This is a genomic window from uncultured Shewanella sp. (assembly GCF_947497935.1).
Classification (GTDB): Bacteria; Pseudomonadota; Gammaproteobacteria; order Enterobacterales; family Shewanellaceae; genus Shewanella.
In genome coordinates this window covers 1-57,671 of the sequence record NZ_CANMIO010000006.1, presented here as the reverse complement: position 1 = coordinate 57,671, position 57,671 = coordinate 1, and the positions used below count along the sequence as shown (strand labels likewise).

The window sequence follows — 57,671 nt, the reverse complement described above, 5'->3', positions numbered from 1 at the left end:
TGGCCACTTTCCCCATAACTTGTGGACCCATAGGCACTTGCTGACTTCCAGGCTCTACAGCCTTCTTAGGCAGGACTGACTCAGGGATCTCAATCTCTTTGCTCTTACGCTCTAGCTCCTCGAGCTTAGGCTCAGACATGGTACCTGTGAGTCTAAAGCGGATCTCAGAGATCACCTCGATCACAGGCTCTAACACCTTAGTCAGTGCAAATGCCCCCAGACCAAATGTCCAACCGCCGGTACTGAGCAAGACAACCGTCGGCACACTCGAAGCCAGTTGCGGTACGAAGCGAATATCATAATTTAGGCTTTCTGTGGTCAAGTCGGTATAACCCCGCACTCGCATATTGCCCGCTACCGCCTTCATCTCGGTATCAGTGGTCTTTACCACACCATTATCTAGCTTTAACGTTCCATTAAAAGAATCAAAGTAGAGGCCTTTACCAAAGACATCGGAAAAGTCTAAGGACAGTTTTCTTAACAGCGAATCTAAACTAAATAGCGAGAAGATACGTGCGCCCTTATCACTGACTTCTGATAGATGGCCCTTGCCAAGCTCGAAGCTCACGTCACCATTAAGTGTCTCGAGTGAAAACGCATAAGGTGCTCCAGTCCAAGAGATCTCGGCTTTGACCTCTGTTGGCGCATTCTTAAGTCCAGGATCGATCCCTAGCTGCTCAGAGAGATAGTCAAATTTAGTGGCATCTAAGTTGAGCTTAAATGAGGTCAAGTTCTTGCCCTCGCTCATATCCCAGTCACCTCGCCCCTTAAGCTCAACGTTTGGAGTCGTCAAAGAAACGGTCTGGATCTGATAGGATCCCCCCTTTGGCGTACCTTGCAGTACCAAGTGGCCTAAGGAGCGACCATAAAGGGAGAAATCATCGACATCGACCGCCAACGGAGGCAGGTTAGCCATGATGGTATCTGACTTATAATGCGCATTCTCTTCACTGCGCATTTTAGGCGCCATATGGAATTTACTCGCCACCACTTTTAAGCCCTGATTGACCCAATCAGGATAAAAATCGATACGACCATCAAACTGCTGTGAAGTCACATCAAAACGCCAAGCATGTTCGGTTGGCGCTGCGCTAAACGACATATCCACTAGTGGCTGCCCCATAAAATCAAATTGATTAAACTCGGCATCGATCGACACTAAAGGCGGAAAGAACGATGCCTTCTCTTGTTCGCTAGTATCTGTCGCCAGCTTGGTGACATCACTTTGGCTAACAAAACCTTGAATGATTGGCAGCCAAGGAGAAAACTCAGTGCTATCGAGATCGATCTGTAAGTGACCTTGGGTTTTGCGTAGCTGATCTCCAGGCTTAAATAAACGGCCTAAAAGAAGATCAAAATGCGACAGAGCATTGCCCGACTCGGCATCGAAACCACCCCAAAACTCTAACTGCTTGTCGAGCTTTATACCTAGAGAGGCCTGCTTATTGTCACCAATCAGCTCGGCAACCAACTGCTTAGCTTCACCTTGCTGCTTAGCAAAAGGGGCAGGAAGATTAAGCTCGGTGCCAATAAGCTCGGTTTCCACTCGAGCTTGAACTCGATAACCTATGGGATCGAAAATCAGCGTAAGATCGCCAGACCAATCGGCCTCCCCCGAATAATACTCGCTCAACGGATTATCGAGCTCTGCAGGTAAATCGGCGAGCTGCCATTGCCCTTTCAGACTCACATCGACACCGTAATTTTGGCTTATGCTCTCGCTATTGAAACTCAGTTGCAGGGGCTGCTTATACATGATGGCATTGAGGTCTGTCCCCGTTACCACATCATTAATAAACTGGATCTGTCCCGTGAGTTTCTCTAGCTGGATCCCAGGCTCTGTGATGTAGACGGGCGTGTCTTTAAAGTTAACCGTGCCTTTAATTACCTCTGACTCACCATCATACAGAGGAATGCTTAAATCGATCTGTCCGGTAATATCACCTGCAATTTGTACCACATCTAGGGTGGCACCTACGGAGTCAACCAAGGGCGATTGTTTGATCACCTCATTGGCTGCTTCTGCTTTAGTAGCAAGATCGGCTTTAACCGACAGCAGACTCTTTTCGCCTAGGGCCGGAATACCGATATAAGCGCCGTCGGCCTTAACATCGAGTAGCTGACCTCGGTTAACCCAGAGATCCATGGCATCGTTTTCAAAGAATGCCGACAGGTTAAGCTTATCGACGGCAGGCCAAGTATTTTGAAACTCAAACTCAGCTTCAGTCAGAGTAAAGCCAGCCTGAAAAATGCCATCATGTTGAGCATAAGGATAGTCACTAAAGGCACCGTGCCATACCACAACCGCATCATCGGTTTTACCTGCCTTTAACGCCTCGGTAAGGTAAGTGACTAGACCGCTGCTCATGCCATTTAATGGGAAATAGCGATGCGCCTTGGTAACATCATGGATATCGATATTAGCAAGTAACGCCATATGTACTGCATTGGCAAACTCCAGTCGCACGCCTGCATCAATATCGAGATCTGAATTACTAAAATGTACCTTAGGTAAAGAAAGTCCTAAGTCGCTAAAATTAAAATCACCTGTCAATGCATCCCCAGCAAATTGAAGGGGCGCCGAGAAGCCGCCATTAAAGTCGACAATATACTGCTGCTGTGGCAACTCAAAGCTGAGTGAGTCATTCAACATTTTCAAACTGGCATCAATAGGTTTCAGTCCAGGAATGGCACCACTCGCCTGCCAGGTTATCTGCTCTAAATTCAGTGTGACTAGCGGCTGCTCAAGCAGAGTATCCCAATGTGCTCGCAACTCAGTAACCTTACCCGCTGGCTTTAGAGACTGCCACGTATTAAGCCCATTAAGCTCAACGCCTGGGATCAAAGGCAGCAGCGGCAGTAACCTGCTCAGCTCAAGTTGATTGAGACTAGCATCTATCCCTTGCTCATTCTGTCTCGCAAGCAGCTGAGCCTTAGGCCAAGGCTGCTCATTGGTTGAAAAGTTAAGATCCTGGCTCGCTAATAACCAACCCTGCTGGTTAGGCTGCCAAGATAGTGTGCCAGACTCGATGGTAAATTGTTGTGGTTCATCATTTAAGGACCATTCCAGCCAGCTTGGCTGGAACTCTACGGTCGCGCCATCGAACATCCGGTTGGAAAATCCAACCCAAGCTTGTAGATTGACCACGCCTTCTAACGGCAAACGCTTGCTGGTATCGAAAGGATTTGGCTGTCTCGAGGCCCACTCGCCGATATCGAGAGAGCGAGCGGCGAGATAAAATTGTCCGACGAGTGATTCGGGGCGATAGCCACTGCCCTTAACATCCACACTCAGTGCGAGCTGCTCAACTTCAGAGGCATCTTGATCGAGAAACAGCTTACCCTCACCGCGATGACGGCCATTAGTATTACGCCACTTCATATCTTTGATGAAGATAGGACGGTAGTCTTGATCTTTGCTTAAAAGCTGAAATCTGGCGTCGGTAATCGAAAAACGATCTAGCTGCTCAAGCAGTAATTGATAGAGCCAGTCCGTTTGCAACTTGCTGTCAGGATCCCGAGGTTCAAGCGCCTTTAATCGATCAAGATCTAAGGCAACATTCACGCCATCAAAGATGACATCTTCAATCTGTGGTGTCGCGGTGATCAGCGTCTGCCAGAAATCAAGTTTCACATGCACTCGGTCAAAAAGCAGGGTGACAGGTAAGTTTTCCTGTGCGGGTAAGACAAAGTTTTTAACCGTTAATGCCGGGCCATAAGCCTGCCATTCTGCCGCGAGCTGACCGACTTCGACTTCGACTCGATATTCGGCTTCGACAAACGCAATCAGCTCCATACGGACCTGATCCAGCTGCGGCAACAGCCCCCTAAAGAGGCTGACCATTAGCGCAAATAACACTAGAATAATGGCTAAAAATTGCCAGCAAAAACGTGTCAAATTAAAGGAACGCTTTTTAGGCGCACAGGTATCTGATGGCACTACATTATCACCACATCAAATTTATTCTGCGCGTACATTGGCTCGCTCTGTAGCCTCACTCGCTTACCGATATAGACTTCTAACTCGCCGAGCAGATGACTCTCATCACCTTTTAGGCTTTGATAAACGGCTGGCGAACAATAAACTAAAAACTCATCGGCATCATAGCCACGATTTAAGCGAATGATCTCTCTAAAGATCTCATATGAAACCGTTTCAACCGTTTTTAAGCTCCCCGTACCTAAACAAGACGGACACTCACCACAAAGTACATGCTCTAAACTCTCACGAGTACGCTTGCGTGTCATTTCAACTAAGCCTAAACCTGAGAAACCACTGATATTGGTCTTAACGCGGTCGTGAGCCAACGCCCCTTCTAAGCTCGCTAGCACTCGCTTCTTATGCTCGCCATTGAGCATATCGATAAAGTCGATAATGATAATACCGCCTAAATTACGTAAGCGTAACTGACGGGCAATTGCGTGAGTGGCTTCGAGGTTAGTGTTAAAGATGGTTTCTTCTAGATTACGGTGACCGACGAACGCCCCGGTATTAATATCGACCGTGGTCATGGCCTCGGTTTGATCTATGATCAGGTAACCACCAGACTTAAGCTCAACTTTACGCCCGAGTGCGCGCTGCACTTCATTCTCGACATCATATAGGTCAAAAATAGGCACTGGGCCATTGTAGTGCTCAAGCTTATCGGCAATCTCAGGCATAAACTCTTGTGCAAACTGCTGCAGTTCTTCATAGGTTTGCGCTGAATCAACTTGAATTTGATCCAGTTCAGTGCCGACAAAGTCACGCACGATACGCACAGGCAATGCAAGGTCTTGATACAGCAATGACACGCCACGACGCTTACGACGTTCGCAAACTTTGGCCCATACCCGCCTTAAAAAGCCAGCATCTTGCACCAATTCATCTTCACCCGCACTCTCTGCTGCGGTGCGGATAATAAAGCCACCATCGTCATCAACAAATGGCTGGGTAATTTTTTTCAGTCGAGCACGGACTTCCTCTGACTCGATACGCTGAGAGACTCCAACATGACTTGAGCCTGGCATAAAGACTAAGTAACGAGAAGGAAGGGTAATGTCGGTAGTTAAGCGCGCGCCTTTAGTGCCTAATGGATCTTTAACCACCTGCACCATGATGTCTTGGCCTTGCCTCACCAGCTCAGCAATGTCGCGCACCACAAAGTTACCTTTCTCAACATCGGCAACACACTCTGTGTGGGGCACGATATCGGAAGCATGCAAAAATGCGGCTTTATCTAAACCGATATCGACAAAAGCAGCCTGCATACCGGGCAAAACACGACTAACTTTACCCTTATAGATATTGCCAACTAAGCCGCGCTTCATGCGGCGTTCAATATGGACTTCCTGTAAAACACCATGCTCCACTAAGGCTACTCGAGCTTCGGTTGGTGTTACATTGATTAAGAGTTCAGAGCCTATTTTTCTCTGCACTCTGTTTTGCGCGAATCGACTTCTACTCACAACTCACCCCACTTAGGGAAATAGCTAATTTAAAAAGGATTTGGCGTAGATTGTGATCCTGCGAAGTGGGGAGGTACATCCCCACCAGCGAGTTAAAGTCTGCAATGATTGATATTTTATAGCTTGGCTACTCAGGCCTAGTTATTACTGTTTCTTATCGCTATAAAACTTGCATCTCACACAACAACGCACGGGTTTCGACCAAAGGTAACCCGACTACCGCGGAATAACTTCCCTCGATAGCTTCAACAAAACTTCCACCTAAGCCTTGGATCCCATAGGCACCCGCCTTATCCATCGGCTCACCCGTGGCAATATAAGCCAAAATATCAGTTTCGCTTAGGGTGCTAAACTGCACCTGTGTTTTAACTAATCGACTTACCGTCTTAGTGCCATCGGTTAGGGCTACGGCTGTCATCACTTGGTGCGCCTTACCCGATAGGCTTGCCAAGATCTCCGCAGCATTAACCTCGTCGATAGGCTTGCCCAAAATGGTTTCGCCTTGCACCACGATCGTATCAGAGCCTAACACCACGGCTTGTTTACCTGTACCGTATAAGGTCAGGCCTGCCATGGCTTTCTCCTGTGCTAATCGCAGCACAAACTCTTCAGCAGACTCACCAACTTGATGACTCTCATCAATATCGGCCGCCAAGATCTCAAACTCGAATGGTATGGCACGGTTAGTATTTAAAAAAGCTAACTGGCCTAACAATTCTTTACGACGAGGCGAGCCCGAAGCGAGTACTAACTGCATATTGAGTACCTTTTTTTGATTCTAACTAAGCTAACAAATTCAAAGATGAATCTGAATCTGCGAGCTAATGAACTGGCGTCTATCTCACCTTGTACAGGCGTCTTATACGGCGCAAGAGCCAGAAGATCCATGGCCACATTATCAAACTGGATATTGCTGGATAGAACAGGCTAATATCAAACACTGCGGACTCGGTAACAAACTGTACCCAAAATACCACGAGGTTATATACTGCGACCTGCATGGCCACCAATAAAGCTTGTTGCCACATAGGGAAATTACGTAAGCGCTGAAAGTGCAATACCACAACATACACCACAACTGACATAGCAAAGGCACGAATACCTAAGGTTGCCCCGAGTAAGATGTCTAGCATCACACCAAGTAGCCATGCCGTTAAAATGTTATATCGATGAGGTAGTGCCATCGCCCAGTAGATAATAACCAGTAACAGCCAATCTGGGCGCCATGCTTCTACCACATCTGGTAAGGGCATAATTTGAAACAGCATAGCCACTAATAGGCTTAACCAAACGACCCAACGGCCATTTGCGACATGTAAACTCATTGAGTGCTCTCCTGACTGGCCTTTATCGCCTCTTCAACACCTTGCGGTGGTGTGAGCTCGCCATCGTCAGATTCAATATCTGGCCAAAGTAGTAACAGATAACGAATTCTGTCTAAGGCCGCTAGAGGTTGGGCGATAACGGTAGCGTAATTCTTACCATCATCTTTTTCGACACTCATGATTCGAGCAACGGGGTAGCCTTCAGGAAAACGCTTACCCAGACCGGAGGATACCAGTAGATCGCCGACACGAACATCGGTACTCTTTGCGACATGCCTTAGCTCTAGCTCATCGAGCACGCCTGTGCCAAATGCCATCAGTCGAACATCATTACGGGTAATTCGTACCGGAATACCGTGGGTGGTATCGGAAAGTAATAACACTCGGCTGGTGAGCTCACTCACCTGCACAACCTGTCCCACGACACCTTGAGCGTCAACCACAGGTTGGCCAACAAATACGCCGCTACGTGAACCATGGTTGAGTACCACATACTGACGAAATGGGTCGCTTGCCACTTCCATGACTTCGGCAACCACCTTCTTGGCATCCATATGTACAGGAGAGCCGAGTAATCCGCGTAAACGATCGTTTTCTTGGCGAAGATGTTCAAAGCGCTGTAAGCGTTCACTCATCAAGAGTTGATGACGTAATAGCTCTTTATTTTGCTTGGCCAACATATTACGCGTAGCGAGACTTTCGGCGGAAAGATCCAGTAAGGCGCCAGGAATATTAGCCACATATTGCAAAGGGCTTAATAGTGAAGAGAGGGAATTACGCACAGGCTCTAGCCTGTCGTTAGCGACAAGCAAGATCACCGACATAATGACTGCCAGTGTTAATCTAAATTGGTTGGAAATACCGCGAGCAAAAATAGGCTTCATAACAAACTAGGGCGGTGTATAACCGCCCTTTTTAACCGTGGTTAGTTTTCTTCAGAGAACAGGTCGCCGCCATGCATATCGATCATCTCTAAAGCTCTACCACCACCACGAGCCACACAAGTAAGCGGGTCTTCTGCGATCATCACAGGAATACCCGTTTCTTGCATCAGTAATCTGTCTAGGTCACGAATAAGTGCACCACCGCCAGTTAGTACCATGCCGCGCTCAGAGATATCTGACGCCAATTCTGGAGGAGACTGCTCAAGTGCAACCATAACCGCACTCACAATACCCGATAGTGGCTCTTGCAGTGCTTCTAAGATTTCATTGCTGTTCAATGTAAAGCTACGTGGTACACCTTCAGCAAGGTTACGACCACGAACTTCAATTTCTAATACTTCATCACCTGGGTATGCAGTACCGATTGTGTGCTTGATACGCTCAGCCGTTGCCTCACCAATTAAGCTACCGTAGTTACGACGAACATAGTTGATGATCGCATCATCAAACTTGTCACCACCGATGCGTACAGACGATGAGTAAACCACACCGTTTAGCGAGATAATCGCTACTTCTGTTGTACCACCACCGATATCGACAACCATAGAACCCGTCGCTTCAGAAACTGGCAGGCCAGCACCGATTGCAGCTGCCATTGGCTCTTCAATCAAATACACTTCACGTGCGCCAGCGCCCATTGCAGATTCACGGATCGCACGGCGTTCAACTTGAGTGGCACCCACAGGTACACATACCAGAACGCGAGGACTTGGACGGAACACACTATTGTTATGAACTTGCTTGATAAAATGCTGAAGCATTTTTTCGGTGACATAAAAGTCGGCGATAACGCCATCTTTCATCGGACGAATTGCTTGAATGTTTCCGGGTGTACGACCTAGCATCTGCTTTGCTTCAGTACCGACGGCCGCAACCGACTTCTGACCCGAACCGCTTCGCTCTCCACGAATAGCAACAACTGAAGGTTCGTTTAGCACAATGCCTTCTTCACGGACGTAAATTAGCGTATTTGCTGTACCCAAATCGATCGAAAGATCATTAGAAAAAATGCCGCGTAGCTTCTTGAACATGTAACCAGCCTGTCTATGTGGAATCGTAGAAAAAAGAAATCAGGTAACTTTATCACGCTTCTTAAAATCCACAAGACCGCAGAGGTTAACAATTGCTAATGAAACTGTATTTTTTGCGATATAACCGCTAAAGAGCGAGTCAATAACTTGTCTCGCCCTCAATTACTGACATTTAATTAACTTCTCGCCAGTAAATAATACGATCATGACCGCGGTAGGTGCCAAAGTAAGCTGTTGCTCGTGGATCTTGTAAACCGTTTACTGAATCAAAATTCCAATACCACTGCAACCATTTATCCAGATGCTGCTGCAAACCCACTTCACCGTCGGTATTCGGGGCAGGGAAATAGATAAAGCTGTTACCCAAACCAATGAGCCCCGCTTTACCTGTACCACCCGAACGCGTAAAACCTTGTACGCCTTCTAGTCCCGCATCGGGTGATAAGTGTAATCCAATATCGGCAGACTCCGCGGCACTGGAGGTATCAAATACCGAGCAGCTGTCAGCCGTATTGGTAAGCCACTGCGCCTCGCCATTAATATCGGCAGCCACATATTGGCTACCAACATCTAAACGCAGCTCCTCTGATGACGGGCCATAGGCATTTTGCATCACGAAGCGACCGTAGCGCAAAGCAAAGGCATCGTCTTTAGCAATATCTTCAAAAATAAACTCACGGCAATTATCGCTGGCGGTATCTCGATAACAGATACCATCTTTATCGGTCACATCACTCTTTGACAACGCAAGATCAAACTGGCCACTAAACGGCACTGCAGCTGAAGCTGTTCGGGCATAGTGCAGCTTGGCACCGCTCAGATAAGCCCGCTGTCTGCTGTTTTCATCACTAATCGGATAGTAATCGACAATGCCGGAGATAGGCGATTCATCCAACACTTGCAGCTCGATACCATCCATTGATTTTGCGCCTGAGGTATCGCTATAACTGCGATCTAACCATTGCTTGCCGTGATAGCGCCACCAGTCACCTATTTGATAATTGCGAGTTTCAGCACCACTTTTATTTTTACCGCTAATCGACAGCGTCGGCTCACTACCAGAACTAAAGCCAAAGGGCTGATCCATGTAGGTGAAACTGCCGCATTGCATATCGGGGCTAGGTTCATTAGCGCTAACACTTAAAAAATAAGGTGAAAAACGGCCAAAGATATCGCTGCTTGAATTGGCTTCAGAGATAGAAGCACCGACATAATTTACATCGCCATCGAGTGCGAAGCTGATTGCTCCGACTTCTGAATAACTCTGATTAGTCAGCTTTAATGGTGAGCTGTTTGCCTTGGTAAAACTCAAGCTTGTTTGTCCTAGTACTCCAAGGCCGCCATCCTTGTCATCTCCATTAGAGACTAAAGGCGCTTGCAGCACAGGCTTAATTTTCATATCTGTAAACCTGAAATTTTTCAGTGCATCGCGATCTTTATAAGGCTTAGTATCGTCAAAACACACAGCCTTAACACTCATGTTAAAGTCATCACCTGCTTTGGCAAATAAGTCACAATTAGCGCCTGTGCAGCCATTTTTTCCTGACGTATTAAAGAAGTGAAAACCATCAGGCTTAGAGACAAACCTATCGCTGTGCTCAAGCACCAGAGTCTCGCTAGTGCTACCATCTGGTGACTCAATCACTTCTGTTAACGTTGCCGCCAGTTCCACTTTGCCCGCCTCAGGGTAGTTTACATTTAGCAGTGCTTTACCATTGGCGTCAAATTGCACCTGCAACTGCTTACTACTGCCCCCTGCAATCTCAGTGCTTGTGGTAGTACCGTGTAAACTATTTACGCTGAGCTTAGCCGCATCATTAACCTCTGTTGCATCTGGCGTAATGTAGTTAAATGCAAAGTCTATTGGTTTAGTTTGATTAGCAAATAACGGCACACATTGAGGAACTATTGATGTCTCATCTTGCTTAACCGCAAATAACTCGAAGTTACTGGAGTTTTTACAGGCAGTAGAGTCATCAATATCGAAGTAGATACCGCTGTTTTCAAAGTTGAGCTGACATTGAGCATTGGCAACCAAGTTGCCATCGATATAGCAGCTGTAGTCTGCACTAGGTACGGTCGAGCTTAAGCCTAGGGTAACCAAGCCCCCCTGTGGGTGCCAAACCTCAGTAGTAGTACTCCCTGTAAAAGTCTCACTGTTATAGTTGGCACCGTTTTTAGTCAGGGTCACAAAAGCAGGATCGGTTAGCAGCGAGCTACAGTTATTGTCGGCGCAGGCCTGAATCGTCACCGATTTCGCAGCGCAGCTAAGCGCACCTGAATCGAAACTAATTCGATAATGGTTCACCGCAGGCGGCTCGGCGGCATATTCAAATGCAAAATAACCGATTTTTTCTGCTAGATGCATTCTTTCAGAATCACGGTCCTGGTCTTCATCAACAGCAAAACTCACATGGTCATTAAAGCCATCTTTTAGGCAGCGGCGCACCCAGCCGCCATCACCACCATTACGCTGGTTTTTATTAGCAATGGTTATGGGTTGAGCCGGATAGTCATTCTCATATCGATTCAAAAAGTTACACTGCTGATGCAAATAACGCGTACGACTGCCATCGCCATGGTTAAGTGCATCATTAACAAATTCATACTGCAGCGAGGTGCCATCGACCACCATACTGCCTTTGCCTAACCCCGCGACATATCCTAGCCACTCATGAGTCGTAATGGGCGTGCTAATTTCAGATCCTTCGATCGCAATATCAAAATACTGCCCCTGGCTATCTACGCTATTAATTGCTGTCGTTATAAAGCGGTTATTATTGTGGCTAAGCACTTGACCAAGCATGGCCGGTTTATCACCGAATTTATGCGGGTAAACGACATTTTGGTAACCTCGTCCTGATTGAGCCAGGTTTTTGCCTTGGTATTTATCGGTCCACACTTTACCAGCTTGCAGTGCTTTACCTCTTTCCAGAAAACGATAACCCGGCTCCATTACAAAGTAATCAATGCTGCCCATCGGCTTTTTCAGCCCATAAGGCCAATTTGAATTAATTTGCTGAATTTGTGCAGAACCGTTATTGAGGTGATTAACTCTCACTGTTGATGGGCGATCGCTGTCATCATCGTTATTGGTAATATCAATGGTTGGCATCACCATAATCACAGGTGCTGCTGCATAGTTATTGTTGAAGTTGATTGTGGCTAAACCATTGCTATCGAGCTCTGCACGGCCAAATTCAAACTGCGGCGCAGGACAGGTTAGCAACTGGCTTGCGGGGACGGTTTCAAAACGATTTGAAGAGGGCGTTTTCCAATACAGGCGAAAAGCCTCTGCACCGAAGGTTTCATGAAATCTTAACTCTATGGTATGTGCCCCTTGCTCAAGGGATACCTTACCTTGGTACCTAGTACAATCACAGGTCGAGTGAACGCCGTAAAACCCTTTTATCACTTCACCATCAATCAATAGCTCAATAGCATCATCACCATCGATAGCAAAGGTATACTCGCCCGTTTCAGGCGCCTCTATGTATCCTTCAAACACACCTAAATATAGATCTTGATCGACTGCGGCGTTTGAATGTGGGTTAATACCGTTACCTTTCTGATTTAAATCTGTTTCAATGGACTCCCCGATTTGCTTCTCTGTCGTTCGGACCAAATTAACTAATGTTTTAAACTCATTCGGATTCGCTGGACTGTAGTTATCGGAATACCAAGATCGAGCATCATAGGTTCGATAAGTTAAGCCCTGAATGTTACTTTGGCCTGCTGGACATTGAGCAGGAATGGCAGGGTTGACAGGATCGTTACTACACATGCCTCCAAAGTCCGCATCCTCAATTGCATCCTCATCGAAGTCTACGTCGCCATTACCACCAATAGTTAAATTACCACCAGAGGCAAGTGCCCCCTCAATACTCGCGTTACCCGATAATTTAACGTCTCCGGCTACGTAAACAATACCGTTTATCGTGTTCTGTCCCGCAACATCGAAGTCACCATAGACATAAATAATAAGATCTTGAGTTTCACCATAAACGTTTAGGTGTGCCCCATTCAAAGAAAGATTATCAAAGTACAAGCGAGTAGTTGCACCGTTGGTATAAATAAAATTCCCTTGTTTTAGGTCACCAACTCCAAAGTAAAAATCTCCAGGTTGGAAAAAATGAGTAGGATTGCAACCATGTTTATTACATATTAGCTCCCCCGAATTCGGCAAATCCGGTGGAGGTGTAAGTCCGGGATCATGACTTCCCGAAGGTGGATTGGTAAATATTTCATCACACTGTGGAACCGCAAAAGCAGATATCGAAGTGAATGCAAGGATAGCGAATAAGCTGCCCAAGAGTAGCCTAAGTTTAATCACGTGCTTCGACCTCCACCTGACGACTGACTCGAATACAACTGGCATCGCTATCGCTGCCTGAATCACATTGTCCAGTGCTGCAGGTTGCCGTGCTGGTAACCAGATATTGAGTCATATTATTTTGCGGTAAGTTGGTGGTCACAGCTGAGCAGGTCATCACCACGTCGCAGCCATGAAAGCCGACTAAATTGGTATCAGAACCTATGTTCCAAGTAGTTTGCGCATTACAGCTCCCCCCGCTACCATCAACAGGAAACAGAGTCGCTAAAGCGCGATCGGCGCCGCTATTGGCCGCCGCAAAAGCGCGGGTGCCCCACACCTCAAGACTTATCTCTTGATCAGCATCATCCAAGATATTGATCAGTGTCGCTGCCAGCAAAAACATGACTGTGATAATAAATATACCAATCACTAACGCACTTCCCGTTTGCTTAGAGCGTTGTGGTAATTTGCTAGCTCGGCTAAGAGAAAGCATTCGATTAGGGGACATTGATCACCTGCACTTGATGATGATATTGAAACGTCTGTCCTTGTACATCGAACAGCGGGTTTAGATGCACCATGGCATTATTGCGTAATGTTCCTGGGGTATAAGCCATTGGGCTGTTTCTTGCTATGGTATTCACCACATTCTCAGCCATCAGCACCCCAGTGCCCATATCCGCTGGCGCAGGCTGTAAATTAGGATGATTAAAGCCATAACCCGCGTAACGCTTTAAGAAGCTCAATTCTGTTGTCACTTGCTCAAAGCAGTAACTCACCGCTCCTTGAACACCGAAATAACGCTGTCTTGGCGAGGCTTCGTCGAAGCGTATTCCACGACCAAAATCGATTGTAAGATCATTGGTTGTTGCGTTCGCTGTAACACTATCAATACTAAACAGCTTACCTTGGGTGTTAGCTCCTGAGGTATAAACATCGGCTGGAGACAATGGATAAATCAGTAAAAATTGATCCGCGGTTAAAGGTGCGCTGGCACTGGATTGCATCGCCGTACCAATATTAGCAGCAGATGCTGGCGCTATCGGCATATCCATATAAGACGCGCTTGAGGTGATGGGCATCATCTCGATGCACTGCCAAGCACCATCACCACTATCACGGACGCGAATACTGTTTGGCACAGCATTACGCAGCTCTCGAGTCATACGCTCGATAGCAAAACGGCTCTGGCTCATCACTCGATCTACAGAGGTAGCATCAATAAAGATGCGGGTGCCCAAAATAAGAAAACTGCTCACCCCAAGCACTAACACCCCTAAGATGATAATCACAGTGACCATCTCGACCAAGGTGAAGCCCTTAGACTTAAGCTGTTTAAGCTGATTCAATGGCCTAAAAGCAGGACGTATTAACGCATTCATTAATAGTTACTCCTAATCGCATTGAAGGTCATCAGCTCACCTTTTGGTGTAGTGATATCGATAGTGACTAACTTAGTATTGAGGCTTGGTAAATCGTTATATTCAACCTTAACCGATAACTTATAATTAATGTAACGCTGGGCATAGGTCTCACTGCTATTGAGCATAGGGCTGTTAATTGTCAGCCCATTGTAATCATCGACATCGTTATAGGTATTTCGAGTCTCAATCACGCCAGCAACGTTATCGGGGCCAAGATTTGCAGATGCGGTGCAAGCTAAGCCTGCAGGCAGCCCTAAACTCGGTTTTGCTGGAGCGCCACAAGCGGGGACTCCACCGTTGGCATTGGTGTTTTGATCGTAACGTTTACCCCAGATCTCATTTAAAATAGAGTGAGCGAGCTCCGCAGAACGCACGCGATGCAAGGTATCGGCGGCGCGATCGGCCTGCGGAAATAACATGGTACTGAGCAAAACAAAGGCTATGCTTATCACCACCATGCCCACGACTAGCTCGACTAAGGTAAAGGCTTTCTGAGCTTGCCACTTCATGGCTGACAATCTATTGCCCATCATGGATATAGCCTTCAGATTCAATCGCTAAAAATAGGGTTTCATCGGCGATAACACTGATGCAGTTACCCTTGCAGCGAGCACCATTCACTATCGGCACGCCTTGGAGATTAAATTCGATATTAAAACTGCTAGCGCCACCATTAAGCAAAGCTAAGTTGGCACCACCTTGGAACAGTTGCGCAGCATCGGTACGCACAGGGGTCCCCGTGCAAGCACCATTAAAACGAGAGACTTGATAATCGGTATCGGTAACCGATAAACGGTAGCAGCGATCTTGATTGTTCATCGCCATGATCTGCACCTTGCGCAGCTCACTGATAAACTCATCTCTAAGGGTAAACGCGCTGTAACTGGAAGAGGTTAGTAGGCGTGGAATAACCACCACAGCAAGAATGGCAATAAGGATTATCGTGGTAACCAGCTCCACTAATGTAAAGCCTGCGTGTCGCTGCACTCTATGCATTGAACTTCCTGATTGATTCAGCAGTGTTTAGTTGTATTCATTACCGTTTCGCTTCACAGCTAAAACTAGAATCTAGATCCTAGGACGCCGCGTTGCGACGGCTAGAGCGGGCTACGCCCTGCTAGAAAAGATTTAACGGCAAGCTAGTGTCTATTTTAGCTTTTCCGGCTTTTCCGGCTTTTCCGGCTTTTCCGGCTTTTCCGGCTTTTCACCATCTTAAACCTGATTTTCCAACAGTTTAATAATTATGGCAAATAAAGCCAGCACTAACGCCTTAGATACAAAAAAGGCCTGCGAGGCAGGCCTTTTAAATGGGTGCAAAGATTAACAACCCGTGTCTTTTACTTCATATTTGGGAGCAACACTTGAGCTTTGAGCTGGAGTGTATTCAAAGTGACAATCTACCTTAGGATTAGAGGTACCGTCATATGGAGAGCCATTCTGATAAATAACTGTAGCTGTAGACAAAGTGCCTGGAACAAATGTCCAATCATCTTCGCTAATATCTAAAGCATCCAAAAGTGATTGCTTGTCATTCTGCAGGTAACCATAAGCTATTTTTACCGTATCGGCAGCATCTGCACCAATTTGCACAGTGGTATCAGGTAGTTTTTCTTTACCAGCAATAGCCGCTTTTGAAAAAACTAACGAGTTAGCTCCCTGCACTGAGCCTTTCAAGCCTTGAAGAGTTGACGCACGCGCATCGCTCTGTAGGTTGATGAACTTAGGCGCAGCAGTGACTGCCAAGATACCTAAAATGATAATCACAACCACTAATTCGATTAGGGTAAAACCATTTTGCTTTTGCATTTTCATTTTCTCTTAAACAGGTTCGATTAACAGCCTGTATCAGTGATTAGGTAAGTAGGTACAACAGAAGTGCTTTCAGCCTCTGTATATACTAGTTGACAATTATCAGCTGGAGAGCCCGCTTGCTTGATAGTCATAGTTGCTGGTGTTCCACCATTTGCAACAACAACCCACTCAGGAAGTGGATCTGTGGTTGACAACCCAAAGTCAGCATCGATCGCATTATTAAACTCTGCTAGTGTTGCCTGTAGGTAGCCAAAGTTAGTTTTAGCTAGATTTTCAGCCCCAATATCTACACCAGTATCACCAACCCAAGATGAACCCACTTTCTTCTCGTCCCCCGCTAAAGCTGATTTAGCGAATACTAGACCGTTAGCACCTTGGATTGCGCCTTTAACGCCTTGCAGTGCAGATGCACGCGCGTCGCTTTGTAGGTTGATAAACTTAGGCGCCGCAGTAACAGCCAAAATACCTAGAATGATAATAACAACCACTAATTCGATTAGTGTAAAACCATTTTGCTTTTGCATATTCATATCCTCAATCACATATCAAATACGGCAAACAGGTTAAACCTGTCTACCGAAAATTATTCACTATTTATATCAATAACTAACGACTAATTCTTTCAATAAATAAAGATTTTTTAATCAATAAAACTAGCCACTTGACCAGAACCTGGGTTGTAGGTCACCCCTTTACCCGCCAAGTTACTTAAATTGGTTAAATCTTCAGTCGGTATTCCCGTCTGTGGATTCAACACTAGTGATGAGGCTAGGTAATACAAACAAACGTCTAGATCGCTAACAAGCTCGCCATCTATGCTGTTTGAATTGCCACCCGCTCCTTTTGCCATGCTCACTACATACCTTGCTTTACGCGCGTCTTCTCCTGAAACTACGCTTCGTGGTGCATTTTGTAAAACAAGATCAAACACTTCTTGGCAAGAGTCTTGGCTCATGCCTTTCGCATCGGTATTGCTCGCGCCCGTTGGGTAACCAAAACGAGTATCAAGAGCAACCCTTGTTCCGTCCAGTAACACGGTATTATTACGACGACCATCGACTTCCCACTGTGAACGTACAAAGCTCACAGCAGTGCTCAAACCGCCTGCTACACCGTCTACACTAGCGTCTTCAGCATCATCAGTTACGTTTAAAAAACGTGGGATAGCAGTTGCTGCCAACAGACCTAAAATCACGATAACTATGACCAACTCTATAAGAGAAAAGCCTTTTTGATACTGTTGTTTCATTTTACCCCCAATCTTGTATGCGGCTATTCTAGCAGTTTGTTAAAATTAGAAAACAGATAATTTCACTATTCAGCCGCTCTTAGCGGGCAGGCGTCAAAAAAATGACCCGTCCAGAAGTGGTTTGATAGCTAATACTTTCGCCCGACTCGCCAAGATAACGGCAAACACCAGTATCTGGATTGAATCGGGTGTCAATTTGTTTGGTATAACCAGGGCCCAACAATTCAATCAATAATTGTCGACAACCCGCAACACTTGTCTCGTCTGGAATAGGCCAGCCCCCTCGGGCCATACGTACCTTCCCAGTAGATGAAGCATGTTCTTGGTCATCGGAATACCAGTCAAGCAATAGAATATCCGGCTTACTGCGCATCAACCATTGAGATCGTGCCACTCCGAGCACATTGAGCAAACGCGTATGCTCCACTTGCATGCGAGGTTGCCCAAGCAGTCTAATACTGCCAAAGTAATTAAAACTCAAGTAAAACAATACGATTAGCAAAATAATCAAAGCAATAAGCTTGCCATAAACATCGAGCAGCTTTGCATCGGCTTTATGTTGACTAAGCACGGCGCTTTTCCTGCTTCATCAGTTTCCGCCCTTAACCACATTGAGCATGTCCCACATTGGCAGGTAGATACCCAGTGCCAACACCAACACGATACAGGCGACAAAACCAATCAAAATAGGCTCTAGCTTTGCGGTCAAATTTTTCAGATCGTAGTCAACTTCACCTTCGTAAAAATCGGCGGCATCGTTGAGTAATTGATCGATCTGCCCCGTTTCTTCACCTACTGCGACCATCTGCAACACTAGTGGCGTAAACAGCTGGCTGTTATTCGATACTCTTAACATAGACTCACCAGACTCGATGCCACGACGCATCCCCACAATGCTGTCGTGCATATAGGCGTTATCGACAGCATCCGCCACCAGACTCAGGGCTTGGGTCATGGGTACACCGGCGCTCAACATCATTGAAAAACTGCGACAATAGCGAGACAGAGTCGAACGTTCAATAATGCTGCCGACAGCAGGAATATTTAACTTCCATTTATCCCACTGCTTCTCACCTTTTTCGGTGCTATGCCAATAGCGAATGCCAACAAATCCAGCCACCAGCACAAGGAGCATTGCAGGCCAGTAGTTTACAAACACATTAGAGGTATTAATTAATATTTTAGTCGCCCAAGGTAGATCGGCGCCAAACCGGGAGAACATTTCAGCAAACTTGGGGATCACCATGATATTAAGGATCACCATGGCAATCGCGATCGCGATCAATACAAAGATCGGGTAACGCATCGCCGCCTTAATGCGTCTGCGGGTCTCCTGTTCACGTTCGATATAGCCTGAAAGCTGAATAAAAGCGTCCTCAAGTTTACCCGTGTTTTCACCCACATGAACCATAGAAACGAAAAGCGCATCAAATACATCTGGATGCTGATTCATCGCCGAAGATAGAGGGCGACCAGAGGTTAACTGTTCTGAAATATCATCGAGCGCCTCTTTCATACGAACTGAATGTGTCGTCTCAGAAAGACCTGCGATCGCTCGTAAGATGGGGATCCCTGATCGCGTCAGTGAATACATCTGCCGAGTGAAAATCTGCAACTCGTCTAAAGCAACCTTACCTTTAAATAAAGCCTTAAGGTTAAACTCCTTCACCTCTTTTGCTAACACGAGATCCAGCGGGATCACCCCACGAGACATCAGTTGATCGGCAGCCGCGCTCTCAGAGGCTGCGTCAACAAGCCCCTTGACTTGCTCACCTTGAGCACTTCGGCCGCGGTACTGATATGTAGGCATACTTAAGCCTCGCTAGGTTCTATTTGAGTGTCACTAACATCTTCAACAAGTTTTGCGACCTCTTCGATTGTCGTCATCCCTTGAGCTAGGTACTTTAACGCTGATTCTGCAAGCGGCGTAAAATTAGGGCTCTGATAAGCGGCGCGAGTAAAGTCCTGCGGGTTGCCCGTACGCATCGCCTCAATCATAGGCTCATCAAGTTCTAGAATTTCAAATACACCGATTCGACCGCGATAGCCGCTGCCATTACAGCTCTGACAGCCAGTACCGATTCTAAATGTTGCTTTTGAGTAATCGAGCTTGCTCACGCTAGATAGCCAGGCTTTATCTGGGGCTGAAAGCTGATAATCGATGGCGCAGTTCTGGCACACTCGGCGCACTAAGCGCTGGGCAATGATGACCCTCAGCGCACTCGCAACCAGATAACTCGCCGCGCCCATGTCTAGCAAACGCAGGGCACTGGTTACTGCATCGTTGGTATGCAAGGTAGATAATACAAAGTGACCAGTTAAAGCGCCGCGAAGACCAATTTCTACTGTCTCTTGGTCACGCATCTCACCGACCATGATGATGTCGGGATCTTGTCGTAATGTTGTTCTCAGTACATTTGAGAAATCGAGACCAATCTTGTGATTTACCTGCACCTGATTAATGCGCGGTAATTGATATTCAACCGGATCTTCAACTGTGATGATCTTGCGATCTGCAGTATTTAACTCACTCAAGACGCCATATAGCGTCGTGGTTTTACCGCTACCCGTCGGGCCCGTTACTAGTAGCATGCCATGAGGGCGCTTGATCTGCCGACGCACCCTTGCCAGCATTTCAGCAGGCATCCCGGTTTCATTTAAGGTTAACAGGCCTGCCGATTGATCCAGCAAACGCATCACTACTGACTCACCATGGTAAATCGGCATGGTCGACATACGCACGTCAATCTTATGCCCTTTAATCTCCATATGGAAACGACCATCTTGGGGCAGTCTTTTCTCAGAAATATCTAGACCTGCCATCAGCTTTAAGCGCAAAACTAAGGCGGCTGCGATGCTGACTTCTGGCAAGATATTTTCGTGTAACTGGCCGTCGATACGCTGGCGAATACGTAGCGCTTTCTCACCAGGCTCAATATGGATATCCGAGGCGCGCATCTGCACGGCATCTTCGAAGATAGACTGCAACAGCTTAACCACTGTGGTTTCGTTGTCACTGTCACCCTCGGTGAGGCTACCTAGATCGAATAGATCATCTGCCGCATACTCTTCTTCTAATTTACCAGCAATTTGTGCAATTTCGTCGGTACGACGATAGAGGTTATCGAAAGCATGTAATAGCTGCTGTTCAGTCACTACCGCAATAGAGATACTCTTTGGTGCCAATAATAGCTCCAAGTTATCCATGGCCTGTAGATCGGCAGGATCACTCATCGCCACCAGCACGCCCTCACCAGTGTCTTCGACAACCAGAGCGCGATAACGGCGAGCTTGCACCTCAGGCAGCAGACTCACGACTTCCGTCGCAATGGCACGCTTACTAATATCAATAAAAGGAATATTGAGCTGATGCGACAAAAACTGCAGTAATTGCTGCTCAGTGATACATGATAAGTCGATTAGTGTACGACCAAGCTTTTTTCCCGTATTACGCTGTTCACCTAATGCTTGCTGTAACTGCTCTTCAGAGATGATGTGCTCTTGAACAAGCAGATCACCGAGTCGCATCTTTAACTTGGGTTTCACTAGTACGCTCCTAACTGCAGCAATCGATTATCAACGTAGACTTTAGCCTGAGCCGATAAGTTACCTTGGGATAAAGCTTGGTTATAGGCTGATTTGGCTTCGGTATATTTTTGCTGAGCATCTAACGCGTAAGCCAGCCCCATCCACCATCGACCTTGTAAAGGTTCATGCTTGGCAAGTTGACGAAAGCTCTGCTCCGCAACTGGGAAGTCTTTTTGCTTCTGTGCTAAATCACTCTGTTGATGCCACTTTTTAATCGCCAAACCGCTACTGTCGGGGATCATAGCTAGGCTCTTAAGCGCCAACTCACTCTGTCCGCCCGCCTGCTGAACCCGTGCTAATAGCAATGAGAACTCATACTCCTGCGGGAAGAGTAACTGTCCCTGCTCTAGCGTTTTGGCAGCCTTGGCTAATTTATTCTGGCCATAATACAGCGCCGCAACTTGTCGTCTCGCTTGGTGTAGCGCAGGGTTATACATGAGCGCCGCTTCGTAATAAGTTAACGCATCACTATGCAGCCCTTGCTGCTGAGCATCGCTAGCCAAAATCATCTGTTTCTGAGCCAGCTCTTCAGGTGAAAGCTTAACTTCCTTAACCGCCATATTGCCGCTGTTATGTAACTGGTTAGAGCGACTCGCTGGCGCAATATTTAACTCGGCAGGCGTTGGCTTTTCTATCTTAGCGACTTCCGAGTGCACAGCTTCGGCCTTAACTGTTTCCGTCTTAGCCGTTTCCGTCTTAGCCGTTTCCGTCTTAGCCGTTACCGTCTCAGCTGTTACCGTCTCAGCTGTTACCGTCTCGGCCTTTTTCGTCTCAGCCACTGTTGCATTAACTGCTTCAATCATAGCGACTTCCGTCTTAGCCGTTTCCGTCTTAGCCGTTACCGTCTCAGCTGTTACCGTCTCGGCCTTTTTCGTCTCAGCCACTGTTGCATTAACTGCTTCAGTCATAGCGACTTCCGTCTTAGCTGTTTCTGTTTGCATCAGATTTAAGCCAAAAAACACAACCAAGCCACCGACGGCTATAGAAACAATACTGGTCAGCAATAAGGTCCGCTTCGATGAAGCCTTAGGCTTAAATGCCAACTGTGGAGTGGCCATACTCTCGATACCATGTGGCTGTTGGCGCTCATCTAAATCTTTGAGCATCTTGTTGATTACGCTCATGCAACGCCTCCTTTAAACCAGAAAAATGCAGCTAAACCGCTGCCAATAACGACCATAGTGGCCACGAACCACTTAACCATGTCGTATTGATGCTTCATGGCATCAGCCGTATCGGTAATAGCGGCATCGACATGATTGGGCTCAATTGTTTTAGCTCCTTCACCAAAACCTACAAGCAGAGCTTTATGAGCTAACACGTTAATCAACCTTGGGATCCCTCTAGCGGCTCTCGCGATACGCTTAGCGTTAGACTCACTAAATAAGCGTTCACTGCTGCTGCCAGCAACGGTTAACCTATGCTGAATATACGCCATAGACTCTTCAACCGTTAACGGACGTAAACAATAGCTAAAGGTGATCCGCTGCCTTAACTGCCTAAACTTACTCTGCGCCAGACGCTCGTCCAACTCTGGCTGAGCGAATAACACAACTTGAAGCAATTTACGGCTCTCTGTTTCTAAGTTAGTAAACAGACGCAAGGCTTCGAGGCTCTCATCAGGCAGAGCCTGCGCCTCATCGAGCACTAAGATAATCGAATGTCCATGCGCACTTAAGGCTAGAAGTTGCTGCTGAATAAGGCCTGTAAGTTGTTGCTGATCTATCTGGCTTGAATGCTTGAGCCCCAACTCCATCGCCACCGCCCAGCGCAACTCATCTGGAGTGAGGTAAGGGTTAGGCAAATAAGCACAATGAAAACGCTCAGGCAGATCATTCATCAATTTACGACAGATGAGCGTCTTACCCGTGCCGACTTCACCGGTAACCTTGATAAAGCCTTCGCCAGTTTGCAGTGCCGTTTGCAGCACTTGTAAGGCTTCTACATGCGGCGCAAGGCCAAAGAAAAATCCCGTATTCGGCGTAAGCGAAAACGGGGTTTCTGTTAATCCAAAATGCTGCAGATACAAGCTTACTGCTCCTCAGGATACCAGCGGTCGAGTAGCTCTTGAGAACGCTTGAGTTCGCTCTCCCAAGTATTGGCACCGACAACGACTGGTTTAAGCAAAATCACTAGCTCTGTCTTAACCGTAGAGTTGGCGCGGTTAGTAAAGGCCTCGCCTAAGAATGGAATATCACCCAGTAGAGGAACTTTAGAAACCAGTTCAATATTTTCACTCTTCATCAAACCACCGATCACCACAACATCACCGCTAGCAGCCTTGATCACTGTGTCTGACTCACGGATTTCACTTTGTGCTAGAGGTAGCTCAAGGGTGTTATCTGAGATCTTAATAGTCTTAGTCTGCTCTTTAATATCGATAACGGATGGGTGGATATGCAGTAACACATTACCCTGCTCATCAATTTGTGGCGTCACATCTAAGGCAATGCCAGAGAAGAAAGGAGTCAACTCAACCTCTGGGGTAGTCACAGGCGTGTTACCAGCCACGGTTGTTGAAGAAACGTCCGTTACGAAGTACTCGTCGGTACCGACTTTGATGACCGCTTTTTGGTTATTCGATGCTGTGACACGTGGGCTAGATAGCACATCGACATCACCCTGAGTATCGAGCAGGTTTATCATGGTGCTAAAATCCGATCCCTCTAGCTTAATAGAGGTCACTCCACCCAAAACGTTAGTGATGGTGTCACTCAGTCCAGAAGTTGGGCTGGTGCCAAAGCTAATGTCGGTACTACCTGCATGGCCCAATACACTTTCCCAGTGAATGCCTTGCTGATAGCCGTCAGACAGAGTCACCTCGAGGACTTTGGCTTCCAAGATCACTTGGCGTTGCAAATGACTTTCCGCGGTCTTAATAAAGCTTCGCACCTGTCTGATCTCATTAGGGTAAGCCCTAATCGTCACCAGGCCCGCTTGAGGTGTCACCACCACTTGGCGTCCGCCGCCAGTGTTACCTATGATAGAAACTAGCGTTTCTTGTAACTCGCCCCAGAAATCAGACTTAGTCTTAGAGCGGATAAAGGTGCCGTTGGTTTGCTCGTTGTTATTGCTATCAGAGCTAGAACTAGAGTTCGACGAATCATTGAAATTACTATTGCTGCTGCTGTTACTATTGCTACCAGAGTTGGAGTTATTATCTGAAATACGACCAGAGTTCACCGAAGTCAACGACAGGCCTTGACGCTCCATATACAGGTAGTTTAATGAGAAAGTCTCGGTGCGCATACCTGCAGGGAAGATACGCAATACACGACCTTCGCGGCTGACTTCATAGCCGTAAATATCTTCTACAACTTGTAGGGCTTCTTTTAAGGTTACGCTCTTTAATGACAAAGAGATCTTACCGGTGACGTCTGGATGCACTGCGACACTTAAAGGGGTACCTTGAGCAAGACTGGGAAAGAAGACTTTAGCATCGACATTATTAGCCGACACATCGAAGCGACGTTCTGTAGGTCTTGCTGGGGCAAACCCTTCTAGCAAGTTGTTTGATGACAGTTCACGTTGAACATCATCAGGCATGACTGCTGGCGGTGGCGTTGCTGCAGCCACCTCTTTAGTCGCTAGAGACTCAGCCAGGGCTTGCTTAGACTCGACAGGATTGGGTCTGTCGACGGTTTGGCAAGCCACTAATAATAAAGACAGCAAAGGAGTGATATAGGTCATTGAGCGCATGTTAATTATAGTCCCTTAAAGTCTGTAATAGCTTGAAACATTGTCAGTTTACGGCCGTCGGCTAACGACACGCTGTCTTTACCTATATGCACAATTTTGACACCTTTTACACTTTCACCTAAGGTGAAAATTTGATTATTTATCACAGCGTAAGCTGAGTTATCTTTCTTCACGATACTATTAAGCACTAAGCTATTATTGGTAGTCGATTTCACCGAGGTTGAATTCCCTGATGAATAACCTGGCTTAGTCGGATCCCGCAGCGTAGCAGCATTAAGGTTTAACCCTAAAGTACTGCACAGGAACGCAATCAATAGCGCACTAATCTTTTTGGGCAACACTGATAAAGTCCTTATTAATACTCAAGGTATAAAGTTCTAATGAAACAGAGGCCTTAGGATAGGTATCGACTTGATAGTCCATGCTGCGCCAATACAGTTTGTTAGGCATATTTTCCACGGCTTCAATAAACCTCAGTACCGCAAAGTAATCCCCCACAAATTCGAGACGAATACCGTGACTGTATAAATTTACCTTCTTATCTTCACCCACCTCTAATAACGGAGTGGGAGCAATTGAGGTAAAGGATTTTAGCTTGATGCCTTTTATCTTTGAAAGCAGCTCCGCCAACAGGGTCGGCATATGATCGGCAGGAACCATATCGACCATCTGAAAAGACAGCTGTTCATCGATCGATATATTTTGCTGATTAATATTGTTTAAACGCTGACGATAATCTTCATCGGGATCTTTTCGAAAGCTCTCTTCATATAGCTGTATTTGCTGCTCAGAGATCCTGTTTTCACTTTCAAGCACTTGGATCTGCTCACTAAGTTTTCCGTGTTGCTTTAAAACCGACTCGAGTGGTATATAAAACAGTAAGCCTGCAACAATTAGCACGGCCGCAGCCACTAAGATCCGCTCACGCTGACTTAAGACATCAAACTTCTCAGCGACTAACTTCCATTGCTGTTTCATTTAATCAACTCCTTATCCGTAGGAGTCGCAGCGCTTGTTAGCTTAAAAGCAAGCGGCTGGTTTTCGCCTAGATTCATCGTCATAGTTGCAAAAGCATGCCCTTTTAGCGTCGTTGTCGTTTTTAAACGTTCAATCCATAATGGCACGCTCTTAGGGCTAGAAGTAAAACCTTCAAAAACAAAGCTTTTCTCATTAACCTGAATACGTTCGAGCCAAAGACTCGAGTCAGCGACACTGGCAAGATCAGTCATTAATGGTGAATAACCATAACTTGTTAACACCTCTTGCTGGCTAAGCTTACCGAACAGCTGCTGCTTCAATTCCAACTGCTGCGCTTTTAGATTCACTTCGTCAACCAAGGCTTCACTCGGCCCCCGCTTCGCGAGTGCGGCTTCCAGATCTTTTTTCTCAGCATCGAGAGCTTGTTTAGCCTGCACAAGCTGAGTCTTGTCAGACTCAAGGCTAGTATTCAATGCAAAGACAAGTGCGCTCGCGCATAACAGTCCCACCGCAATCACTAGCATCGCCTGATTTAATCTTAAGAAAGATAAGCGTAATTCTGGTGGAAACAATGTATCGGAATAGAGGTTTACCCTTAATTTCATTGCGGCTGACCTCGCAAATTTTCAGCTAAGGCCAGCTCAGCAAACGTTACGTCAACAGAAGCACCTTTATGGGGAGTGACGGCTTGATTAAAGTTAGCGCTAATTAGACTCGCAAGCTGCTCTCGCTCCCCATCAATGACTAACTCAATTGATGAAACGGGAGCCTCACGAAGCTGACTCTCAAAGTAATCCATAGAACGCTGGATCTCTAGACTTAAGTTATCAGCGACGCCATAGGCTAAATCTTCTGCAGATATTTTTTCAAGCTGTTGAAATCCTCTGAGTCGACGCTGCATGAAGACTTCACCGGCTCTAACAACCGTCAGTAGCAACTCTTGCCCCTCACGATGGCTTAATACCAATCGGGCCTGATTGTCATTGAACAGGTTGCTCATCGCCATCTCTTCGATTGAAACACCCATTGTTTGAAAACCTTCGCTCTTAGCCGCCAACAACAGAGCGGTTAATAACGACTTTTCAGTGACGACCACATTTACTTTATTGCTGGCCTGTTTTGATGATTCGAAGTAATCCAAATGAATGTCTGTGACAGGCTGAGTCACAATATCTTTCACGGACCAAAGCAGCGCGGCATTGAGCTCTTCATCTTGCACGTTCGGCTTATCGACCAGTAAAAGTTGATAGAAATCGGAGGCTAATACAATTTGAATTCTTGCTATACCAAACTCTTTAGCTACCTGAGAGAATGCACTCTCCCAGTCGTGATGCTTAAATGAAAATGTCATAGCTTTAGCGCCCACTTTAGCTGCTGGGGCTTGAAAGACGGATATTTTTTCTGCGCATATATAAATGCCTAACTCGAGTGTTGGTATAGGTTTGCGCCAAAACTGAATATTATCCAACAGGCTTTCTTTCATTTATCTATGCCTTAAAAATTATCAAAAAATCTTATCTAGATGAACTTGTAAGATTCAGATGACCACTTAAATTTATTTATTTACGACTGTGAAAACTTATCTAAACAGCGCAAGGCACTTATTATGCCATTAGTGTAGCGACTTATCCCTGATAATTATAGATAAAGCCCCAATTTAGGAATGGTGTGTAACAATCACACACAAAAATGAAACAAACTATACTTCTTCGATCGGTTCACTAAAGAAGCTTCCCTGACCCGCACTCACCCCTAAAATTTGCAGGGTTTGCCACTCCTCGAATACTTCCACTCCTTCTGCACACACCTGCACTCCCGTTCGAAACAGACCTGCAATCAGGCTCCGAACAAACAATTGATTCTCGGCACGCAAATGGATTTGATTCACGATAGAACGATGAAGCTTGATTAATGAGATGGGATAATGGTGAATATACTCAGTACTAACCACCTGTTGTCCCACACGATCGACACTGATGCTAGCCCCCATTTTATTGAGCATTTCCAAGGGTGCTACGAGCTGCTCCTGATGGTTCACTAAGATATCTTCATTCACCTCAAAGATAAGCCTTGGGGCTAGATGACGATATTCGAGTAGTGTGGTCTTCAACCAGCGCACAAAAGCACGACTGTTCAAGGTATCTAAGCTTAAGTTAATACTAAACTTGAGACTGTTATCCTTATGTTTTGGCAACAGATCAAACAGAACCATCTCTATGACCTGACGCTCAATTTGCGGGGTTAGACCACACTTTATTGCCATGGGTAGAAACAGTGTGGCTCTGACAAGGTTACCCTGTGTATCGCGTAATCGGCAGGTTACCTCTTGATGATGAGCATGGGAGTCACTGTCCACAACTGGCTGTGAAAACAAGAAAATCCGTTTGCTAACCAAAACGTTTTCGAGAAAGCTACGCCAACGCACAGAACCTTTCGACAAATCCCCATCAACAGCGCCTTTATCATACATAAACCAACTGCTACTGCCTTGAAACTGCGCCGAGCGCAATGCCAGCTCCGCCTCTTCGACTAACGCATCCTTATCGTCTCCGACCTTAAAGTATGCGCCGCCGATATGGAAACAATCATCTGGCAGCGGAACGAGGGCATTCATCTGACTCAAGACTAAGCGCAATAGCTTAGCCACTAGCTGATCGGCTTCGTGCTGCGAGATCTGCGGTACAATCACGGCAAATTGATTGTATGAACGTCGGGAGAAAATACTGTTGGCCTTATCCCCTAAAATTTGATTAATAGTGGCAATTAATTGAGATAACAGCTCATCAATCTGGTATTCGCCAAGCTCATTGCTTAACAGGTCCAAATCTTCCATCTCTAATAGATACAATACCCCTGGCGTCATCATCCCCGAGTGATTACTGAGGGCATCGAGTCGATTTTTCAAAAACAGACGATTACCAATACCGGTACTGGCATCGAGAAAGGTATTTGAGCGAATAAACTGATCGAAGCGTGCCCGCTCTTTATGGGCATCATCTAACTCTAACAGTAGGTGCGTGAGTGCTCGATTGATTAATCTAGGCTTACCATCGCCCTTTTCTGCCAGTGCCTTATCATGCTTACCCGACAGGATCAGACTGGAGCGTAGCGCCAGATCCTCAATACCGGTGAGGTGCACCGAAAACCAACGAAAACCGAAGCGAACAAACACAAATACCGCCGTGCAGCCTATGATGATGATCAAGAGTTCACCCCAACTCACATCGGCTTTACTAAATGGCTGAGGCAAGGTGAGCTTCATCATTAACTTTCCATCGGCTAGGGAGCTCTGGTAGTGAACGCCTCCTTTTGTAGGTGTCGACGGCAAATATTTAAAAATGGGTTGGTTGCTTTGGGATAAAGTAAAAGAATTTGCTCGATAAGCGCGCAGTAAAGGCGTTAACCATGCGTCTAGGGGGTCACCCGCTTGCTGAGAAAACTGCTGCTCAATGAGGGTTTCTAGTTCGGTCACCTTTTGCTGCTGAAAGGTGTAAGTTAGTTGAATAAAGCTAACCATGGCAGTCAAGAAGCTGATAAATGCCACACCGGCGAGTGACATCAGCCAAAAGCTAGTCAATTTTTTAGTTAGAATTCGAGTCAGTTTCATCAGTCCGCTTCCTGCAGGATCTTTTTATTGTCTAAATCTGCTTTATCCATAGCAAGATGATGGAAAATGCAGATTAAGGCAACCTATCCCTCAGTTATACAGTAATCGAAAAACTCTCGGCAACAAAAAAGGGCCCTTAGGCCCTTATTTTATGACATAGCACGAAGTGATTAAGACTCCATGTAGCCTTCAGGTAGCTCTTTAATTGTCGCAACACCCGACTCAATCGCTGCAATAGCAACGGCTTTAGCCACGTTTGGAAGAAGACGTGCATCGATTGGTTTAGGGATCACGTACTCAGGACCAAATTCTAGAGAGTCAACATTTGGGTATGCTGCAAGCACTGACGCAGGAACAGGCTCTTTCGCCAACGCGGCGATAGCGTGTACAGCTGCAATCTTCATCTCATCATTGATACATGAAGCGCGAACATCTAGCGCGCCACGGAAAATGAATGGGAAGCAAAGTACATTGTTAACCTGGTTAGGGTAGTCACTACGACCCGTGCCCATTATCAAATCTTTACGTACATCGTGAGCCAGCTCAGGCTTGATTTCAGGATCTGGGTTAGAGCAAGCAAAAATAACTGGGTTATCGGCCATCATTGCCACATCTTCAGCGCCTAATACATCTGGGCCTGAAAGACCCAGGAAGACGTCTGCGCCTTTAATTACATCTTGCAGAGTACGCTTGTCAGTGTTGTTGGCAAATAGCGCCTTATACTCGTTAATGTCGTCACGACGAGTATGAATAACGCCTTTTCTATCTAGCATGTAAACGTTTTCGCGCTGAGCACCACAGTTCACAATCATAGTCATACAGGCGATAGCAGCTGCGCCGGCGCCCATACATACAAACACGGCTTCTTCGATAGACTTGCCTTGAATTTCAAGAGCGTTGATCATACCAGCCGCAGTTACAATCGCAGTACCATGCTGATCATCGTGGAACACTGGTACGTTACAACGTTCAATCAGTGCTTTTTCAATCTCAAAACACTCTGGAGCCTTGATATCTTCAAGGTTAATACCACCAAACGTGTCGGCAATCGCTTCAACTGTGTTGATGAACTCTTCAGACGTTCTGTGTTTAACTTCAATGTCTGTCGCATCGATATTCGCAAAGTGTTTGAAAAGTAGCGCTTTACCTTCCATTACAGGCTTAGAGGCTAATGGGCCTAAATTACCTAAACCTAAGATTGCCGTACCATTTGAGATAACAGCAACAGTATTGCCCTTACCTGTAAAGCGGTATGCATTGTCTGGATTAGCCGCAATTTCACGGACAGGTTCAGCTACGCCTGGACTATATGCTAAGGCGAGGTCCATGCTGGTTTCTGCTGGCTTAGTTAGGCAAACTGCTGTTTTGCCTGGAACGGGGAATTCATGATAATCGAGGGCTTGTTGACGAAGATCTGCCATTTTTCTAATCCTGAGTGCGACTAATAATATCCTGAGCGAAAGGTCGACAACTAAAAGGTTAATCACTCTGTTCAAGAAAGATACATTTTCAATGTACTTTTATTGAGCAAAAAACAGTTAGTTGATAGCCGCTAAGATACTTGAATCTCAGGTCATTTCAAATAAGTTCTTCTCATTTTTTAACTTTATCGCTATATATTATTCCTAAGGCCTATTTTTCATGGTTATCTGGGATGGATGCGTCGCATTTAGCCGATATTTACCGTAAGAAAAATACAACTCCCCCCGGACAATTACGCCAGTTCCGAGCAGATCTAGCGTTAAAATGTTACTAAACTTACCAATATCTTGCTGAGACATCATCACCACTAAGTTATTGTCGATATTAAGCTCAAAATTTTGACCTTTTCTTTCATAACCAGTGACCACACCTCCGACCTCTAGCCATTTATTTGTATCATTGCGTGAAAGTGCATCCGTTGATCTAGCTTGGTAATCTTTAAGCCCCCAAAGTCCCACTTGATTTTCGCGGGCAACTTGCTCTATTTGACTCAAACAATGCCAAAAATAATCATTCTGATAGACTCTTGCCTTGGCATAGCCATTAGCTAGCATCAACTCTTGCAGATGCTGTAATTCTTTCGTGTAAACATAGGCGAGTGTACGCCCAAAAGGATCTAAGCGCCGCTTATCAAAAGCCAGTAACAGAGTTTGACCGGGTTTAATCCTATCCGATAGATACTCTTTTGCAGAATTCGCGTAAGGCTGAGAAAGTATAGGAAATTTAAAATCGATTTCAGGCGAATCGATACCTATAAGACGGAGCAGTCGACCATCGGTTAAGGTGAGGGTATCGCCATCATTAACGTAATCTAGAGTAACAGTTTCATCAAACTGAGTTGGGATGCACTGACTCGCTTGCAGCGTAAAAGCCTGCAAAGCTAACAGTATGACTGCCAATATTTTTATTAGCCTCATGTCACAGCTCTCCCTTTAAAAGCATTCCCTTTCTTGGCTCACGAAAAGCATAGATACACTAATGCCACTCTGTAAAAGTTTGAAAGTATCACAATCCCACGACCGATAGCTATCCGACAGTGTAAGACTAATGCGCAGTTTGAACGCTTATTCCAGATAGCAAAAAGGCGCCAGAAGGCGCCTTTTTTAAATTCATTGCAGAAGTAATTACTTCTTGCCAAGTGCACCAAAGCGCTTGTTGAACTTGTCGATACGTCCGCCAGTATCCATAACTTTCTGGGTACCAGTGTAGAATGGGTGACATGCACCACATACGTCTAGGTGTAAATCTTTACCTACAGTAGAGTTAATCTTGATAACGTTACCACAAGTACATGTTGCAGTGATTTCTGCATAATCAGGATGAATGCCTGGTTTCATTGGAATTACCTCAGTAAAAGGCCATGTCGCTCTTCCAACCCGAAGTCGGACACCACATGCAGTTAATAAAATTATTTAGGCGGCGAATACTACAGCATATAAATGATAGATTCAAGCAATGCAATGCGTGATCAATAAATAATCTCTCGCCACCGCGCAAAGCCTACGCTTAAGGGAGGCCCGAGTCTATATACTCATCTTAAAAATGCTATTTCATTGCATCAAACTGCTTCTCTGCAGCCTTAGCGTCGGCATACTTTTCCAAGGTAGTCATCGATGGACATTCCAGCTTCGCCTTTGCTTTTAAGCCATGAATACTCTGCCGGTTAAACGCCTTAGGGTTCGCCTCAAAGATAGCCAGCATGGATCCGTAAGGGCTAATTCCCCAGCGCTGTGACTGTCGATTCGCGATGCGCCACAGACTCTCTTTACCGTTGAACTCAACTTGGCAGTCATCTACACGGCTAACGATGACATCAGCACCACTAACTCTAACTCCACTCTTTAGCGCCATCGCCTTTACTTCGGACTGGGTTCTATTTTCACCAGTTAAAGAACGCATCGTGCTATGTTGACTGTCCATTTCCAGTTCCCGCGTATTTGGGTTAAAAAGGCTCAACCTCTTGACCTGATACCAGCGGTTAACTCGATACTCCTTTACAATTAATAGCGCATCTTTATCGACGACATCTTCGATACCCGTCACCTCAACCATAAAACTAGTCAAAGGCCTAGAAATGAGTCGTTCTTCACCACTCGCCTGACGAATAGAAAACTGCACTTTCTTCAAGTTACTGTGAGATGAAACAATATTGAGTTTTAGGCTGGGATGCTGGCCGAGTTCAAACTGTCGCTCATTAATACTCACGTGGGACACCTGCGCGTGGGCTGTTGACAGCATCATCATGCCAGCTAACGCCCATATGACTCTTTTCATTAAAGTGTTTCCTAGTTAAATCGTTTATTAGTTATTGTTATAAATCGTAAATCGCACATTTTAGCTATTAACATCGACACTTATCGCACTAGATGCAAGTACTGTGACGACTTTTGGCTCACATCGTCCCATAATTTTGGCACTACTGTTGCTACCTAAAACTTAGATAAGCAAGTGCAATAACTAATAAAATAAATTGTCGCTAGCTCTGATTAAATAGGCTCGGTACACTTAAAGGCAGTATCCTTTCGAGCCTGTAATCCTATGCCTTTGTTTGTTGAGGTCGCACTTCCCGTTCCAATGCGACAAAACTTTAGCTATCAAGTGCCAGAACATATCACCATTACGCCTCAAAAAGGCATGCGTGTACAAGTTCCATTTGGTCGCCAACAACTCATCGGCCTCATTACGGCTACCAGTGATAGTTGTTCGCTCACGCCTAAACAGATCAAGCCTATTGTAGCCATTCTTGATACTGAGCCGCTGCTACCTGAATCACTCTATAAATTAACCGCTTGGGCCGCAAGGTATTACTTTTGTAGTCTTGGGCAGATGCTATCGCAGGCTATTCCTGTGGCACTGCGTAAAGGCGCCGAAGTCAAAGCATCGAGCGTCAGCTATTGGACGCTAACGGAGGCGGGTAAAGCCGCGGATATTGATCAGCTAAACCGTGCTCCTGCGCAACGTAAGTTGCTACACAGCCTACGCGAGCGAGATTTAGAGCTTAGCGAAATCACTAGCCTTGAACTTAGCAAGGCGGCAGTTAAAGCCTTAGATGAAAAAGGTTGGATAGAGAAGAAAACCCGCATTCTAGAAGCCGACTTAAGCTGGCGCAGTGAGCTTGAGATGACAGAAGAGCCACACAGGCTCAACCCTGAGCAAGCAATCGCTGTTGCCACCTTAACCCAACAGCAGGGCTACCACTGCACCTTGCTCGAAGGCGTTACCGGCTCGGGCAAAACCGAAGTCTATCTCGCCATGCTCGAAACCGTGTTAAAGCAGGGCAAACAAGCGCTTGTACTCGTGCCGGAAATAGGTCTGACACCGCAAACGATTAACCGTTTTAGACGCAGGTTCAATGTCAAAGTGGCGGTGATCCATTCAGGCCTAACCGACAACCAAAGATTGGATGCCTGGCGTCAGGCAAAGTCGGCCGAAGCCGCGATTATCATTGGCACCCGCTCGGCACTATTTACCCCTATGGCCTACCCAGGGGTGATTATCTTAGATGAAGAGCATGATTCGAGCTTCAAGCAACAGGAAGGTGTGGGTTACCACGCTCGAGACTTAGCCGTGATGCGTGGTCACCTTGAACAGATCCCCGTGATTTTAGGCACAGCCACACCATCGTTAGAAACGCTGCAAAATGCACTCAATGGTCGCTACCAGCATCTGCAGCTAGCCAAACGTGCCGGCGCGGCCGAAAAAGTGCGTCAGGGTATTGTCGATATTCGCAATCAACCTCTACGCTCGGGCATGTCGCACGCATTATTAAATGAGATGCGTATTCATCTCGATGCAGGCAACCAAGTTATTCTGTTTCTAAATCGCCGTGGCTTTGCCCCTGCGCTGATCTGCCATGAGTGTGGCCACCTGCATGAGTGTGACCGCTGTGACGCCTTCTTTACCGTTCATCAGGCTCTCGGCGAAATTCGCTGTCATCACTGCAGCAATCAATATGCTATTCCGAAACAGTGCCACAGTTGCGGCAGCACCATGCTGGCAGGTCAAGGTGTGGGTACCGAGCAGCTGGCCTCATTTTTAGAAAAAGAGTTCCCAAATCATCCAGTGGTGCGTATCGATAGAGATACCACTCGCAACAAGGGGTCGCTCGAAGAGCATCTCAATGCCATCCACAAAGGCGAGTACAAAATACTTGTTGGCACTCAGATGCTAGCCAAGGGCCATCACTTCCCCGATGTGACCTTGGTGGGCCTGCTCGATGTAGATGGCGCCCTGTTCAGCGCCGACTTTAGAGCGCCTGAGCGATTCGGCCAGCTCTACACTCAGGTATCGGGTCGTGCAGGCCGCGCTACTAAACCCGGCACTGTACTGCTACAGACTCATCAAAGCGATAACGCCATGCTACGGGAGCTCATGCACAAAGGTTACGGCGAATTTGCCCGCAACCAACTGTTTGAACGTACTCAAGCCTTACTACCACCAGCTTGGCATATGATTCTTATCCGCGCCGAAGCCCACCAAGCCATTGATGCCGATAATCTATTGAATCAAATAGGTGCTTTGCTACCGCAGGATGATGAGTGTGAAGTGATTGGCCCTATGCCTGCGCCACTGGATAGGAAAGCGGGTAAATATCGTCGCCAGCTATTATTTCAGACAAAAAACCGTAACAGACTCCAGCTAGAATTTGAGCGTGCACTGCCTCAAATAGAGCAACTGCCACTGGCTAAAAAATGTCGTTGGAGCATAGATCGAGACCCGCAGGATCTGCTTTAAATCGACTTTATCTATATCAATGCAGAAAAAATTCGCTAGAGGATAGTAATTCACCGCCACTAGCGGCTAAAATAGTCGGTTACCCCTTATTAATTTTCTTTATGTAAGTGTCGATTAAACGCCAATGAAATCACATACTCAATCTTTACTCGCTGAATCTTTAAATGCCCTTAAACAACAAGGGATTGTTCCTGCTGATTTTGAAGCTCGCATTCAAGTCGACCGAACGAAAGATAAGAGCCACGGTGATTTTGCAACTAACTTGGCAATGATGCTGACTAAAGCTGCGGGCAAGAATCCACGTGAAATTGCACAACTACTTATCGATAACCTGCCAGAATCTGCTCACGTTGAGAAAGTAGAGATCGCAGGCCCTGGTTTTATCAACTTCTTTATCGATGATAACGCCTTAGCTAATCAGCTAATGGTTGCACTAAACAGCGACACATTAGGTATTAAATTACCGGCATCACAAACTGTTGTTGTCGATTACTCTTCGCCAAACCTAGCCAAAGAGATGCACGTAGGTCACCTACGTTCAACCATTATCGGTGACAGTGTGGTACGCGCCCTTGAATTTATGGGTCACAAAGTTATTCGCCAAAACCACGTGGGTGACTGGGGTACTCAGTTCGGTATGCTACTTGCCTATATGGAAGAGCTACGCGCCGCCAATGGCGAGCAAGCCAAGATGGAATTGTCTGATCTAGAGACATTCTACCGCGCCGCTAAGGTGCGGTTCGATGAGTCAGAAGAATTTGCAACTCGCGCACGTAAGCTAGTCGTTGAACTGCAATCGGGCGACGAGTACTGCAACAAACTATGGCGCGAATTTAATGATATCTCACTAAGCCATTGTCATGAGCTATATGAGCGTCTAGGCGTAAGTTTGACTCGCGCTGATGTTCGCGGCGAAAGCGCTTATAACAGTGACCTCGCACAAGTGGTTGCTGACTTAGACTCACAAGGTCTATTGTCTGAAAGCAACGGCGCAAAAGTTGTATTCCAAGACGAATTTAAGAACAAAGAAGGTGAGCCTCTACCGGTTATTATCCAAAAAGCCGATGGCGGTTACCTCTATGCCACCAGCGACTTAGCTGCCATGCGTTACCGCTCAAATGTACTCAATGCTGACCGCGCACTGTACTTCGTAGACTTACGTCAGGCGTTGCACTTCCAGCAAGTGTTTAAGCTAGCCAAAACCGCTAAATTTGTTCGCGAAGAGATGAGCTTCGAGCACATGGGCTTTGGCACCATGAACGGTGAAGATGGTCGTCCATTTAAGACACGTTCTGGCGGTGTGGTTAAGCTTATCGATTTGCTAAAAGAAGCCGATACTCGTGCTTTAGAGCTTGTTCGTAGCAAGAATCCTGATATGGATGAAGCAGAGCTTGCTGAGATTGCCCGTGTTGTCGGCATTGCCTCAGTTAAGTACGCCGACCTTTCTAAGAACCGTGCAAGTGATTACATCTTCAGCTTCGAGCAGATGCTGAGCTTCGAAGGTAACACGGCACCTTACCTACTTTATGCATATACCCGCGTAGCGGGGATCTTCAAACGTGCTCAAGACGTTGATTTAAGCGGTGCGAAAATCATTCTTGATCATGAGAAAGAGAAAGATCTAGGTACTAAACTGGCACAGTTTGGCGAAGTCATGACGCGTATGGTTGGCAAGGGTCAGCCTCATGCACTTTGTGGTTACCTGTTCGAACTTGCTGGCGCCTTCTCAAGTTTCTACGAAGCTTGCCCAGTATTGGCCGCAGAAACGGAAGAGTTGAAGAAGAGCCGTTTATTATTGTCACAGCTTACCGCTAAGACACTAAAACAAGGCTTAAACCTTCTTGGTCTAGAAACCTTAGAACGGATGTAACCTTTAGCTCATGACAAATCGTGATTACGCAAATCGTAAGCCTGCTCGAAAAGGTAAGAACAGCGCTCGCAAAAAGAGCTCAAGAGGGAGCGCTCCTAAGCGCTTTCCTATTCTGCTGTTGCTTATCACGCTTGCAGGCATAGGTGGCTTTGGCTATTTACTATGGATTTTAGCCAGCAGTGATGAACCGACTCCAGCCGCAGTGGTTGTAGAAAAGCCAAAACCAAAGCCTGCCAAGAAAGATCCTGACGCGCTTCCTCCTGTTCCAAAGGAAGAGTGGACCTATCTTGAAGAGCTAGAGAACAAGAAGGTCGAGGTCGATCTCCCTGAAGTCTCTGATAAACCTAAGCGTCCTTATCAGATGCAGTGTGGCTCGTTCAGAAAAGAGTCTCAGGCTAATGAGTTAAAAGCGATTATCGCTTTCCAAGGTCTAGAGGCTCAAGTGCGTAAAGTTCAAGGCAGCAGTGGCATCTGGTATAAGGTGGTGCTAGGTCCTTACGACAAGAAACGTGATGCCGAAAGGCAACGACATGTGCTGCAAAATTCTGGTACTAACGGTTGTCAGATCTGGTTCTGGGAAAGCTAAACCGCCAACCCTAATAAAAACGCTGCCTTTGCAGCGTTTTTTTATGCCTACAACCCACCGACCCCTTGATATTCAATTCACCATCCCCATATCTTTAATATCGTCAACCAGCAGGCATAATGTCGCTGGCTAGAGAAGAGGATTTATTGTGACCACTATCGTATCAGTACGCCGAAATAACCAAGTTGTTATCGCCGGTGATGGCCAAGTTTCTCTCGGTAACACCGTTATGAAAGGCAATGCTAGAAAAGTTCGTCGCTTGTACCACAACAAGGTGCTTGCCGGATTTGCTGGCGGTACAGCCGATGCATTCACCCTATTTGAGCGTTTCGAGGCTAAGCTTGAAATGCACCAAGGTCACCTTATGCGCGCCGCAGTTGAAATGGCTAAAGATTGGCGCTCAGATAAAGTTCTGCGCAAGCTTGAAGCTTTACTTGCCGTGGCCGACGCTGAATCTTCATTAATCATTACCGGTAACGGTGATGTTGTTCAGCCTGAGAATGATCTTATTGCGATTGGTTCTGGTGGCAACTTTGCCCAATCGGCAGCGACTGCACTACTTGAAAACACTGATTTAAGTGCACTCGAAATTGCTGAAAAATCGCTAACTATTGCTGGTGACATCTGCGTATTCACCAACCAATTTAAGACAATTGAAGAATTAAAGTACTAAGCGATTTATTCGTTTATACGACAAATGCTGTAAAGCATGAGGAAAGATTATGTCTGAAATGACACCACGTGAAATTGTTCACGAGCTAGATAGCCATATTATCGGCCAACAAAAAGCCAAACGTTCTGTCGCGATTGCCCTGCGTAACCGCTGGCGCCGTATGCAGCTTGCTGCCGACCTTCGTCAAGAAGTGACGCCTAAGAACATTCTAATGATTGGCCCAACCGGTGTAGGTAAAACTGAGATTGCTCGCCGTCTTGCACGCCTAGCGAAAGCGCCTTTCATCAAGGTAGAAGCGACTAAGTTCACCGAAGTGGGCTATGTCGGTAAAGAAGTTGAGCAGATCATTCGTGATCTTACCGATTCAGCTATCAAGCTAACCCGTGAAGAGCAGATCAAAAAGTGTAAATTCCGCGCCGAAGAAGCTGCTGAAGAGCGTATTTTAGATGCATTGCTGCCTAAGCCAAAAGAAGATTGGGATAGCGAAAAAGCAGATAGCAGCGCAACTCGTCAGATCTTCCGTAAGAAGCTTCGTGAAGGTCAGCTAGACGATAAAGAAATTGAAATTGATATTGCCGCACCACAAGCCGGCATCGAGATCATGTCTCCTCCTGGCATGGAAGAGATGACTAACCAGCTACAGAGCATGTTCCAAAACATGGGACCGGGTGCAAGCAAGCGCCGTAAGATGCCAATCAAAGAAGCTTATAAGCTGTTGATTGAAGAGGAAGCATCTAAGTTGGTTAACCAAGAAGACTTAAAAGAGCAAGCGATTGAGCTTGTTGAGCAACACGGTATCGTGTTCCTAGATGAGATCGATAAGATCTGTAAGCGCGGTGAATCATCAGGCCCTGACGTGTCTCGCGAAGGCGTGCAGCGCGATCTACTACCTCTTGTAGAAGGCTGTACCGTTAACACTAAACACGGCATGGTTAAGACTGACCACATCCTGTTTATCGCATCGGGTGCATTCCAGATGTCTAAGCCGTCGGATCTTATTCCTGAGCTACAAGGCCGTCTGCCAATTCGTGTTGAATTAGATGCATTATCTGCTGGTGACTTTAAACGCATTTTGACTGAACCACACGCTTCATTGACTGAGCAATATATTGCTTTGATGGGTACTGAAGGTGTCACGATCGAATTTACCGAAGACGGTATCGACAGCATCGCAGAAGCGGCTTGGCAAGTTAACGAGCGCACTGAAAACATCGGTGCACGTCGTCTACACACTGTAATGGAGCGCTTGATGGAAGAGCTTTCTTACGAAGCGTCTGACAAGTCAGGTTCTGTTACGGTTATCGATGCGGCTTATGTTAAAGCAAGCCTAGATAACTTAGTGCAAGACGAGGACTTAAGTCGCTATATTCTTTAAGCTAAGGCTAAGAATATAAGCTTAAGTTCATTGCCAATCTAATGGCAAAATTAGTGATAGCGATTAAGGACATCTACGGACTTAATCGCTATTGTGTTTCTAACACTCTTAAAATCATATCGGTTAATAGATGACTCAAGATAACAGCACACCTAATGTTTCAGCGCTAAAGCTAAAACGTAAATCTCGCCAGCTTGAGATAACTTTCGATAACGGTGAAACCCACCAGCTAAGTTGTGAAATGCTACGAGTTTATTCGCCTTCGGCCGAAGTGCATGGTCACGGTAATCCAGTACTTGTAACTCACAAGAAAAACGTCAATATCACCGCAATTGATCCTGTTGGGAATTACGCCGTTAAAATCACATTCGATGACGGCCATAATACCGGACTGTTTTCTTGGAAAGTCTTACACGACCTTGCCACTCATCAAGTGGATTTATGGGAAAAATACCTTGCTCGACTTCGCGCCGCTAAAGCTAGTCGCGAACCACTGATCGATATGGCAGTGAAGTACCACAAGTAATCCCTGTCCGCTCTAAAGAACTCAAGATCGCCTCTATCTTGGCGATCTTTTGTAAGCGCTAATAATACCGCCCCCCCAGACTCTTAGCCCGCAGTCTCGCCACAGACTTTTACTACCAGCCCAACAACACAAAACCCCGACTAAAAAGCAAGTTTTCGGTGAGCCAAATAACAATCAGTATAAGAAAAAATTGCACGTATATCGCTCGATGCGGACTAATGTCCTCTATGCATTCTCCTATGACAATTACTATCGCCTGTAATCAAAAAAGAGGATTACTCATGACTGCACATATCAGTGGCAAAGCAGGCGATTTCGCTGAAACCATTATCATGCCGGGCGACCCGCTTCGCGCAAAATACATCGCAGAAAACTTCCTAGAAGATGCGGTGGAAGTCACCAACATTCGCAATATGCTAGGTTACACAGGCTTCTATAAAGGTCAGCGTATATCTGTAATGGGTCACGGTATGGGGATCCCATCTATGGTGTTATACGCCCATGAGCTTGTCGCAGATTTTGGTGTAAAACGCATCATACGTGTGGGTAGCTTAGGTGCGACTCAGCACGATGTGAAAATCAATGACGTCATTCTAGCTCAAGCCGCAGGAACAGACTCTCCAACCAATGCTAAGCGCAGCAGTGGCTATCAGATGGCAACATCAGCCACCTTTGACCTGCTACACAAGGCCTACATGATTGCACAGCAAAAGCAGATCAACGTTAAAGTGGGTAATGTTTTTAGCGGCGACATGTATTACGACCCAGACGAAGACATGATCCCTGCCCTCGAACGTTTCGGCGTACTCGGTGTGGATATGGAAGTTGCCGGCCTATATGGTCTTGCCCACCACAAAGGTTTTGAATCACTCGCAATTTTAACGGTATCGGATCACTGCTTAACTGGCGAAGAGACCAGTGCAGAGGCTCGCCAGTTAACCTTTAATCAAATGATCGAGCTGGCATTAGAAACAGCCTGTCAGTAAATCCTAGATAAGCCGCTCGAAGCCTAGCTTCCTGCGGCTTAGTTTTTATTAGCTAGTTCTAATGATTAGTTTTAGTAATTAGCTTTTAGCTCTTGATACAGCAAAATTAGGAACCGATGATGAAAAATAAAATCTCCTTAACCTTGCTCAGCTTTCTCGCCAACTTCGTGATGGCGGGTTTTGCGACGCAATTTGGTATGCTCATTGAGCCTATTAGTGATAAGTTCTCAGCCAACGTCAATGAAGTTGCCTCAATATTCTCATTACTCAATGGTGGCGCCCTAGCTGGTACCATTGCAGCCTTCTTCTTAATTGAAAGAATCGGCGTAAAACGCATTACCCTACTGAGCTACGTCAGCATTGCCCTCAGCGCAGCGACCCTACACTTCACCAGCTCTCTGAGTGTGGTCATGATAGCAATGACAGTGATTGGCCTGTGTGGTGGTGTCGGCCTTTGTATCGCAGGTACCATTGTCGTTTCAGTTTGGAAGGACAAGATCCAAAGCACTATGTTAGTGGTACAAGATGCCACCTTTAACGTGGCTGGCGTAGTATTCCCATTGATCACTACTTATGCACTTAGCAACGCACTATCTTGGAGTTACAGTTATCTAGCCGTGGGTGTTGTAGCCCTAGCTACAGCTGCGATTGCACTGGCGACTAACTTCGAACTATGCGAAGCCAAGGGAAAGACAGAAGAAAGCGAAGACAAATCTGAGTGGAACCTTGGGATCATCAGCGGCGGTTTAGGCTTATTCCTCGGTATGTTAGCGCTTTATACTTTCCTGACTTGGGCGCCGATGTTCGTTAAGACTAAGTTCGATATCCCATTTGAAGATGCAGGCAATATCATTACCCAGTACTGGTCTGCCGCACTCGTGGGGGCACTTGTCTCAACAGTGATTGTGACTAGAGTTAAGATCCAGCACTTCCTGATGGGCGTTATTTCGCTAGCGTTTGTGATCACCAGCCTTATTGTAACCACTGAAAACCTTGGCTGGATTGGCTACTTAACCTATGGTTATGGCTTTGCTTGTGCCGCTCTGTATAACGCATTTATCGCTTACGGTGTATCGTTTGTGAAAAATGCCAGCAGCCGTAATGTGTCCTATATCTTAATTAGTGGTAGTGCCGGCGCCATGTTTAGCCCGGCAATCAGCTCACTATTTGAAAGTATCATCGGCCTACAAACTGTGATGTATGCCATTCCTGTGATCTACGGACTGATCATTGCAATGCTGCTGTTATCTAACCGCAAAAAAATGGTATTAACTCAGCAAGCAGCGTAAGACGATAAGTCACAGTAAATACACTCGAAGCTCCTAGGTGAAGTTTGCCTAGGAGCTATTCGATAAAAGCTTTTAACCCCTCTAAGTCACAAATAATCAGCCCCTCTTTCTCCCGCTTAATAAGTGACAGGTCTTCGAGTTTCTTAATTGCGCGACGATAGACTCTATCAGTTGTCGCGAATCGTTCAGCTTCTAAATAACACTTAGTAAAACCTTCCACAGGTTGGTCATTCAGGTACTGATGATATAGATCGTAAGCAATATTGTAAGCAATGGGGTAGAGCATTCGGCGGGTAAAGATATCCACCGTGTCTTGATAATCGATGGCGATCGCACTGGCAAAAAACAGTGAAAATTGTGGTGACTTAACTAATGCTTGCTGCAGTTTATCGCCATTGATAATGGAAATATCCAACGTCTCTTCGGCAATGATATCGAGTTGACATAAATAGCCAGTAAAAAACTCCATCTCACCAAATAGCTGTGAGTCGCAGGACATGGTTCCAAGCTGAAAACTACGACCATTTCGAGCTGTGTACCCCATAGAGATACGGCCTTTCTTCACAAGAATAAGCGCATTCACTTGCTGACCTTGCTCCATCAACTTATGCTGCGCCGCCACCGTTTTTGTTTCAGTAATACACTCTCGCATGATCTGCTCAATAGCGTCATGTTCTTGCTCCCACAGTGAGCGGAAGCGTCCTTTAGCGAGTGGTTTTAGCTGCATAGTGATCTAATTGAAATTCAGGCGATAGATATAGTAATTATACGCCTATGTGAGCGATAGGTAATAGCCCACCTAAACTGACGGTTTTTATTCAGACCGATAGAGAAATTTATTGGTCCCGCTAACCACATTCCCCCATACTGCTAAGGACTTTTATTGACCCCACGAACCACACTTACCCATGCCTCCATGCCTCCATGCCTCCATGCCTCCATGCCGCTAAGGGCTTTTCTTCTGCCAACTCATTGGCAAGGAGACTTCTTTCCATAATGATAGGCACAAGCTCTCGGGTTGACTCCAATCCCCTTTTAACAACCAAGTGACTAGCGCATCGCCCACTTCGGGATAACAAATCGGCTCAGGCATAGGGGATTTTAGCCAGCGGCGTAGGGCATCGGGCTCTAGACTCTGCTTCATACACTCTGCCGCCCCCAACAACTCCAGCGCTGCGACATTAGATAACTGCTCAAACTGACCGAGTAAGGGTTTTATTAATAGCTTTTTACCTAAGGTTAGCGCTTCGCTTGCCAGTTCAAATCCTGCATTACCGATTACGCCACCACAGCTAGCCATCGCCGCCTTAAAACCCTTTCGATCAAAACCATGCCACTGAATATGCTCAGGAAGAGTTTGCGAAGATTCGCTTGCATGGTAAACCAAGAAGGTATACTCACCAAAAGGCGCGAGGAACTTGACGATCTCATCGGCTGACTCAAACGGCAAGTAGACTAATATCTGATGGGCTAGCTGTTGTTCGATCTTATCGACCTCGACAAACGGCGGCAAAATGGGAAAGCCAAAATGGTGCCAATGACAACCTAGGGCAACATCCACCGGAGCAAAGTAATTTAGCATCGCATCGCTAAGCCAATTATCACCTACTTTTGGTACCGCATACTTCAATGCAGCCTGGTGACTGATCCCTATCGAGGGGATGCCTTGATTTTTTGCCGCCCAAGCGGATACCGGTTCAAAGTCATTCAATACAAGATCATAACCACTAAGATCGAGATTCTTTACGTCCCTAAAGAAACCAAACCAGGCATTATCTTTTGCAGTTTTTGCCACGCTTACCCGGCCATTCTCGGTCGCAAATGTGAGTCCAGACTGGACTCGGTACTCACCAAAACATTGCATATCAAAGAAACGTTCCGCCGTACGCCCGGAAAAGAAGAAGTCAACATCGACGCCTTGTCGCTGCAGTGCTTTTGCCATGACTCGTGCGCGACTCAAGTGGCCATTGCCTGTACCTTGAACACCATAAAGAATTCGCAAACTGCCTCCTAGATGAATTGCTGACTCAGTAAAACAGAAACAATTCCAAGAATTGCACCAGCGATTATGTCCATTGGGTAGTGAACCCCAAGCACTATACGAGCCAAACCTATAGCTAACGCCCAAGCTACGGCGATATAAAATAATTGCGGATAAATGAGGTAGATACTGGTTGCCATAACAAAGGCCGCCGCCGTATGACCAGATGGAAGACTAAACTTGTCGGCTGGCTCGAAACTGGCCGTTCCATCGCTTAAGGCGTGACATGGTCTAGGCCTACGGATCATATTCTTAAGCGCAAAATACAGTGGCAGCTCAAGAAGATATGCAGCAACCATAGTGTTTAATAACGCTTCGCCTCGACTATCTATGATTAGACATGCCACTGCTAAATATAAGTACACAGGCCCATTGCCTGATGCCGATAACCTTAATGCGAGTGTTTGCAGTCCGTGTTGTTGGCCTTGTTGCACAACATAGTAGTAGAGCTTTCTGTCAAACGACGTTATTGAAGTCATTATTTCCGCCTCCCTCTGTCTTATGATAGGAAGCTATGAAAACTCTATGACACGACGGTGACAGACTATATATAGTTTTATGACATTGAATTTATGCGAAGAATTGCATTAATAAGACAGGAGCATCTGGCAGGACCCGAACCTGTATAGAGTGAATGATTGGTCAATCTAAACCAACCTAAAGCAAAAGCAGTAGGCTGGCTTAACACAAATGATTTGGCTTATTCCGCAACTAGCTCGGAGCTATTCCGGTTACGGTATAGCTTTAGTAAGTGGTAAATGTTGATACAAGCAACAAAGGCATTCATACCTGCCACTGGCCAAGCTTCAATCGATGCGCCATAGATGACAAATAGGGTACAGCCAGTAAAGTTCAGGCATCTCAACCAAATAATGTCTTTCATCATGAGTGAAATTGCCACCATCACTGAGGCGGCATAACCAATGATTTCAATCGTATTAACAGCTTCCATAAGGCACCTTTTTTAGGCCCTATGCCTTCCCTATGCTAACTGGGGGATCCGTGCCCCTAAAGCGGGTCAAAATTAAAGTTTAAGTTAAATTATCTGATGACATGCTAACAAAAATGTTCACCAATGGTAATAAAAAAACGTCATATAATGACCTGAATCATGTTTTAGTACTTTTATTAATCAGTAAGAAGAAATATTACTACAACCAGCTCAAAGCGTGCCTTATTGGACAATTGCGTGATTGATAACGCTTTTATTTTTAAGAATCCCTTATATACTGAGTGCAATTACTTGTTTGCTCGGACTTCTGAGCATCTCTATCTATCAGGAGTGTTCTTATGGAATACAACACCTCAGAACTTTGTGACACTTATATCGATGTTGTAGATGTTGTCGAACCCATGTTCAGTAATTATGGGGGTTGTAACTCTTTTGGTGGCTCTATCAGCACCATCAAATGTTTTGAAGATAACGGTCTTATCATTGATGCAGTGCAAGAAGATGGAGAAGGCAAAGTACTACTAATTGATGGCGGCGGTTCACTACGTCGCGCTCTTCTAGATGCTAGAATTGCAGAAGCTGCGGTAGCCAATAACTGGGAAGGTATTATTGTATACGGAACAGTTCGCGATGTGGATGCACTCGAAGATCTAGACATAGGTATTCAAGCATTAGCCTCGATTCCTGTTGGCGCTGACAGCAATGCCGTTGGCGAGCTTGAGATCCCTGTTAACTTTGGTGGTGTAACTTTCCTACCAGGCGATCATGTATACGCAGACAACACAGGTATTATCCTGTCGCCAGAGCCACTAGACATCGACTAATTAGCGTCGCTGTAAACCGCTTAGTGAATAATAGCCAATCCTTTGTGATTGGCTTTTTTGTATCCGCTGGTAACCCAAGCTTGCAGCCAAAATTTAAGTGCTTAAACTAAAGGTCCTATGATGAGCTCACTATAAGAATAACAAAATGCAGTATTTAAACCTCTTCAATGCCGCTAAGCTTACCCAACTACTCAACACCCGCGAGGGTGAGACAAAACTAGGGCAAGTCGTTCAGCAACCCAAGGCTTCACAGGATTTAGCGACAAATTTAGCCCAAGCAAAATCAAACGGGGCACGCTTTGCGATTATAGGAATAGGAGAGGATATCGGTCCACGCGCAAATTTAGGTCGAGGGGGGGCAACCGATGCCTTCGATAGCGCCATGGGCCAATTCCTCAATTTACAGTCAAACCGTTTTCTCACTGGCGAACAATGCCTAGTGCTGGGTCAAGTAGATACAGATGACTTGCAACTTCCCGCTAACGCCAGTGCCGACGCTTTAAGAGACAATGTCGAGAAACTCGATCAACGAGTGATCCAGCTATTATCCGCCGTATTTAGTGAAGGTTTAGAGCCTATCGTTATCGGCGGTGGCCATAACAATGCTTACGGTTTATTGATGGCAGCAAAAGCCAGCCTTAAACGCCCGATTGCCGCAGTCAATCTTGATCCACACTCAGACTTTAGACCTAAAGAGGGTCGACATAGCGGCAACGGTTTCAGCTATGCAGCCGCATCAGGTGCACTGGCTTTTTATCATGTGCTTGGCCTGCATGAACTTAAAAATAGTGAAACCACACTCGATCAACTTAAAGCTTTTGGTGGCCAATGGCATACTTTCCAACAAATTTGGGTCCGACGAGAGCAGAGCTTAGAAAGCGCATTAAAGTGCATAGCTAAGGATCTGAATAACACTCAGCTACCGGTTGCAATAGAGTTAGATCTCGATGCTATAACCAATATGCCAAGTAGCGCTTCTACCGCCGCCGGTATACCGCTACTCGATGCCTTGTTTTACGTCAGTTATATCGCCAAGCATTGCTCAAGCGCTTACCTGCACTTAGCAGAGGCAGCGCCAAGCTGTCACGTTGCCGGAGCGGCGGCTGGTCACCGTGAAACAGGCCAAAGTATCAGTGAATTGATCTACTCCTACATCAGTGGACGTATTAATGCACTATAGCCATTAATAATTATTCAACAATGACAAATAGTGTGTTGTAATGCGCTGTCAATTTTGCGATAGCCCGCGTAATCACTCATTTTCTTATTATCATAAAGTGGATTGTTAACATTCGTCACAGACTGATAGATGAAAGATTCAGCAATCCGCTTCAATGGCTTACAATCGCACCAATTTAATTGCTTATGTATAGGAACAGATAGATGTCAGACGACCCTTCAAACAGCACTCACTTCGGTTATAAAACTGTCGAAGCTGAAAAGAAAGCCGACATGGTTGCTGGCGTATTTCATTCTGTCGCAGCAAAATACGACATTATGAATGACGTTATGTCTTTCGGTATCCACCGCATGTGGAAACGCTTCACAATCGAAAGTGCAGGCGCGCGTCCAGGCATGAAAGTATTAGATCTTGCTGGCGGTACTGGTGATTTAACGGCTAAGTTTTCTCGTATCGTCGGTGAAACAGGTCAAGTGACCTTAGCCGATATTAACGACTCGATGCTTAAGGTCGGTCGTGAAAAGCTACGTGACAAAGGTATTGTTGGTAACGTTAATTACGTCCAAGCTAATGCTGAAGCCTTGCCTTTCCCTGATAATCATTTTGATATTATCACCATCGCTTTTGGTCTACGAAATGTGACCAACAAAGATGCTGCAATTGCTTCTATGCTGCGCGTACTGAAACCTGGCGGAAAGCTATTAGTACTTGAATTTTCAAAGCCTCAGCATGAAATCATGCGCAAGGTATATGATATCTACAGCTTCAAAGTACTACCAAAAATGGGTTCTTTAATCACTAAAGATGCAGACAGCTACGAGTACTTAGCAGAGTCAATTCGTATGCACCCAGATCAAGACACCTTGAAGCAGATGATGGAAGATGCTGGCTTTGAGCAAGTCAATTATACCAATATGACTGACGGTATCGTTGCCTTACACAAGGGTTATAAATTCTGATAGGGCTCACTATGTCTCGTGACTTGTCACTACTGACTTGTGCCGCGATTGAGATCAGCTTAAACAAGCTGATCTCTCAATCTCCTGAAGATTACGCTAAGTTACGCAATCTTCATGGCAAAGTGCTATGTATCCAGCTTTCACAGCTTAACTGGCCGCTATACTTTTTGTTTGCCAAAGAGATCCAAGTCTTCTCACGCTATGAAGGCGAAGTAACGACCAAAGTCAATGCCGATGCCACCACCCTCTACCAGCTAACGGAGGGGGCAAATCTCACCGAACTGATCAAACAAGATAAGCTCAGTCTTGAGGGCGATCTCAGCCTATTACAGACATTCAGCCATTATATGCAGCAGGTTGAAGTCGATTTTGCAGAGCCCCTTTCGCACTACATTGGTGATGCGCCGACCCACTTTATTCATCAAGGCCTCAAACGGGCCAAGCAAGATGTAACTAAGGTTCTACTTAAGACTCGCTCACATCTTGGGCAACTCACCACTGAAGAGTATCGGCTTGCTCCCCATAAGCTCGAATATATCTATTTAAGTGATAGAATCGATGACTTAGCCGCCGATGTCGAGGCGACAGCTACACGGATTGACCAGCTTATCAACAGGGTAAAAACACAACCATGACAGTAAAAAGTATCAGGCGCGCTTATCACGTTATTCGTACTGCATTGCATTATGGACTGGATGATTTACTTCCCTCTAAGTTAACGCCTTGGTACTTCAAACTCTTAAGGCACAGCTTCTTTTGGCTACGAAATCAACACAAAGATAAAGTCGGTGGTGAACGCTTAAAATTGGCCATGCAGGAACTCGGGCCTGTTTACATCAAGTTTGGACAGATGCTGTCGACTCGTCGTGATCTATTATCTGATGAGTGGGCCGAAGAACTTGCTATGTTGCAAGATAGAGTGCCGCCATTTGACTCAGCTATCGCAAGGGAGTCTATCGAGAAGGAGCTTAATGCCCCAATTGATAGCTACTTTAATGACTTTGACGACACACCGCTGGCCTCGGCCTCCATCTCTCAAGTCCATACTGCCACACTGAAGTCTAATGGTGCCGCAGTCGTACTCAAAGTATTACGCCCAGATGTTGAGAAGAAGGTTCATGCAGATCTACTGTTAATGTCACAAGCCGCCGATTTTCTGGAGATGCTGCTGGGTGCCAATAACCGCTTACGTCCAGCCGAAGTGGTTGAAGACTACCGCACGACCATCGAAGGCGAACTAAACCTCAAGCTTGAAGCGCTCAACGCCATTAAGTTACGCAATAACTTTATCGACTCTAATGCACTCTACATCCCTTATATGTATGAAGAGTTATGCTTTACACGCTTAATCGTTATGGAGCGTATCGACGGCATACCAGTATCAGATAAAGTGGCACTAGAAGCCCAAGGTACTAACTTAAAACTGCTTGCTGAACGCGGCGTAGAGTTGTTCTTTACCCAAGTATTCCGTGATAACTTTTTCCACGCAGACATGCATCCAGGCAATGTCTTCGTCAGCAGAGAACATCCTAATGATCCTTTCTATATTGGTTTAGATTGCGGCATCATGGGCACGCTTACCGATGAGGATAAGCGCTATTTGGCAGAGAACTTCTTAGCCTTCTTTAACCGCGACTACCGCCGTATTGCTCAACTTTATATTGAATCAGGCTGGGTCTCTGCCGACACCGATGTGGGCGCCTTCGAACAGGCGGTAAAAGTTGTTTGTGAGCCGATGTTCAATAAGCCACTTGATGAAATATCATTCGGCCATGTACTACTAGAGCTATTTAGAACCGCGCGTCGTTTCGACATGGTGGTGCAGCCACAGCTTGTTTTACTCGAAAAAACCCTTCTGTATATAGAAGGGCTTGGGCGTCAGCTGTATCCACAGCTGGATTTATGGCAAACGGCTAAGCCCTTCTTAGAGCAGTGGATGGCCGAACAAGTTGGCCCTAAAGCCATGGCAGCAAAAGTTAAGAAGCAGCTACCATATTGGGCGGAACATTTACCTGAACTGCCAGAACTTATCTATGACAACTTAAAAATGGGTCGTGACCTATCTAAAAATCAAAACAAATTGTTAGATCGGTATCTCAAACATCAGCAAAAAGCTCATAAAAGTAACTATCTGTTGATTACATCGGCCATTTTAGTGATCTGTGGCACTATTTTGTTAAACCAAGACGCTACACTATGGGCCTCTTATGGCAGTATTGGCATAGGCATCACTCTGTGGATGCTGGGATGGCGATCGAGACCAAAGAATCGCAAAATTTAGCTAGACCTAAATAACCAAAGGTTCATAATAGAACCAGTATCTAATCAAGAGGATTCATCCATGGGTGGCATTAGTATTTGGCAACTTCTTATCATTGCTTTAATTGTCGTATTATTGTTTGGAACTAAGAAGTTACGTTCACTAGGCGGCGATTTAGGTGGTGCAGTAAAGGGCTTTAAAAACGCCATGTCTTCTGAAGAAGAGAAGAAAGCTCTAGAAGAAAACGCAACTGACAAACCAGCTGCTGACACTGCTAAAGTGACAGAAACTGCAAAAGTTGCAGAGACAGCCGAAAAAAAGGCTGAGTCTAAGGATAAAGAACAGGCGTAATCGACTATGTTCGACGGTATCGGCTTTATGGAGTTGCTGCTGATTGGGATCTTGGGCCTAGTTGTACTTGGCCCAGAAAGACTCCCAACCGCTGTGCGCTCAATCTCTAGCTGGATCCGCGCCATGAAAAAAATGGCTAACTCGGTAAAAGACGAATTAGAGCAAGAGCTTAAAATTGAGCAACTGCACTCTGATTTGAAAAATGCAGAGAGTCAGGGTTTAAAGAACCTTTCTCCAGAGTTACAGGATTCAATCGATCAATTAAAAGAAGCGGCTCAATCTGTTAATCGTCCTTATCAAGTAGAAGACGTGCCTGCGGCAAAAGAAACTCCAGCCAAAGAAGCATCGACTCCAGAGACTAGTACGACAACGAGTGCTAATTCAGACAAACCTAACGGGTAGTCCATGTCACAACAGCAGCCATTAATCAGCCATCTGCTCGAGTTGCGCACTAAGTTACTGCGAGCTATTGGCAGTGTTCTTTTGGTATTTATTTGCTTGGTATATTGGGCAAACGATATCTACCATTATATGGCCACCCCATTAATGCAAGCACTGCCTGAATCAAGCAGTATGATTGCAACGGATGTTGCTGCGCCATTTTTTGCCCCCTTTAAATTGACATTAGTTCTGTCGTTTTTTGTTGCAGTACCTTATGTCCTTTATCAAGTGTGGTCTTTTGTCGCACCTGGTCTATATAAGCATGAAAAACGTTTGGTTGTACCTCTACTAGCGAGCAGCACGCTGCTCTTCTATCTAGGTATCGCCTTTGCCTATTATATCGTTTTCCCTGTAGTCTTTGGATTCTTTACCAGCGTGGCCCCAGAAGGGGTTGAAGTAGCGACGGACATCAGCAGTTATTTGAATTTCATTCTAAAACTGTTTTTTGCATTTGGTTTAGCGTTTGAGATCCCAGTAGCGGTTATCCTACTATGCTGGGCGGGTGTTACTACCCCTGAAGAGCTAAAGCAGAAACGACCATATATAGTGGTAGGTGCATTTGTTATCGGCATGCTACTAACGCCACCGGACATCATCTCTCAAACTATGTTAGCAATCCCAATGCTAATTCTATTTGAAGGCGGTTTATTGGCAGCGCGTTTCTACAGCAAGCCAGACGAAGATGAAGATGAAGATGAAACTGAGCAGGAAAAACCTGAGTCTTAGTACTATCAATAAGTAGTATTTTCGATAAATAGTCGTGTTTAGAAAAGGTATTATCTCGTGATAACTCAACGTAGATAATACCTTTTTTGTTTTCTATTCTCCGCTCAATCAATTACTTTTGTGTTTCAATTACCTTAATAAAATGTAAAATCAATCCAAACCTATTTATACGGGATAAAGGAAGTTATTGATGATAAAAGTACACCTAGCCTTACTTACTACCGCGTCTTTAATGCTCTCGAGCGCTGCCCATGCATCCATCGAAACACAGTTAACTAAATGTGCATCAATCGGTGACAAACTCGAACGCTTAATCTGCTACGACAAGCTTTCTTCATCGCTAAGTTCAAATACTGCCATACCCAAGCAACAGCCCGTAACAGAAACTGTCACAGTGGCAGCTTCAACAGCCGCGGTTGTTTCAACTGATAGTTCACATGCCGACTTTGGTAAAGTGAAAAAGGCCGAGGCAGAAGAAGTCAGCAAGATCTATCTCGATGTTAGCAAGGTATCTAAAGATCCCTACGGCGCAATGAAAATCCACTTTAGCAACGGACAGGTTTGGAAGCAGACTGACAGCCGCTCATTTAGATTAAAAGCAGAACAAACCGTCTATATCGAGAAAGCAGCATTGGGCTCCTTTATGCTAGGCTCAGATGATCGCAACACAACCATCAGAGTAAAACGTGTAAAGTAATGCCGGAATATATGGATATAGCTGTCAACCTAGTTGGCAGCTCGCTTGAAAAAGACATTCAACGAGTCGTCGAAGATGCCGCCGCCCAGTCAGTCACCTCTATGGTGGTTATTGGCAGCCACCTCCTAGAGAGTGAGCAGGCTATCAGCCTGTGTGAACAATTCCCTCAACAGCTATATTGTACCGCAGGCGTTCACCCTCATCACGCAAGTGAATGGCAAACAGACAGTGCAGCTCTATTACGACAATTAACCCAATCTCCAAGCGTGATAGCTGTGGGCGAATGTGGTTTAGATTATAATCGCGACTTCTCCCCCAGAGATATGCAGCGTAAAGCATTTGCAGAGCAGTTAGCACTCGCTGTTGAGCTCAAAATGCCCGTGCTAATGCATGAGCGTGATGCTCATGATGATTTCCTGGCAATTTTAAAAGAATACCGTTCTGAGCTTCCTGCGGCTCTGTTGCACTGCTTTACAGGGAATAGGCAATCACTCGATGCCTATATAGAACTCGATCTCTATTTAGGAGTCACGGGTTGGGTCTGCGATGAACGCAGAGGGCAAGAGCTAGCATCCCTAGTGCCTTACATTCCTGACGAACGAATCTTGATTGAAACAGATAGCCCCTATCTATTACCAAGAAGTATGCGCCCAAAGCCAAAATCCAGTAAAAATGAGCCTAAGTATCTGCCATACATCGCTCAGTATGTTGCCGATCTAAGACAACAAGATAGTAACGACTTTGCAGAGGCAAGCTACAGAAATAGTCGCAGATTCTTTGGTTTAGACGAGTAATGAAAGGTTACTTTTTGCAACTTATCCTTATCACGTTATTTTTAGTCTCCAGTTCCCTAGCAGCTGGAGAAAGGCTTATTATCACTCAGCATAGCGCCAACAAAATTGAGTTAAAACCCCAAATCTATATTACTCAAACTCATGCTAATGCCAATATCGAGCAGCTAGTAACCTCTGCCGTGCTATGGAAAAAATATGAACCGAAAGCGATGCGGGGCATTAATGATAAAGCCTATTGGGTTAAGTTATCTCTTAGCTATGAAGCAGGTGTTTCTAGACAGCAAATTTTATCTATCGCAAATCCTCACTTAGATCATATCGAGCTCTATCACTTTAGTGGTCAAAATCTACTCAAACAATTACAAGTAGGCGACAGCTTTCCTTTCAGCCAAAGACCCATTATAAGTACTCACTTTCTGTATTCGTTTAATAACAACCAACAAGAAAGCCATGACTTCTATTTGCAAGTGAAAACGTCCGGTACATTCAATATACCAATAACCCTATGGACAAGTGATGCCTACTACCAAGATGCCGAACGGCACTCGATCTTTTATGGTTTTCAGACTGGTGTCTTAATCGCTATTGGTATCTTCAGCCTATTAATAGCCGTGACATCCCTGTCATTTAGCTATAGTTATTATGCTGGCTATGTTCTCTCCATCACCCTGTTTGTTGCATGCCTGCACGGATTAGCGTTTAGGTTTCTCTGGCCAGAATGGCCACGCATGCAAGAGTTTGCGATGCCTGCTCTACTCAGCTTATCTATGTTGTTTGCCTTCTTGTTCTCAGAGAAGGCTATGCACTTAAAATATTACAATCAGACTATGCTACGCCTCTGTCGAGTCTGCGCTGCAATGTCTGCACTGCTACTCTTTATAGGACTATTACTCAACTATTCAACAGCATTAACGATTAACATCTATTCAGTAATACTTACTAGCATAATATTAATGTATATGTCTCTCGCCCAAGCATTCAAAGGCAATAAGCTAGCCAAGCTCTTTGCTATAGGCTGGGCAAGTATGATGCTAGGAGCATTAATTTCTGGTGCAATATATCTAGGCTTGCTTCACTGGGATTTTCAAGCTAAATCCCCCTTCATGATAGGTCTAAGCATAGAGGTTATGTTTATGGCGGCTCTACTTGCGATCCGCTATAACGATGAACGCTTAGCCAAATTAAACATTCAGAAAGAAGCACTAACTCAAGCAAAGAAAGCCCAAGATGCCAAGGAAGAGGCATTACGCATCGAAGCAAGAAGTAGTGAAAAGTTATCTCAAATGGTTCAAGAACGTACCCTAGAACTAGAGATAGCCCTACGAGAACTCAATGAAGCAAATCAGAAGCTAACAGAACAGACGAGAATCGACAGTCTGACAGGCGTTAAGAATCGCGCCTCGTTCGATAAACGTATTATTGCAGAAGGACGAATAAGCCGAAGGCAGCAGACTCCACTGTCAGTTTTAATGCTAGATATCGATCGCTTTAAATTAATTAATGACTCCTATGGTCATCTGGCTGGCGACCAAGCGTTACGTGTTATTGCCGATAAATTAAAAGAAACTTTAAAGCGACCAACCGATCTAGTGTCACGTTTTGGTGGTGAGGAGTTTGCTATTATATTACCCAACACTGATAAAATAGGTGCACAGCAAGTAGCTGAGACTGTAAGAAAAGTTATCAGTGAACTGCCTATAAGCTGGGGGGAGAACAGGATCCCTCTAACTGTTAGTATAGGGGTGAGTAGCGAAATCATTACCTCGGAAGAGCATACTACTTTACTATTAGAACAAGCAGATAAAGCACTTTATCAAGCAAAGAATGACGGGCGTAATCGAGTAAGACTCTACAGCCCTAATCAAGATTAATATCACCATCGTCTGGAGCCAAATGTGAATATTATTACTAGTGCCTACCCACAACGTAGAATGCGCCGTATGCGTAAACATGAGTTTAGTCGTCGTCTTATGGCTGAAAATCAGCTATCGGTAAATGACCTAATCTACCCTATGTTTGTATTAGAAGGTAACAACCGCACAGAGCAAGTAGCTTCAATGCCTGGCGTAGAGCGCCTTTCAATAGACCTATTACTTAAAGAAGCAGAAGAGCTTGTAGAGCTTGGTATTCCTCTGATTGCATTATTCCCAGTCACTCCAGCTGAGAAGAAAACCTTAATGGCTGAAGAAGCCTATAACGCAGATGCATTAGCCCAACGCGCAGTTCGTGCGCTAAAAGAAGCATTCCCTCAGCTAGGCGTCATGACAGACGTTGCACTCGACCCATTCACAACACATGGTCAAGACGGCATCATCGATGAAACTGGCTATATCATGAATGACATCACCACTGAGATCTTGGTTAAACAAGCTCTGTCTCATGCTGAAGCCGGTGCCGATATCGTCGCTCCTTCAGACATGATGGATGGTCGTATTGGCGCTATACGTAAGGCGTTAGAAGAAGCTGGGCATGTGAATACACAGATCATGGCATACTCGGCTAAATACTCTTCTAACTACTATGGACCTTTCCGAGATGCGGTAGGCTCTGCTGGCAACCTAAAAGGTGGCAATAAGCATAGCTACCAGATGGACCCTGCAAATAGCGATGAAGCACTACATGAAGTTGCTTTAGACATTCAAGAAGGTGCTGATATGGTTATGGTTAAGCCAGGCATGCCATACCTAGATATCGTGCATCGTGTGAAGACTGAACTTGCAGTACCAACTTTTGCTTACCAGGTAAGTGGCGAGTACGCCATGCATATGGCTGCCATTCAAAACGGCTGGTTAGCTGAGAAGGCAATCGTTATGGAATCGCTACTATGCTTTAAGCGTGCTGGCGCAGATGGCATCTTAACTTACTTTGCTAAACGTGCCGCTCAGTGGTTGAAAGAAGACAGGTAAGCAACTCTTTCACTATATAGATGCTAGAAAGCCAGAGAATCTCTCTGGCTTTTTTATTTCTGTAACCCCACGTAAACGCCAGCCTCCCAACATCTGAATATAAGGTAGCCGTATTTGTGTAATTTATTACAAATCCTCTCCTAAGCCATCCATGGCATTCAAGAATAATGACTTCCTGTACCGACTCTTATCGTATAAAGAGCGGTGGCTCCTTCACAGTTGAATTTACAGTGCGACTGGAAATGACCGACGCCCCACATGGATGTGGGAAGTGTCGATTATGCACGACTGTATGGATATAGGAGGTAGAGTAACGCAGGAGCAGTTACCGAGGAGCATATAATCGCCTTCGGTTCGCGCAGCGAACACATGGGAGCGAAGAGGTTGCGCTTAATGTACGAAGTACATTGCAATCTTGTCGCGCGTAGCAGCAGTGACCGCCAAGGATGGCGGAAATGCAGTTATTGCAGGAGCAATATAACTGCCAGCAAGCTGGAGGCATTCAGCACATGGATGTGCTGAATGCCAGAAACGCATGGATGCAGTTTCTGGCCAAGCTCAACGGCGGGTCGACGTAGGGGGTAGGCATTTATGCCTAC

The 57,671-nt window shown here is 45.7% G+C and carries 53 protein-coding genes (1 of these 53 running past the window's edge); 20 read left to right on the top strand and 33 right to left on the bottom strand.

Annotated features, from left to right (window positions below; genetic code table 11):
• The 29 genes from Q1A86_RS08700 to Q1A86_RS08560 all read right to left on the bottom strand — a co-directional run.
• Positions 1–3,940, bottom strand: the 5' portion of a protein-coding gene (locus tag Q1A86_RS08700; RefSeq protein ID WP_299805470.1) for a YhdP family protein. It extends 386 nt beyond the left edge of the window; only the first 3,940 of its 4,326 coding nucleotides appear in the window; its start codon is at positions 3,938–3,940; the stop codon falls past the left edge of the window.
• On the bottom strand, positions 3,940–5,448 hold the full coding sequence (gene rng / locus Q1A86_RS08695; protein ID WP_299805468.1) for a ribonuclease G: 1,509 nt from the start codon (positions 5,446–5,448) through the stop codon (positions 3,940–3,942). The genes Q1A86_RS08700 and rng overlap by 1 nt, the downstream gene beginning before the upstream one ends.
• A gap of 160 nt (positions 5,449–5,608) precedes the next feature.
• Positions 5,609–6,205: a nucleoside triphosphate pyrophosphatase gene (locus Q1A86_RS08690; RefSeq protein ID WP_299805465.1), complete on the bottom strand. Its 597-nt coding sequence runs from the start codon at positions 6,203–6,205 to the stop codon at positions 5,609–5,611.
• Positions 6,206–6,284: 79 nt separating this feature from the next.
• Positions 6,285–6,773, bottom strand: a complete 489-nt coding sequence (mreD, locus tag Q1A86_RS08685; RefSeq protein WP_299805462.1) for a rod shape-determining protein MreD — start codon at positions 6,771–6,773, stop codon at positions 6,285–6,287.
• Positions 6,770–7,657: a rod shape-determining protein MreC gene (gene mreC, locus Q1A86_RS08680; protein WP_299805460.1), complete on the bottom strand. Its 888-nt coding sequence runs from the start codon at positions 7,655–7,657 to the stop codon at positions 6,770–6,772. Before mreC ends, mreD begins: the two co-directional genes overlap by 4 nt.
• Positions 7,658–7,698: 41 nt before the next feature.
• A complete protein-coding gene (locus Q1A86_RS08675) occupies positions 7,699–8,748 on the bottom strand; it encodes a rod shape-determining protein (protein WP_012156947.1) in 1,050 nt (349 codons plus the stop codon).
• A 172-nt stretch (positions 8,749–8,920) separates the two neighbouring features.
• A complete protein-coding gene (locus Q1A86_RS08670) occupies positions 8,921–12,796 on the bottom strand; it encodes a DUF6701 domain-containing protein (protein WP_299805455.1) in 3,876 nt (1,291 codons plus the stop codon).
• 277 nt (positions 12,797–13,073) lie between these two features.
• Positions 13,074–13,571 carry an MSHA biogenesis protein MshP gene (locus Q1A86_RS08665; RefSeq protein ID WP_299805454.1) on the bottom strand — a complete coding sequence of 166 codons (498 nt, stop codon included), beginning with the start codon at positions 13,569–13,571 and terminating at the stop codon, positions 13,074–13,076.
• Entirely contained in the window at positions 13,561–14,445 is an 885-nt protein-coding gene (locus Q1A86_RS08660) for a type II secretion system protein (protein ID WP_299805452.1), read from the bottom strand. The genes Q1A86_RS08665 and Q1A86_RS08660 overlap by 11 nt, the downstream gene beginning before the upstream one ends.
• A complete protein-coding gene (locus Q1A86_RS08655; RefSeq protein WP_299805449.1) occupies positions 14,445–15,020 on the bottom strand; it encodes a type II secretion system protein in 576 nt (191 codons plus the stop codon). The genes Q1A86_RS08660 and Q1A86_RS08655 overlap by 1 nt, the downstream gene beginning before the upstream one ends.
• Complete coding sequence (locus Q1A86_RS08650) at positions 15,007–15,483, bottom strand: type II secretion system protein (RefSeq protein ID WP_299805446.1); 477 nt, start codon at positions 15,481–15,483, stop codon at positions 15,007–15,009. Before Q1A86_RS08650 ends, Q1A86_RS08655 begins: the two co-directional genes overlap by 14 nt.
• 324 nt (positions 15,484–15,807) lie before the next feature.
• A complete protein-coding gene (locus tag Q1A86_RS08645) occupies positions 15,808–16,293 on the bottom strand; it encodes a type II secretion system protein (RefSeq protein WP_299805444.1) in 486 nt (161 codons plus the stop codon).
• Between the two features lie 26 nt (positions 16,294–16,319).
• Positions 16,320–16,823 carry a type II secretion system protein gene (locus tag Q1A86_RS08640; protein WP_299805442.1) on the bottom strand — a complete coding sequence of 168 codons (504 nt, stop codon included), beginning with the start codon at positions 16,821–16,823 and terminating at the stop codon, positions 16,320–16,322.
• A gap of 116 nt (positions 16,824–16,939) precedes the next feature.
• Positions 16,940–17,548, bottom strand: coding sequence for a type II secretion system protein (locus Q1A86_RS08635; RefSeq protein WP_299805439.1), 609 nt, complete (start codon positions 17,546–17,548; stop codon positions 16,940–16,942).
• A 79-nt stretch (positions 17,549–17,627) separates the two neighbouring features.
• Complete coding sequence (locus Q1A86_RS08630) at positions 17,628–18,119, bottom strand: hypothetical protein (protein ID WP_299805436.1); 492 nt, start codon at positions 18,117–18,119, stop codon at positions 17,628–17,630.
• Between the two features lie 18 nt (positions 18,120–18,137).
• Positions 18,138–19,358 (bottom strand): type II secretion system F family protein, encoded by a 1,221-nt coding sequence (locus Q1A86_RS08625; RefSeq protein ID WP_299805433.1) that lies wholly within the window; start codon positions 19,356–19,358, stop codon positions 18,138–18,140.
• Positions 19,359–19,360: 2 nt separating this feature from the next.
• The gene (locus tag Q1A86_RS08620; RefSeq protein WP_299805430.1) at positions 19,361–21,094 is read right to left on the bottom strand and encodes a GspE/PulE family protein; all 1,734 of its coding nucleotides are present in this window, start codon (positions 21,092–21,094) and stop codon (positions 19,361–19,363) included.
• Positions 21,094–22,260: a tetratricopeptide repeat protein gene (locus tag Q1A86_RS08615; protein ID WP_299805427.1), complete on the bottom strand. Its 1,167-nt coding sequence runs from the start codon at positions 22,258–22,260 to the stop codon at positions 21,094–21,096. The genes Q1A86_RS08620 and Q1A86_RS08615 overlap by 1 nt, the downstream gene beginning before the upstream one ends.
• Positions 22,257–23,165 carry an AAA family ATPase gene (locus Q1A86_RS08610; protein ID WP_299805424.1) on the bottom strand — a complete coding sequence of 303 codons (909 nt, stop codon included), beginning with the start codon at positions 23,163–23,165 and terminating at the stop codon, positions 22,257–22,259. The genes Q1A86_RS08615 and Q1A86_RS08610 overlap by 4 nt, the downstream gene beginning before the upstream one ends.
• 2 nt (positions 23,166–23,167) lie before the next feature.
• Positions 23,168–24,835 (bottom strand): pilus (MSHA type) biogenesis protein MshL, encoded by a 1,668-nt coding sequence (mshL, locus tag Q1A86_RS08605; protein ID WP_299805421.1) that lies wholly within the window; start codon positions 24,833–24,835, stop codon positions 23,168–23,170.
• 5 nt (positions 24,836–24,840) lie between these two features.
• Positions 24,841–25,050 (bottom strand): hypothetical protein, encoded by a 210-nt coding sequence (locus tag Q1A86_RS08600; protein ID WP_299805418.1) that lies wholly within the window; start codon positions 25,048–25,050, stop codon positions 24,841–24,843.
• A 106-nt stretch (positions 25,051–25,156) separates the two neighbouring features.
• Complete coding sequence (locus Q1A86_RS08595) at positions 25,157–25,813, bottom strand: MSHA biogenesis protein MshJ (RefSeq protein WP_299805415.1); 657 nt, start codon at positions 25,811–25,813, stop codon at positions 25,157–25,159.
• Positions 25,810–26,418, bottom strand: a complete 609-nt coding sequence (locus Q1A86_RS08590; RefSeq protein WP_299805412.1) for a PilN domain-containing protein — start codon at positions 26,416–26,418, stop codon at positions 25,810–25,812. Before Q1A86_RS08590 ends, Q1A86_RS08595 begins: the two co-directional genes overlap by 4 nt.
• Positions 26,415–27,296, bottom strand: coding sequence for an MSHA biogenesis protein MshI (locus Q1A86_RS08585; protein ID WP_299805409.1), 882 nt, complete (start codon positions 27,294–27,296; stop codon positions 26,415–26,417). Before Q1A86_RS08585 ends, Q1A86_RS08590 begins: the two co-directional genes overlap by 4 nt.
• Positions 27,297–27,512: 216 nt before the next feature.
• Entirely contained in the window at positions 27,513–29,420 is a 1,908-nt protein-coding gene (gene csrD / locus Q1A86_RS08580; RefSeq protein ID WP_299805406.1) for an RNase E specificity factor CsrD, read from the bottom strand.
• A 170-nt stretch (positions 29,421–29,590) separates the two neighbouring features.
• Positions 29,591–30,841 (bottom strand): malic enzyme-like NAD(P)-binding protein, encoded by a 1,251-nt coding sequence (locus tag Q1A86_RS08575; protein WP_299805404.1) that lies wholly within the window; start codon positions 30,839–30,841, stop codon positions 29,591–29,593.
• A 204-nt stretch (positions 30,842–31,045) separates the two neighbouring features.
• Positions 31,046–31,819, bottom strand: coding sequence for a thermonuclease family protein (locus Q1A86_RS08570; RefSeq protein ID WP_299805401.1), 774 nt, complete (start codon positions 31,817–31,819; stop codon positions 31,046–31,048).
• A 207-nt stretch (positions 31,820–32,026) separates the two neighbouring features.
• A complete protein-coding gene (gene rpmE, locus Q1A86_RS08565) occupies positions 32,027–32,239 on the bottom strand; it encodes a 50S ribosomal protein L31 (protein WP_220762057.1) in 213 nt (70 codons plus the stop codon).
• Between the two features lie 208 nt (positions 32,240–32,447).
• On the bottom strand, positions 32,448–33,176 hold the full coding sequence (locus tag Q1A86_RS08560; RefSeq protein WP_299805398.1) for a FimV/HubP family polar landmark protein: 729 nt from the start codon (positions 33,174–33,176) through the stop codon (positions 32,448–32,450).
• A 264-nt stretch (positions 33,177–33,440) separates the two neighbouring features.
• On the opposite strand from Q1A86_RS08560, the gene priA reads away from it, so the two are divergent.
• The 8 genes from priA to tsgA all read left to right on the top strand — a co-directional run bounded on the left by priA (position 33,441) and on the right by tsgA (position 42,941).
• Positions 33,441–35,636: a primosomal protein N' gene (gene priA, locus Q1A86_RS08555; protein ID WP_299805396.1), complete on the top strand. Its 2,196-nt coding sequence runs from the start codon at positions 33,441–33,443 to the stop codon at positions 35,634–35,636.
• Positions 35,637–35,760: 124 nt separating this feature from the next.
• Positions 35,761–37,506: an arginine--tRNA ligase gene (gene argS / locus Q1A86_RS08550; RefSeq protein WP_299805394.1), complete on the top strand. Its 1,746-nt coding sequence runs from the start codon at positions 35,761–35,763 to the stop codon at positions 37,504–37,506.
• 10 nt (positions 37,507–37,516) lie between these two features.
• A complete protein-coding gene (locus Q1A86_RS08545) occupies positions 37,517–38,092 on the top strand; it encodes an SPOR domain-containing protein (RefSeq protein ID WP_299805392.1) in 576 nt (191 codons plus the stop codon).
• 148 nt (positions 38,093–38,240) lie between these two features.
• Complete coding sequence (gene hslV / locus Q1A86_RS08540; RefSeq protein WP_220767023.1) at positions 38,241–38,765, top strand: ATP-dependent protease subunit HslV; 525 nt, start codon at positions 38,241–38,243, stop codon at positions 38,763–38,765.
• 49 nt (positions 38,766–38,814) lie between these two features.
• A complete protein-coding gene (hslU, locus tag Q1A86_RS08535) occupies positions 38,815–40,140 on the top strand; it encodes an ATP-dependent protease ATPase subunit HslU (RefSeq protein ID WP_299805387.1) in 1,326 nt (441 codons plus the stop codon).
• 130 nt (positions 40,141–40,270) lie between these two features.
• Positions 40,271–40,666 (top strand): DUF971 domain-containing protein, encoded by a 396-nt coding sequence (locus Q1A86_RS08530; protein ID WP_299805384.1) that lies wholly within the window; start codon positions 40,271–40,273, stop codon positions 40,664–40,666.
• Between the two features lie 281 nt (positions 40,667–40,947).
• Positions 40,948–41,652: a purine-nucleoside phosphorylase gene (gene deoD / locus Q1A86_RS08525; protein ID WP_299805382.1), complete on the top strand. Its 705-nt coding sequence runs from the start codon at positions 40,948–40,950 to the stop codon at positions 41,650–41,652.
• Between the two features lie 119 nt (positions 41,653–41,771).
• Positions 41,772–42,941, top strand: a complete 1,170-nt coding sequence (gene tsgA / locus Q1A86_RS08520) for an MFS transporter TsgA (protein WP_299805941.1) — start codon at positions 41,772–41,774, stop codon at positions 42,939–42,941.
• A gap of 55 nt (positions 42,942–42,996) precedes the next feature.
• Here tsgA and Q1A86_RS08515 read toward each other — a convergent pair whose 3' ends face one another.
• The 4 genes from Q1A86_RS08515 to Q1A86_RS08500 form a co-directional block, all read right to left on the bottom strand.
• Positions 42,997–43,668, bottom strand: coding sequence for a Crp/Fnr family transcriptional regulator (locus Q1A86_RS08515; RefSeq protein ID WP_299805379.1), 672 nt, complete (start codon positions 43,666–43,668; stop codon positions 42,997–42,999).
• A 219-nt stretch (positions 43,669–43,887) separates the two neighbouring features.
• Positions 43,888–44,943, bottom strand: a complete 1,056-nt coding sequence (locus tag Q1A86_RS08510) for an MJ1255/VC2487 family glycosyltransferase (RefSeq protein ID WP_299805376.1) — start codon at positions 44,941–44,943, stop codon at positions 43,888–43,890.
• Positions 44,944–44,951: 8 nt separating this feature from the next.
• A complete protein-coding gene (locus Q1A86_RS08505) occupies positions 44,952–45,464 on the bottom strand; it encodes a phosphatase PAP2 family protein (RefSeq protein WP_299805939.1) in 513 nt (170 codons plus the stop codon).
• A gap of 218 nt (positions 45,465–45,682) precedes the next feature.
• Positions 45,683–45,934: a YgjV family protein gene (locus tag Q1A86_RS08500; RefSeq protein ID WP_299805374.1), complete on the bottom strand. Its 252-nt coding sequence runs from the start codon at positions 45,932–45,934 to the stop codon at positions 45,683–45,685.
• Positions 45,935–46,272: 338 nt separating this feature from the next.
• Here Q1A86_RS08500 and rraA point away from each other — a divergent pair, with 338 nt between their 5' ends.
• The 12 genes from rraA to hemB all read left to right on the top strand — a co-directional run bounded on the left by rraA (position 46,273) and on the right by hemB (position 57,072).
• A complete protein-coding gene (gene rraA, locus Q1A86_RS08495) occupies positions 46,273–46,758 on the top strand; it encodes a ribonuclease E activity regulator RraA (RefSeq protein WP_299805371.1) in 486 nt (161 codons plus the stop codon).
• Positions 46,759–46,903: 145 nt separating this feature from the next.
• Positions 46,904–47,938: a formimidoylglutamase gene (locus tag Q1A86_RS08490; protein WP_299805368.1), complete on the top strand. Its 1,035-nt coding sequence runs from the start codon at positions 46,904–46,906 to the stop codon at positions 47,936–47,938.
• Between the two features lie 203 nt (positions 47,939–48,141).
• Positions 48,142–48,897, top strand: a complete 756-nt coding sequence (ubiE, locus tag Q1A86_RS08485) for a bifunctional demethylmenaquinone methyltransferase/2-methoxy-6-polyprenyl-1,4-benzoquinol methylase UbiE (protein ID WP_299805365.1) — start codon at positions 48,142–48,144, stop codon at positions 48,895–48,897.
• An 11-nt stretch (positions 48,898–48,908) separates the two neighbouring features.
• Positions 48,909–49,532, top strand: a complete 624-nt coding sequence (locus Q1A86_RS08480; protein WP_299805362.1) for an SCP2 sterol-binding domain-containing protein — start codon at positions 48,909–48,911, stop codon at positions 49,530–49,532.
• Entirely contained in the window at positions 49,529–51,178 is a 1,650-nt protein-coding gene (gene ubiB / locus Q1A86_RS08475; RefSeq protein ID WP_299805359.1) for a ubiquinone biosynthesis regulatory protein kinase UbiB, read from the top strand. The genes Q1A86_RS08480 and ubiB overlap by 4 nt, the downstream gene beginning before the upstream one ends.
• A gap of 60 nt (positions 51,179–51,238) precedes the next feature.
• On the top strand, positions 51,239–51,508 hold the full coding sequence (gene tatA / locus Q1A86_RS08470; protein WP_299805357.1) for a Sec-independent protein translocase subunit TatA: 270 nt from the start codon (positions 51,239–51,241) through the stop codon (positions 51,506–51,508).
• Between the two features lie 6 nt (positions 51,509–51,514).
• Positions 51,515–51,910 (top strand): Sec-independent protein translocase protein TatB, encoded by a 396-nt coding sequence (gene tatB / locus Q1A86_RS08465; protein WP_299805354.1) that lies wholly within the window; start codon positions 51,515–51,517, stop codon positions 51,908–51,910.
• Positions 51,911–51,913: 3 nt separating this feature from the next.
• On the top strand, positions 51,914–52,675 hold the full coding sequence (gene tatC, locus Q1A86_RS08460) for a twin-arginine translocase subunit TatC (protein ID WP_299805352.1): 762 nt from the start codon (positions 51,914–51,916) through the stop codon (positions 52,673–52,675).
• Positions 52,676–52,865: 190 nt separating this feature from the next.
• Positions 52,866–53,372, top strand: a complete 507-nt coding sequence (locus Q1A86_RS08455) for a hypothetical protein (RefSeq protein WP_299805350.1) — start codon at positions 52,866–52,868, stop codon at positions 53,370–53,372.
• On the top strand, positions 53,372–54,166 hold the full coding sequence (locus tag Q1A86_RS08450; protein ID WP_299805348.1) for a TatD family hydrolase: 795 nt from the start codon (positions 53,372–53,374) through the stop codon (positions 54,164–54,166). The genes Q1A86_RS08455 and Q1A86_RS08450 overlap by 1 nt, the downstream gene beginning before the upstream one ends.
• Positions 54,166–56,037 carry a diguanylate cyclase gene (locus Q1A86_RS08445; RefSeq protein WP_299805345.1) on the top strand — a complete coding sequence of 624 codons (1,872 nt, stop codon included), beginning with the start codon at positions 54,166–54,168 and terminating at the stop codon, positions 56,035–56,037. Before Q1A86_RS08450 ends, Q1A86_RS08445 begins: the two co-directional genes overlap by 1 nt.
• Before the next feature lie 24 nt (positions 56,038–56,061).
• Positions 56,062–57,072: a porphobilinogen synthase gene (hemB, locus tag Q1A86_RS08440; RefSeq protein WP_299805343.1), complete on the top strand. Its 1,011-nt coding sequence runs from the start codon at positions 56,062–56,064 to the stop codon at positions 57,070–57,072.
• Positions 57,073–57,671: the final 599 nt, after the last annotated feature.

What these genes read in the sequence shown, in the direction of transcription:
- Q1A86_RS08690 (WP_299805465.1), bottom strand. Translation starts at nt 6,205, where the DNA reads ATGCAGTTAGTACTCGCTTCGGGCTCGCCTCGTCGTAAAGAATTGTTA.
- mreD (WP_299805462.1), bottom strand. Translation starts at nt 6,773, where the DNA reads ATGAGTTTACATGTCGCAAATGGCCGTTGGGTCGTTTGGTTAAGCCTA.
- mreC (WP_299805460.1), bottom strand. Translation starts at nt 7,657, where the DNA reads ATGAAGCCTATTTTTGCTCGCGGTATTTCCAACCAATTTAGATTAACA.
- Q1A86_RS08675 (WP_012156947.1), bottom strand. Translation starts at nt 8,748, where the DNA reads ATGTTCAAGAAGCTACGCGGCATTTTTTCTAATGATCTTTCGATCGAT.
- Q1A86_RS08665 (WP_299805454.1), bottom strand. Translation starts at nt 13,571, where the DNA reads ATGTCCCCTAATCGAATGCTTTCTCTTAGCCGAGCTAGCAAATTACCA.
- Q1A86_RS08660 (WP_299805452.1), bottom strand. Translation starts at nt 14,445, where the DNA reads ATGAATGCGTTAATACGTCCTGCTTTTAGGCCATTGAATCAGCTTAAA.
- Q1A86_RS08655 (WP_299805449.1), bottom strand. Translation starts at nt 15,020, where the DNA reads ATGATGGGCAATAGATTGTCAGCCATGAAGTGGCAAGCTCAGAAAGCC.
- Q1A86_RS08650 (WP_299805446.1), bottom strand. Translation starts at nt 15,483, where the DNA reads ATGCATAGAGTGCAGCGACACGCAGGCTTTACATTAGTGGAGCTGGTT.
- Q1A86_RS08645 (WP_299805444.1), bottom strand. Translation starts at nt 16,293, where the DNA reads ATGCAAAAGCAAAATGGTTTTACCCTAATCGAATTAGTGGTTGTGATT.
- Q1A86_RS08640 (WP_299805442.1), bottom strand. Translation starts at nt 16,823, where the DNA reads ATGCAAAAGCAAAATGGTTTTACACTAATCGAATTAGTGGTTGTTATT.
- Q1A86_RS08635 (WP_299805439.1), bottom strand. Translation starts at nt 17,548, where the DNA reads ATGAAACAACAGTATCAAAAAGGCTTTTCTCTTATAGAGTTGGTCATA.
- Q1A86_RS08625 (WP_299805433.1), bottom strand. Translation starts at nt 19,358, where the DNA reads ATGCCTACATATCAGTACCGCGGCCGAAGTGCTCAAGGTGAGCAAGTC.
- Q1A86_RS08615 (WP_299805427.1), bottom strand. Translation starts at nt 22,260, where the DNA reads ATGAGCGTAATCAACAAGATGCTCAAAGATTTAGATGAGCGCCAACAG.
- mshL (WP_299805421.1), bottom strand. Translation starts at nt 24,835, where the DNA reads ATGCGCTCAATGACCTATATCACTCCTTTGCTGTCTTTATTATTAGTG.
- Q1A86_RS08595 (WP_299805415.1), bottom strand. Translation starts at nt 25,813, where the DNA reads ATGAAACAGCAATGGAAGTTAGTCGCTGAGAAGTTTGATGTCTTAAGT.
- Q1A86_RS08590 (WP_299805412.1), bottom strand. Translation starts at nt 26,418, where the DNA reads ATGAAATTAAGGGTAAACCTCTATTCCGATACATTGTTTCCACCAGAA.
- Q1A86_RS08585 (WP_299805409.1), bottom strand. Translation starts at nt 27,296, where the DNA reads ATGAAAGAAAGCCTGTTGGATAATATTCAGTTTTGGCGCAAACCTATA.
- csrD (WP_299805406.1), bottom strand. Translation starts at nt 29,420, where the DNA reads ATGAAACTGACTCGAATTCTAACTAAAAAATTGACTAGCTTTTGGCTG.
- Q1A86_RS08575 (WP_299805404.1), bottom strand. Translation starts at nt 30,841, where the DNA reads ATGGCAGATCTTCGTCAACAAGCCCTCGATTATCATGAATTCCCCGTT.
- Q1A86_RS08570 (WP_299805401.1), bottom strand. Translation starts at nt 31,819, where the DNA reads ATGAGGCTAATAAAAATATTGGCAGTCATACTGTTAGCTTTGCAGGCT.
- rpmE (WP_220762057.1), bottom strand. Translation starts at nt 32,239, where the DNA reads ATGAAACCAGGCATTCATCCTGATTATGCAGAAATCACTGCAACATGT.
- Q1A86_RS08560 (WP_299805398.1), bottom strand. Translation starts at nt 33,176, where the DNA reads ATGAAAAGAGTCATATGGGCGTTAGCTGGCATGATGATGCTGTCAACA.
- priA (WP_299805396.1), top strand. Translation starts at nt 33,441, where the DNA reads ATGCCTTTGTTTGTTGAGGTCGCACTTCCCGTTCCAATGCGACAAAAC.
- argS (WP_299805394.1), top strand. Translation starts at nt 35,761, where the DNA reads ATGAAATCACATACTCAATCTTTACTCGCTGAATCTTTAAATGCCCTT.
- Q1A86_RS08545 (WP_299805392.1), top strand. Translation starts at nt 37,517, where the DNA reads ATGACAAATCGTGATTACGCAAATCGTAAGCCTGCTCGAAAAGGTAAG.
- hslU (WP_299805387.1), top strand. Translation starts at nt 38,815, where the DNA reads ATGTCTGAAATGACACCACGTGAAATTGTTCACGAGCTAGATAGCCAT.
- Q1A86_RS08530 (WP_299805384.1), top strand. Translation starts at nt 40,271, where the DNA reads ATGACTCAAGATAACAGCACACCTAATGTTTCAGCGCTAAAGCTAAAA.
- deoD (WP_299805382.1), top strand. Translation starts at nt 40,948, where the DNA reads ATGACTGCACATATCAGTGGCAAAGCAGGCGATTTCGCTGAAACCATT.
- tsgA (WP_299805941.1), top strand. Translation starts at nt 41,772, where the DNA reads ATGAAAAATAAAATCTCCTTAACCTTGCTCAGCTTTCTCGCCAACTTC.
- Q1A86_RS08515 (WP_299805379.1), bottom strand. Translation starts at nt 43,668, where the DNA reads ATGCAGCTAAAACCACTCGCTAAAGGACGCTTCCGCTCACTGTGGGAG.
- Q1A86_RS08500 (WP_299805374.1), bottom strand. Translation starts at nt 45,934, where the DNA reads ATGGAAGCTGTTAATACGATTGAAATCATTGGTTATGCCGCCTCAGTG.
- rraA (WP_299805371.1), top strand. Translation starts at nt 46,273, where the DNA reads ATGGAATACAACACCTCAGAACTTTGTGACACTTATATCGATGTTGTA.
- Q1A86_RS08490 (WP_299805368.1), top strand. Translation starts at nt 46,904, where the DNA reads ATGCAGTATTTAAACCTCTTCAATGCCGCTAAGCTTACCCAACTACTC.
- ubiE (WP_299805365.1), top strand. Translation starts at nt 48,142, where the DNA reads ATGTCAGACGACCCTTCAAACAGCACTCACTTCGGTTATAAAACTGTC.
- Q1A86_RS08480 (WP_299805362.1), top strand. Translation starts at nt 48,909, where the DNA reads ATGTCTCGTGACTTGTCACTACTGACTTGTGCCGCGATTGAGATCAGC.
- ubiB (WP_299805359.1), top strand. Translation starts at nt 49,529, where the DNA reads ATGACAGTAAAAAGTATCAGGCGCGCTTATCACGTTATTCGTACTGCA.
- tatA (WP_299805357.1), top strand. Translation starts at nt 51,239, where the DNA reads ATGGGTGGCATTAGTATTTGGCAACTTCTTATCATTGCTTTAATTGTC.
- tatB (WP_299805354.1), top strand. Translation starts at nt 51,515, where the DNA reads ATGTTCGACGGTATCGGCTTTATGGAGTTGCTGCTGATTGGGATCTTG.
- tatC (WP_299805352.1), top strand. Translation starts at nt 51,914, where the DNA reads ATGTCACAACAGCAGCCATTAATCAGCCATCTGCTCGAGTTGCGCACT.
- Q1A86_RS08455 (WP_299805350.1), top strand. Translation starts at nt 52,866, where the DNA reads ATGATAAAAGTACACCTAGCCTTACTTACTACCGCGTCTTTAATGCTC.
- Q1A86_RS08450 (WP_299805348.1), top strand. Translation starts at nt 53,372, where the DNA reads ATGCCGGAATATATGGATATAGCTGTCAACCTAGTTGGCAGCTCGCTT.
- Q1A86_RS08445 (WP_299805345.1), top strand. Translation starts at nt 54,166, where the DNA reads ATGAAAGGTTACTTTTTGCAACTTATCCTTATCACGTTATTTTTAGTC.